Source organism: Hymenobacter aranciens (genome assembly GCF_030580865.1).
GTDB classification, from domain to species: Bacteria; Bacteroidota; Bacteroidia; order Cytophagales; family Hymenobacteraceae; genus Hymenobacter; species Hymenobacter aranciens.
The window spans coordinates 282,320-338,442 of the sequence record NZ_JAUQSY010000007.1; the positions used below are offsets into that span (position 1 = coordinate 282,320).

Here is a 56,123-nt window from a genome sequence, read left to right on the forward strand (position 1 = left end):
TGGAGCAGTGGGCCCAGCGGGTATTGCCGGTAGCGCAAACGCGGCTGCAAACGCCCTAGCCGACGGAATTTCAGGCGGAAACTCAAAAAAATGTCCGGTGTTCGTCAGCCTGGCAATGGTGTTCTAAATCAATAGCTGAGATTGAGCAACAATGGAAACAAAGGCCGGAGTATCCGCCGATTTCAGCCATTAGCGTTAACAGAAAAGCCGGTGAAACAGTATTAAGGACCGATTCACGTCTTCCCGGGTAAGCCGGCAAGGCCCAGAAACTTCCCTTTATATGTTCCTCAAGAATACCCTCCGGGCCGGGCTACGGCTGGGGTGGTGCGCGGCGCTGCTGGCTACGGCAGGCTGCAACATCATCGAGTTCAGCCCCAACGACCACCGCGTCCCCGACGAATTTACCGACCTCAACCAGAAGAATCTGACCCGCCTGCTGGCCAAGCCCCTGCCCGCCGGCGACACGCTCCGCTTCGTCTTTACCGGCGACTCGCAACGCTTCTACGACCAAGCCGAAGACATGGTGAAAACCATCAATGAGCGGGAAAAAAACATCCAGTTCGTGCTTGTAGCCGGTGACATATCCGATTTCAGCCTGGCCCGCGAAATGAAGTGGGTGGATGAGCAGTTGCGCAAGCTCAACGTGCCCTACCTCACCGTGGTGGGCAACCACGACCTCAACGGCAACGGCCGTCCCACCTTCGAGCACATCTACGGCGCACTCGATTATTCCTTCGTGTACGGCGATACGAAGTTTATCCTCATCGACACCAACAGCCGCGAGTACAACTTCGACGGCAAGATTCCCGACATGGGCTGGCTCAATGCCCAACTCGCTAACCCCGAGGGTGCCCGCCGCCAGATGGTGATGATGCATGTGCCGCCGGATAACAGCGATTTCGACCCGAACCTGCAGGCACCTTTTGCGCAGGCCCTGGCCCGTACCCCCAATCTGGTGGCGGCCATGAACGGCCACAACCACTCCTGGCGCATCGGCCAGCTCTACAATGATGGCGTGACCTACGTCAACTCCGACGCTTTCTCGGAGCGCAGCTACGCCGTGATGACGGTGTGGGGTGACAAACAATTCCGCATCAAACGGGTGGCCTTCTAATGAAAAAGCTGATTCTACTCCTGTTGCTGGCCGCATTTGCCAGCCTAGCGGCGCAAGCAGCCACGCCGCCCACCTCCGGCCTCGGCCTGCGCGCCGACAACCCGCACAAGTGGTACCGCCCCACTCACCTGCAGCTCCAAACTGGTGGTGGCCTGGGTATGGTAGCCGGGGGCGCCGGCTACGACCTCGATAAAAAGAAATCCCTGGAGCTGGACATTCTGGTCGGCTACGTGCCTAAGTATTACGGCGGCTCCACACTAAGCCTGGCCTCAGCCAAGGCTATGTACTCTCCCTGGCGCGTGCCAATTTCGGAGAAAATTGAGCTGCTGCCTCTCACGGCAGGCCTGTATTTCAGCTATACTCACGGTACCATCAACGACGAGCTGCCAGGCCAATACTCAGCTGATTATTATTGGTTTTCGACCGACACCCGCTACGGTCCGCTGCTGGGCAGCCGCCTCACCTTCTTGGGCCCACCCATCAAGGCTACCGGTCAGCCGCGCAAAATTTCGGCGTATTATGAGCTGGGAAGCAATGATTTGTATATCATCAGCTACGTGCAGAATACGAAGGCGCTGAGTATCGGCGACATTCTGACGCTGGCGCTGGGAGTGAAGGTTGATTTTTAAACCGGAACTCTCATGCTGAACGCAGTGACGCCGCTGCTCACGCTGGAACGAACGGTTCTGGCGTGAGCAGCGGCGTCACTGCGTTTAGCATGACAGATAGCTACTTGCCAGCTCCTGCCGGCACCGTCGAAGAATTGCTGTCCAGAATCTGAAATAGCTCGTCCAGCTTCGGCGTCAGAATAATTTCCGTGCGGCGGTTCATGGCCTTGTTGGCCGGGGTGTCGTTGGTGGCAATGGGTACGTATTGCGAACGTCCCGAAGCGGTTACGCGCTCCGGTGTCACACCGTTGGTGGTGAGCAGGCGGGCAATTTCGGTGGCCCGCAGGGCGCTGAGGTCCCAGTTGTCGGTGATGCCGACCGAACCGGTGCGGATGGGCACGTTGTCGGTGTGGCCTTCCACCACCACGTTCACGTCTTTCTGCTCCTGTAGCACGGTGGCCAGCTTTTTCAGGGCCTCCTGGCCTTTCGGGTCCACTTTGGTAGAGCCTGATTTAAAGAGCAATTGCTCTGACAACGACACGTACACTTTGCCATCTTTCAGCTTCACCTGCAGGTCGCTGCTGTTGAAGCTGAGTAGGGCCTTGCTCACGCGGGCCTTGAGGTCGTTCACGGCTTTGTCCTTGTCGGCCAGGGCTTGGGTGAGTTCCGTCAGGCGGGTTTCGCGCACGGCCAAGTCGGCGGCGAGGCGGTCGTTGTCGGTTTTGGCTTTCTTGAGGGTGGTCTCCAGCTCACCCAGCTCGGCCTCGCGGCGGGCCAGGTCTTTGGCTACCTTATTGTAGTCGGCCGATTTATTAGCCAGCTCCCGGTCGCTGTTTTTGAGAAGTTTATCGTAGCTATCGCTCAGCTCGTGGTAGAGCGTCTTGGTTTTGCGGTAAGCGTTGCCGGTTTCGGCCGAGTCGTTCACGAGGCGCTTACGGTCGAGCCGGAGCTGGGCCAACTCGTCGCTGGTCTTCTTAAGCTCGGCCGTAGCGGTGCGGTATTGTTTTTCGGCGTCGGCTTTGCCTTGTTCGTCAGCGGCCTGACGGGCGCGCAGGTCGTCGTATTTTTTGGCCGTCACGCAGCTGGTGAGGGCAGGGGAGGAAGCCAGCAGGGTCAGCGACAGACCCAGCAGGGCAAGAGAAGGATTTTTCACGAAAAGCACTAAAAATAAAACCGCTGCCACCGGCCGGTTTGAAAGTCGTCGGCCGGGGCGCTTTGGCTTGGCAAGGTACTGCCCAATGGCGCCCCTATGCAACTGCCCCACTGCCAGCCAAGCAATTTTCGGCCTATCTTTGTCGGCCCTCCGCCCCCGATTTTACTTCTTTTCTGCTTTCCCTGACCTTCCGGCGGAGATGTAATCAAAAGTTAACAATTGTCCCGATTGGTGCTTTTGGTTCCTAATTTTTAATTCAGAAAATTCCCCGCAATGGCTTGGTTTAAACGACAGGAGAAGGGTATCATCACCCCCACCGAGCAGAAAAAAGAAACGCCCGATGGGCTGTGGTACAAGTGCCCCGAGTGCAAAACCGTGGCCACTATGGCCGAGCACAAGCGCCTGCTCTACGTGTGTGGCAACTGCGGCCACCACGACCGCATCGAGGCCGTCGATTACTTTGAAATGCTGTTCGATGGCGGGCAGTTCGAGGAGATGGACGCCAACCTGACCTCCGGCGACCCGCTGAGCTTCGTGGATACCAAGGCCTACCCGCAGCGCGTGCAGGCCACCGAGCGCAACACTGGCCTGAAGGACGCCGTGCGCACCGCCCATGGCCTCAGCGCCGGGCAGCCGCTGGTGGTGGCAGCCATGGATTTCAAGTTTATCGGCGGCTCGATGGGCTCGGTGGTGGGCGAAAAAATTGCCCGCGCCATCGACCATGCCCGCAAGACCCGCACCCCCTTTCTCATGATTTCGCGCTCGGGCGGCGCCCGCATGATGGAAGCCGGTTACTCGCTGATGCAGATGGCCAAAACCTCAGCCAAGCTCGCGCTGCTGGCTGAAGCCGGGGTGCCCTACGTGAGCCTCCTGACCGACCCCACGACGGGCGGCGTCACGGCTTCCTTCGCCATGCTTGGCGACTTCAACATTGCCGAGCCCGGCGCCCTCATCGGCTTTGCCGGCCCGCGCGTTATTAAGGAAACCATCGGTAAAGACCTGCCCAAAGGCTTCCAAAGTGCTGAATTCGTGCTCGAACACGGCTTTCTCGACTTTATCGTGGACCGCCGCGAGCTGAAGCAGCGTCTGGCCGACCTTCTGGGGATGCTGCGCACAAATAATGCTGTGCCTGCCGAAGCGACAACTGCCGCTGTTAAAGCACATTAGTAAGCGTAGTTAGTCGGCGTTTAGAGTTCGGCACACTTCTTGAAAAAGCCCGTTGTGTTACCACAGCGGGCTTTTTCACGTAGAAGCACCGCAACTACTCTTCACCATTTTCTTTTTTTCATGACTACTTCGAAATCTCTCCTCGCCGTGCTGATGGCCTTTGTGCTGCTATTCAGTTCCTGCGCGACTTCTAACCCGTCGAACGGCACGCTGTCGGATGCCAACGGCACTGGCGTGCGCAAGGATGGCATGAGTAAAACAACCAAAGGCGGCCTCATTGGGGCTGGTACTGGTGCAGCTGCTGGTGCCATCATAGGCGGTTTAATTGGCGGTGGACGTGGCACAGCTATTGGGGCTATCGCTGGTGCTGCCGTGGGCGGTGGTACTGGGGCCGTCATTGGTCGCAAAATGGACAATCAGGCTGCTGACCTACAGCGCGATATGCAGAATGCTAAGGTTGAGCGTGTAGGCGAAGGCATTAAAATCACCTTCGACTCGGGTATTTTGTTTGATACCAATCAGTCTGCGTTGCGTCCGGCTTCGATAACCGAAATCGACAAGATGGCTGCCGTGCTTCAGAAATACCCCGACACTAACGTGTTAATTGAAGGGCATACCGATGCTAGTGGTAATGATGCCATCAACCAGCCGCTAAGCCTGCGTCGTGCTCAAGCCGTAGCTAACGAAACTATTGCCAAAGGGGTAGCGGCTAACCGGGTAACCACGCAAGGTTACGGTTCAAGCCAACCCGTTGGTGACAACAATACTGTCGAGGGCAAGCAAGCCAATCGTCGTGTGGAAGTGGCTATCTATGCCAACGAAAAAATGAAAAAAGCTGCTGAGAAAGGCGATTTGTAGGCCTCTTCTATAGTCTTAATTATCAAAAAGGCCACCTCACTAGGTGGCCTTTTTGATGGGCCATTGCTACCGGTCTACAACTCCATTGCCGGGCTTACGTTTAAGAGGCTTGTTTTTATTCCAACTTCTAATTTAACTTCACCATGAAAGTCCTTAAGTTTTTTCTGTTGACGATAATGGCCTTTTTTATGCTGGTAGGCTCGGCTCAGGCGCAGGAGAAGAAAGGCTGGAGCCGCAAGGCCAAAGGCGCGGCCATTGGCGCGGGGGCCGGGGCAGCTACTGGTGCCGTGGTAGGCGGCGGCAAAGGCGCACTGATTGGCGCTGCAGCAGGCACGGTAGCCGGCGGGGCAATCGGGCGCAAAAAAGACAAGAAAAAAGACCCCGTGCGCTACGAGCAATACCGCAAAAAATAGGTGCGGTTTGTCGAAAATGAACTGCTGAGGCAGCAAAAAGGCCGGGCGCTACGCGCGGCCTTTTTTAGTGCTTCGACGGGTGAAATGACAAACTGAGCGGGAGCAACGACCAGTTAGGGGAAAATGAGTTTGGCAAGGTGGTTGCAAATAGCGTACTTCGCGGGCCGTTGCCGAAAGCAGCGAATTTCTCCCGACCTTTACTTTAAACAACTCCCATTTTTTCCCAACACCATGAAAAATTTTCGTTTGCCGCTCACTTTCCTGTTCGCCCTGCTATTGCTAGTGAACAATTTCGTGCAGGCTCAAACCACGACCGTAAGCACTGAGAAGCCGAAAGGCATGAGCAAAGCCGTGAAAGGTGGCATCATTGGCGGCCTGGGTGGCGCCGTGGCGGGTGGCGTAGCCGGCCGTCTCATCGGCGGCAAGAAGGGCACTGCTACCGGTGCCATCATCGGGGCCGCCGTGGGTGGCACGGCTGGCGTGCTCATCGGCAAGAAAATGGACAAGCAGGCTGCCGAGCTGCGTCGCGACCTCGAAGGCGCTAAAGTAGAGCGCGTGGGCGAAGGCATTAAAATCACCTTCGCTTCGGGCATCCTGTTCGGCACCAACTCGTCGACCCTGACTCCGGAAGCCGCTGGCAACATCGACCAGCTGGCTGCTACGCTGAAAAAGTACGCCGACACCAATGTGACCATCGAAGGCCACACCGACTCGTCGGGTTCGGACAAAATCAACCAGCCGCTGAGCGAGCGCCGCGCCCAGGCCGTGGCTAATGAAATCACCGCTCAGGGCGTGGATGAAACCCGCATCACCACCACCGGCTATGGCTCGACCCAGCCGGTAGGCGACAACGCTACCGCCGCTGGCAAAGCTGCCAACCGTCGCGTAGAAGTGGCCATCTTTGCCAACGAGAAGATGCAGAAGGCTGCCAAGAAAGGCCAGCTGTAGGCCTTAGACTTGCAAATAACTGCTTAAAAAGCCGCCCGTCAGGGCGGCTTTTTTCGTTTAGGGCTGACTGCTAACTCCCCACTCACCGTGAATAAGGTCACCTACTCCGCTTCTGCCCAGGAAAAAATCCTCGCCGACCACGAAATCCTCGACCGATTCTACGGCCACCTGCCGCCGGAGCCGCGCCGCACGCCTATGCGTGAGCTGATTTCGACGGTACTCTCGCATCGTACCACCCATGCCGACGAAGAGCTGGCCTACGACCGCATGCTCGAAGCCTTCGGCGACTGGGCCGGGGTGCTGGCGGCGCCCACGGCCGAGCTGGCGCACGCCATTCGCACCACGCGCTGGCCCGATACGCAGGCGCCCCGCATTCAAGAGATTCTGCGCCGTATTCAGGCCGAGACGGGTGGGCAGTTCGACCTCGATTTTCTGGCCGACTGGCCGACGGAAAAGGGCATGGAATGGCTGACCGATATGCCGGGCATCGGGCTGAAAACGGCCTCACTGCTGCTGCTGTTCAATTACCACAAGCCAGTATTGCCCGTCGATACGCACGTGCACCGGGTGGCGCAGCGGGTAGGGTTTCTGGGGCCGAAGGTGTCGGTGGAGAAGGCGCACTCAGTGCTGCTGGCGCTGCTGCCGGCCGATGCGGAAGCCTTGTTCAACTTCCACAAACACAATTACTGGCATGGGCAGCAGATTTGCTTTTTTCTGAAGCCGAACTGTGGTCGTTGCCCGCTCAAAGGCTTTTGCAATTATTATCTGGAGCATTATGGAGCGGCTACGGCCGAGGCGCTGGCGGCTACGCCCACGGTTTGGGATGCGGCGGCCTGGGGCAAGCTGCCGCATTAGTATTTATCATGCTGAGCGCAGCGAAGCATCTTCTCATACCAAAACGAAGAGCGAGGTTTGCTGTTCTGACCTGACAAGCTGCTTCCCTAGCTGACGCCGACCTCCGGTTCGTCAGCATGACAGGGCGGCGCTACCTTTACATCATGCGTCTCGTCAAGCATCCCGTCCTCTGCAATTACTACGTCACCTACCGCTGCAATGCGAAGTGCGCGTTTTGCGACATCTGGGAGAAGCCCTCGCCCTACGTGACGCTGGAGCAGGTGGAAGCCAACCTGCGCGACCTGAAAAAGCTAGGCGTGTCAGTCATCGACTTCACCGGCGGCGAGCCGCTGCTGCACCGGCAATTGCCTGACTTCGTGCGCCTGGCCCGCAAAATGGGCTTCATCACCACCGTCACGACCAACGGCCTGCTCTACCCCAAAAACGCCGAAAAGCTGCGTGGCCAGGTCGACATGCTGCACTTTTCGCTCGACAGCATCGACCGCGAAACGCACGACCGGGGCCGGGGCGTGGCTTGCTACGATTTTGTGATGGAAAGCATCCGTGTGGCGCTGGAGCTGGGCGAGCGGCCGGACATTCTGTTCACCGTTTTTCGCCATAACCTGCGGGAGCTGGAGCAAGTGTACCAGGAAATCACGCAGCCTAATGGCCTGGTGCTGATTATCAACCCGGCTTTTGAGTACAACGGCGTTGAAACCGGTGAGCAGCTGAGCGAAGACGAACTGGATTTTCTCTCGGCCTTCGGCAAGCGCAAGGGCGTGTACCTCAACGAGGCCTTCATCCAGCTGCGTCGCGATGGTGGCAACCACGTAGCCAAGCCCGTGTGCCGGGCCGCCAGCACCACGCTGGTCATCTCACCCTACAACGAACTGGTGCTGCCCTGTTATCACCTCGGCGAGCAGAAATTTCCCATCGAAGGCCAGCTATTCGACTTATACCAATCAGCTGAAGTGCAGGGCCTGGCTGCGCTGGAGGGTCGTCTGCCGGCCTGCGAGGGCTGCACCATCAACTGCTACATGCAGCCCAGCTTCGCGGTCGAAACCAGCAAATATTTCTGGCAGGCCCTGCCCAGCACCCTGAAATATAACTGGGAGAAAGGAACGTGGAAACGGATGTTTGCAATGAGCAATTGACAATGAATAATCAGCAATTGCTTGCCGATAGAAACGATTCGCTACAATTGTTAATTGCTCATTATTAATTGTTAATTAAAAAAATGCCCGCACTTATTCTGCCCGTTCACGGTATTCATCCTCAGATTCCGGCCGATTGTTTCGTGGCCGACAACGCCACCATCATCGGCGACGTGGTGCTGGGGCGGGGCTGCACGGTGTGGTTCACGGCCGTTATTCGGGGCGACGTCCATAGCATCCGCATCGGCGACGAAACCAACGTGCAGGATGGGGCCGTGCTGCATTGCACCTATCAAAAGGCGCCGCTCACTATCGGCAGCCGCGTCAGCATCGGGCACCGGGCGCTGGTGCACGGCTGCACCGTGGAAGACGATGTGCTCATTGGCATGGGGGCCATCGTGATGGACCACGCCGTGGTAGGCACGGGCTGCATCGTCGCGGCCGGGGCCGTGGTGCTGGAGAATTTCGTGTGCGAGCCGGGCTATTTGTATGCCGGGGTGCCCGCCAAAAAAATCAAGCCCGTGACGGCGGAGCAACGGGAAGGGCTGCGTAGGACAGCGGCGAATTACCAGACCTATGCCAGCTGGCTTACTCCCTTAAAGTAGTTTCCGGCCACTGCCAGGCCTGCACGCACTGGGCTCGCTATTGCTTATTGCGGACCACAATAAGCAATGGCGAGCCTCCTACTATTGCTTAGCATGCCCCGTGCAAAGCAAGGATATGCCCCGTGCAAAGCAAGGATATGCCTCGTGCAAAGCAATAGGCTGGCAAAGGCAGGTGGTAGGTGGGCTACAATTCGTCGTCCAGCTCCCCGCGCGGCTCGGCGCGCTCCTCCATCGTCGTCACGCGGAGCTGCACCAGCTCCACGGCGCGGCGCGAGCGCTGCAGCACCCGGAACTCGTAAGGGTCGAGCACGGCCACATCGCCCACTTCGGGGATGCTGCCGTAGATGACGTTGAGCAGGCCACCCACGGTTTCGTAGTCTTCGCCCTCGGGCAGGGGGAAGGGGAGGTATTCGTTGGCGTCGGAGATGGGCGTGGCGGGGTTCACGCGGTACTCGTCCTCGGCAATTTTCTCCACCACCGGCACTTCGTTGTCGTATTCGTCCTGAATTTCGCCCACCAGCTCCTCCATAATGTCTTCGATAGTGACGATGCCCGACACGCCGCCAAACTCGTCGCTCACGATGGCCATCACGATGTGCTTGCGCTGAAACTGGCGCAGCAAACGGTTGATTTTCTTGGTTTCGGGCACGAAGAAGGGCGGGCGCATGATGCGGGCCAAATCGACGGGCTCCTGGTTGCGGATGATGGGCAGCAGGTCCTTCACGTTGAGCACGCCCACTATATTGTCGATGTTGCCTTCATACACCGGCATGCGCGAGTAGCCTTCGCTGAACACCAGCTCCAGGATTTTGTCCTGCGGGGCATTCACGTCCAGCGCCGAAAGCTTGGTACGGGGCACCATTATCTGCTTCACCATGCGGTCGTTGAACTGAAATACGTTTTCAATCAGCTCGTGCTCCGAGTCCTGGATTTCGCCACTCTGCTTGCCCTGATCGAGCAGCAGGCGCAGCTCCTCGGCCGTGTGGACTTCGGAGCCGTGCGTCGATTTCACCCCGAACAAGCCCAGCAGGCCGTTCGACATCCAGTTGAGCAGCCAGATAGCGGGATAGGTGATGACGTAGAACACCCGCAGCGGCGCGGCCACGGCCAGTGTCGTAGCCTCCGATTTTTGAATAGCCAGCACCTTAGGCGCCTGCTCGCCAATAACAATGTGCAGCACCGTGATAGTGGCGAAAGACGCAATTAGCGCGGTAGTATGCACCGTTTCGGGCGCGATGACCAGCCCGAACTGGTGAATAAGGGCCAGCAGAATTTCGGCCACCACGCTCTCACCAATCCAGCCCAGGCCCAGCGAGGCCAGCGTAATGCCCAACTGAGTAGCCGATAAGTAGGCATCCAGGTTCTGCAACATGCTCTGCGTGAGCTGCGCCAGCCGGTTGCCTTCCTGCGCCCGCAGGTCGATTTGTGAGGCTCGCACCTTGACGAGGGCAAACTCAGCGGCAACAAAAAACCCGTTCAATAGAACGAGCAACAGCGTGAAAAGTATTTTTAAACCCATGTTGGCGGCCCCGCGACACGGTCGGTCTGGTGGCCATTCTACCTCAAAAGTACGGAGTTTGCGGTGGGTAGTTGGGGTGTTGAACCTTTCGGGCGGCTATTTGTGGTAGGGACAGCGTTATTTTGTAGCTGAAAGCCGCCCAATTTCCCCTGATGAATTCCTCCGTTTATAAATTTCTGGCGTTTCTGCTGCTGCTCGGCGGCCCGGTTTCAGCCCAGATATTCGTGCCCACCCACCTAAGCACCACTCTAAGTCAGCCCAAAGCGAAAGTAGGGGAGGAGTTGGACCTCATTATCAACGCCCGCATCGAAGACAAGTGGCATCTCTACGCCACCGATTTCAGCGAAGACGTGGGGCCAATACCGTTTACCCTGAAATTCACGCCGAGTGCGACGTATGCGCTGGTCGGCAAGCCCAAATCCATCAACTCGCACCACGAGCACGACGACGTATTCAACGGTGACGTGGCCTTTTGGGAAAAAACCGGGCAGATTCGCCAGCGCATCAAGGTGCTGCAGCCGGGCAGCCTCAGCATTAAGGCCGAAGCCGACTACCAGACCTGCACCGACGTGGACGGTCGCTGCGTGCCCGGCAATGAAGTGGTGACTTTTGGGCCACTCACCGTGACTGGCAGCGCCGCGCCAGCTAAGGCTACTGGTGTGGTAACGCCACCTGCCATTATAAAGACGGATGCGCCTGCCGTAGCTGCCGCCCCAACAGATTCTCCGACAGCTACTACGGCTATGGACACCGCCGGCCAACCGGCTCCAGTCGCGACGGCCACGGTAGCCCTGCCTACTACTGAGCCCGTTGCAGCTGCTTCGGCTGATGCTCCGCGCATCGCCCCCTCGGCGCCCTTGGCGCCCACTTCCGACGCGGGCAGCCTCTGGAGCTTCGGGCTGCTGGCCTTTATTTCGGGGCTGGCGGCGCTCATCACGCCCTGCGTGTTTCCGATGATTCCGATGACGGTTTCCTTTTTCACCGGCAGCAAGGACAGCCGGGGGCGCGGCATTCTCAAAGCCGTAGTGTATGGCTTGAGCATCATTGTTATCTACACCATCATTGGCGTGGTGGTGGCCCGGTTGCTGGGCGAGGAAGGCCCCAATTTCATGGCGACGCACTGGCTGCCGAACCTGCTGTTTTTTACCGTATTTGTGGTGTTCGGGCTGTCGTTCCTGGGCTTGTTTGAAATCACCCTGCCGCACCAGTTGGTAAGCAAAACCGACGAGCAGGCCGACAAGGGCGGTTGGCTGGGCATCTTCTTTATGGCCTTCACGCTGGTGCTGGTATCGTTCAGCTGCACCGGGCCGATTGTGGCCACGGTGCTGGGGCTGGCGGCCCGGGGGCAGACGCTGGCCCCGGTGGTGGGCATGCTGGGCTTTTCGCTAGCTTTTGCGCTGCCATTCACGCTGTTTGCCATTTTTCCCTCATGGCTGAAAAGCCTGCCCCGCTCGGGCGGCTGGCTCAACACGGTGAAGGTGGTGCTGGGCTTCGTGGAGCTGATGCTGGCCCTGAAATTTTTGAGCATGGTCGATTTGGCCTACCACTGGGGCGTGCTCACCCGCGATGTGTACCTGGTGCTGTGGGTGGTGCTGTCGGCGCTGCTGGGCATGTACCTGCTGGGCAAGTTCCGCCTCTCGCACGACTCGCCGCTCGACCACCTCAGCGTGGGCCGGCTGATGCTGGCGGTGCTGGCCTTCGCCTTCACCGTATACCTGATTCCGGGCCTGTTCGGGGCGCCGCTGCCGCTGCTGGCCGGCTACCTGCCCCCCCAGAGCAAGCACGATTTTTCGCTGGCGGCGCAGCCGGGTGGGGCGGCGCCGGCAGCCTCGGCCAGCCGCGAGGCGCCGCGCTTTGGCGAATTCCTGGAGTTGCCCCACAACCTGGAGGGCTACTTCGACCTGGAGCAGGCCAAGCGCGTGGCGCGGCTGGAAAACAAGCCGGTATTCGTGGATTTCACCGGCCACGCCTGCGTGAACTGCCGCAAGATGGAAGCGACGGTGTGGAGCGACCCGCAGGTGCTGGAGCGCCTGCGCCGCGACTACGTGGTGGTGGCCCTCTACGTGGACGACAAAACCGAACTGCCCGAAAAGGAATGGTATGTGTCGCCCCGCGACAAGCAGCAGAAAACTACCCTCGGCAAGCAAAACGCCGACCTGCAGGTGACGCGCTACGGCTTTAACGCCCAGCCTTATTACGTGTTGCTTGACCCGAATGACACGACCGGCCAGCCGTTAACGCAGCCCGTGGCGTACGAGCCGAATGTGGCGCAGTTCAGCCAGTTTTTGCAGAGTGGGCTGACGCAGTTCAAGCAGAAGAAGGGCGTGGCAGCGCGGTAGGCTAGGGCAAAAAAAGAACTGTCATGTTTCACTGCGTTCAGCATGACAGTTCTTTTTTTGCCCTAGCCTACAAAATCTAAAACAAGAAGAGGCAGCACCCACCCAGATGCTGCCTCTCGCTTACAATGAGGAACGCACCCACCCAGATGCGCAACTCGGTTTCCCCTCTTCTCCTCGAATCCAACTTCAGCTGTAGCGGAAGGACTTGAACCTCCACGAAGTAGTTAGCCAGCCCGAAGGCCGATTTCTCCCAAACCTTCACCCCCGAGATAGGAGGGTGTGTCTGCCAGTTTCACCACGCTACAATGTCTTTTTTAATCGCAGCCGGTTGCTTTCGATTATGACAAAAGTACGGCACAGAGACGGAAAGTAAAAATAATCATGCGTCGCAGTTGAAAATTTACAATTAATTTATTTCCTCTGGTGTAGCTTTGCGGGAACTTTAAATTTTCCCCTCGAAATATGGCCCGGAATTACGAACTTGATGAAACCGACCGGAGAATTTTAAACCTGCTCATCCAGGACGCCAAAATGCCCTACACCGAGATTGCGCGCAAGGTGCATGTGTCGGGCGGCACGGTGCACGTGCGCATGGCGCGGCTGGAGGAACTGGGTATTGTGGTGGGTGCCACGCTGCGCATTGACTTTTCGAAGCTCGGCTACGGCGTGAGTGCCTTCCTGGGCATTTACCTGCTCAAGAGCTCGGTGTATGCCAGTGTGGTAGAGCAGCTGAAGCTGATTCCGGAAGTGGTGAGCATTCACTTCACTACCGGGGCCTACGGCGTATTTGCCCGTCTGATGTGCCGCGACACGCAGCACCTGCGCGACGTGCTGCACGACCGCGTGCAACTCATCGAAGGCATCGAGCGCACCGAGACGCTGATTTCGCTGGAGGAGGTGATTAACCGCCCGATTGAGCTGAGTCAGGTTTTCTAGCGCGCGGCGGTAGAGCTTTATTCGACCCAGGCGCTGGCTGTGATGGCCAGCGCCTTAGGGTGCTTATTTTCTAAATTGTGAGCGGCGGCACGCGGGGGCAAAGCTGCCACTTTGTTATTGTATATGGCCGCTACGCTGCTCATCCAAACCGCTTTCATCGGCGACGTTATCCTGATGACGGCGCTGCTGGAATACTTGCACCAGACGGCGCCCGAAACGCCCGTGGACGTGCTGGTGCGGCGCGGCAACGAAGGGCTGCTGAAAGGCCATCCGCACGTGCGGCAGGTGCTGGTGTGGGATAAGAAAAATGGCAAGTACCGCCAGCTCTGGCAGCTGTTGGGCCAGATTCGGGCCGCGAAATACGGGCGGGTAGTGACTCTGCAGCGCTTCGCCAGCACCGGCTTTCTTACGGCTTTTTCGGGCGCACCGGAGCGGGTAGGGTTTGCGAAGAATCCTTTGAGCCGGTTTTTTACGAAGCGCGTGGCGCACCAGATTGGGGATGGCACGCATGAGGTAGAACGGAATCTACGGCTGCTTGAAGATAACAGCGCGAATAGCAAGATGGTAGGTGCTGGGCATTCGGTGCTGGGTGTTGGAGGAGGGAACGAATTGCTGTCTCCAAGCCAAAAGTCCGATACCGAGCACCGAACGTCGAATACCCAAATACCTTTTCCGCCGCGCCTCTACCCATCAGCCGCCGACGAAGCCACCGCGGCTATGTACGCCGCTGCTGGCCCCTACATCTGCCTGGCTCCGAATTCGGTGTGGTTTACCAAGCAATACCCCGAGGGAAAATGGCTGGAGCTGCTGGCCGCTTTGCCTGCCGGGCTGCGGGTGTACTTGCTGGGTGGCCCGCCCGACGTGGCTGCCTGCGAGCAGCTAGCGGCTGCCACCAGCCGGCCCGGCATGGAAAGCCTAGCGGGCAAGCTGGGTTTGCTAGCCTCGGCGGCGCTGATGCGCGGGGCGGTGATGAACTACGTGAACGACTCGGCCCCCATGCACCTGTGCTCGGCGGTGGGGGCGCCGGTGACGGCGATTTTTTGCTCCACGGTGCCGGAGTTTGGGTTTGGACCGCTGGCACCAGTGTCTTTTGTAGTGGAAACCAAGGAGGCGCTGGCCTGCCGGCCCTGCGGGCTGCACGGGCACGGGGCTTGCCCGCAGGGGCATTTTCGGTGTGCGTATAGTATTGAGGTGGCGCAGCTTACGGATGCGTTGAATCGCCCAACACGGGCTTAGTCGTAGCGGACACTTTTAGGGCTGAGCAACTGAAATCACTTGTTCGTTCCTTACACCGTGAGGCGCTGCGTCTGCGCGTTGCTGCGCACCACGTACACCGGCCGCCAGCCCGGCGAGCCAGGGAAAATAGGCGGTGCCGGCGGCATCAGCGGTGACGCTGGCCACGGGCCTAGGGCGTCGCACTCTACGCTGGCGTTGGATTCAGGCCGGCTACGGTCACGCTGGTGCGGGTAGGGTTTGAGATGAGGGTTGCGGAAGTTGTAGGGCGTGGGGCTGGCCTTCATTTCGCCAATCCGCTCAAACGCTTTGCCATCCCCACTGCACCTCGGAACGGGCGCTGTGCTGCTCGCTGGCGATGGTCCACTGCAAACGGGCCGCGTTGCCTTCGGCCGCTGCGGTGAAGCTCAGCAGCCCGACCGGTAGCGGTGCGCTGGTGCCGGTGAGGTAGAACTCCGAGAAGTAGTTGGCCACGGTAGCCTCCGCCGCAGCCCCAGCCAGCACCACGAAGGTGAAGCCGGTGTCGGTATTGCTGCTGTTACTGGCCAGGGGCCCATTGGCGCCGTTCACGCTGAAGGCCACTAGGCCCGCCAGGGCGGTGTCATTTGGCATTGTTCGGCCTTTTTGCCGACGGTGAAAAGCGAGACCTAACCATCAATTTTGCTTAGCTTGCCCATCAGTTCAACTAAGTTGAAAGTAAAAGTTTGAGTGTATCTGTTTGTTTTGCAAATTAATTTGTATAACCGCATGCAGGTTTTGATTTCGCAGTCAGCTACTTTACTTTTGCGCTGTTCTAACCACAGAAACCCACCCTCATGGACGCCTACACCTACGTGGCCAACGCCGACGCCGCCGCTATCGAAACCCTGTATCAGGCCTACCAGCAAGACCCGGAATCGGTTGATTTTGGCTGGCGCAAGTTCTTTGAAGGATTCGACTTCTCGCAGCAGTTTCCCGAAGGTGCCCCGGTAGTGGGCGGCAATGGCAACGGCAGCCAAACGGCCGCGCCCGCCAAAGCGGCCCAACCCGCCCCCGGGCCCCAGCCCGACGACTACGGCGTTCTGAACACCTCAGCCTCAACCAATAATGCAGGCAGCTTCGCCACTGGCGAAACGGCTGGCGACAAGGAAACGGCCGTGCGCAACCTCATCCACGCCTTCCGCAGCCGCGGCCACCTGCGCGCCAAAACCAACCCGGTGCGCGAGCGCAAAGACCGCCAGGCCCGCCTCGACCTAGCCGATTTCGGCCTCGGCGAAGCTGACCTCGACACCGCTTTCCGCAACGGCGAGGCGCTGGGCCTGGGCCCCAATGCCAAGCTGCGCGACATCGTAGCGGCGCTGGAAAAAATCTACACCGGCAGCATCGGCTTCGAGTACATGTACATCCGTGACCCGCAGGTGCTCGACTGGTTTCGCGCCAAGGTGGAGAAGGATTCGCTGGCCTTTAACCCCGGCGTGGAATACAAGAAGCGCATCCTCAAGAAGCTGAACGAGGCCGTGGTTTTCGAAAACTTCCTGCATACCAAGTTTTTGGGTCAGAAGCGCTTCTCGCTCGAAGGCGGCGAAACAGCCATCCCGGCGCTGGATGCCATCATCGGCAAAGGCGCCGAGCTGGGCGTGCAGGAGGTGATGATTGGCATGGCCCACCGCGGCCGCCTGAACGTGCTGGCCAACATCATGGGTAAAACCTATGAGCAGATTTTCAGTGAGTTCGAAGGCACCGCCGTGCCCGACCTCACCATGGGCGACGGTGACGTGAAGTACCACATGGGCTACAGCTCGGAAGTGGAAGCTGCTGGCGGCCAGAAAGTCAACCTGAAGCTGGCCCCCAACCCCTCGCACCTTGAGGCGGTGAACCCGGTGGTAGAAGGCTTCGTGCGCGCCAAAATTGAGCACCAGTACGCCGACGACTACCACAAAATCCTGCCCATTCTCATCCACGGCGACGCTGCCTTGGCGGGTCAGGGCATCGGCTACGAGGTGACGCAGATGTCGCAGCTGGAAGGCTACAAGACGGGCGGCACGGTTCACTTCGTGATTAATAATCAGGTGGGCTTCACCACTGATTTTGAGGATGCCCGCTCGTCCATTTACAGCACCGACGTAGCCAAAATCATTGACGCGCCGGTACTGCACGTGAACGGCGACGACCCCGAAGCGGTGGTATTTGCCGTGCAGCTGGCTACTGAATACCGCCAGCAGTTCCACGGTGACATCTTTATTGACATGGTGTGCTACCGTCGCCACGGCCACAACGAGTCGGACGAGCCAAAATTCACCCAGCCCACGCTCTACAACGTCATCTCGAAGCACCCCAACCCGCGCGAGGTGTACAACGCCATGCTCGTGAAGCGCGGCGACGTGGATGCCGAGCTGGCTAACCAGATGGACCGCGAATTCCGCGACACCCTACAGGCCCGCCTCGACATGGTGAAACAGAAGCCCTTGCCTTACAATTACCAGGTGCTCGAAAACGAGTGGCGCAGCCTGCGCCGCTCCAAGAACGAGGACTTCGAGCAGTCGCCCGAAACCGGCATCAGCGAAGAAACCGTGGAGCGCGTGGCCAAAGCCCTGACTACGATTCCCGACGGCTTTAAGCCCATCAAGCAGATTGATAACCTGCTGAAGGAGCGCCGCAAGATGTTCTACGAAACCCGCGTGCTGAACTGGGCCGCCGGCGAGCTGCTGGCCTACGGCTCGCTGCTGACCGAAAAGCACATTGTGCGCGTGAGCGGGCAGGACGTGCAGCGCGGCACCTTCTCGCACCGCCACGCGGTGCTGCACGATGTCGAAACCTCGGCGCCCTATAACTCACTCAACCACATGGAGGGCGAGCACGAAAAGCTGAGCATTTTCAACTCCCTGCTGAGTGAGTATGCGGTGCTGGGCTTCGAGTTCGGCTACGGCATGGCTAACCCCACGGCGCTTGTGGTATGGGAGGCGCAATTCGGCGACTTCGCCAACGGCGCCCAGACCATGATTGACCAGTTCATCGTGAGCAGCGAGAGCAAGTGGCAGCGCATGAATGGCCTGGTGATGCTACTGCCCCACGGCTACGAAGGCCAGGGCCCCGAGCACTCCAACGCCCGCCCCGAGCGTTTTCTGCAGCTGGCGGCCGAGAATAACATCGTGGTAGCCAACATCACCACGCCCGCCAACTTCTTCCATGCCCTGCGTCGGCAACTGACCTGGAATTTCCGCAAGCCGCTGGTAGTGATGTCGCCCAAGTCGATGCTGCGCCACCCGCTGTGCGTATCGCCGGTGGAGGATTTCACCAACGGCAACTTCCGTGAGGTGCTGGGCGACAGCTTCGCCGAAGACAAAAAAGTGAAGCGCGTGCTGCTGTGCTCGGGCAAAGTGTACTACGATTTGCTGGACGAGCAGCAGCAGTCGGGCCGCAAGGATGTGGCCATCATCCGCCTGGAGCAGCTGCACCCCTTCCCCAAGAAACAGCTCGACGCGGAGCTGGCCAAGTATCCCAAGGCCAAGGTGTACTGGGTGCAGGAAGAGCCCGAAAACATGGGCTACTGGAACTACCTGCTGCGCTTCATGCGCCGCGAGCTCGAAGACGTGATTGCGCGCAAGCCCTCGGCCTCGCCGGCCACCGGCTACAACAAAATCCACGTAAAAGAGCAGAAGGAGTTGGTAGCCCGCGCCTTCGACAAGCCCAAAGAAGCCGTAGCCGACGACAACATCAAGGAAACGGCCGAAATAGCCAAAAAGCAAGATTAAAGGCATGTAGCGCATGCTTTAGCTTGCGCCTCGCCTGCTGCCGAACAAGCTAAAGCATGTTCTACAAATGATAACCGAAGAGCAAATCCAGGCCGTAGTGCGGCGCATCGTCGAAGGCTACCAGCCCGACCAGATTATTCTGTTCGGCTCGTACGCCTACGGCACGCCCAACGAACATAGTGACCTGGATTTGCTGATTATCAAGCGAAATGCGGAAACTAAACGGTCGGAGCGCTCCATTGCCGTGCGAAATCTATTGTGGTATACCGATGCACCATCAATGGATATTATCATTCGGACGCCGGAAGAAATGGCGAAGCGCACAGAGCTCTACTATACTGTAGAGGCGCAGGCATTACAGAAAGGAAGACTGCTGTATGCCAACGCCTGACCAAACCCGAGTTGCGACATTGCTTGCTACTGCCGATAACGATATGGGCATGGCACAGGTACTGCTGCAAAACGCTGCGCACTACTACGAAGGTATTGGATTTCATTGTCAGCAGGCGGTTGAAAAATACCTGAAGGCAATGCTGGTGACGTATGGCCTGACGGTGCCTTATACCCACGATTTACCTCGCTTGTTAAATGACCTAACGCCATTTATTGTCTTCACAGCTGATGAGAGACTGGCAGCAGTAGCCTTATTCGACTTTGCCGTCGACTTCCGCTATGAGTTGGATGACGCTCCTAGCTATACCTCGGCCGACCTGCTGGATATGGCCGGGTTGTTTCAAGCCAGGCTGCGCCCGCTGGCCCAGGCTTTCCTGATTTAATATTACGAACTTCATTCCCTCGCTTTCACCACTCATGCCCACCGAAATCAAAATTCCCGCCGTCGGCGAATCCATCACCGAAGTCACCATCGCGAAGTGGCTCAAGAAAGACGGCGAGGCCGTAAAGCGCGACGAAGTCATTGCCGAGCTGGAGTCGGACAAAGCCACCTTTGAGCTGCCCGCCGAGGCCGACGGTGTCCTGAAAATCCGGGTGCCCGAGGGCGAAACCATTGGCATCGGTACCGTGATTGCCGAGCTGGATGGCGCTGGTGCTCCCGCTGCTGCCCCGGCCGCCGAGGCTCCGAAAGCTGAAGCTCCAAAGGCCGAAGCCCCTAAGGCCGACCCCATTGCCCAGGGTGAAGAAAACCCTGCCGCCAGCAATCAGGCCGGCTATGGCGGCACCCCGCCCAAAGCCGAAGGCGCCGCCCCGGCCAGCGGCGGTGGCTCCATCGAAATGAAAATCCCCACGGTAGGCGAGTCCATCACCGAAGTGACGGTGGCCAAGTGGCTGAAAGAAGACGGCGCCCAGGTGAGCCGCGACGAGGTGATTGCCGAGCTGGAATCGGACAAAGCCACGTTTGAGCTGCCTGCCGAAGGCAGCGGCATCCTGCGCCACGCCGTGAAAGAAGGCGAAACCATTACCATCGGGACCGTCATTGCCCGCATCGAAGGTGGGGGAGGAGCCGCTCCGGCCGCGCCCGCTGCCGCCCCTGCTGCTGAAGCCAAGCCAACTACGGCAACCCCGGCGCTGGCTCAGAACACGGGAGCCAGCACCTACGCCACCGGCGTACCCTCACCCGCCGCTGGCAAAATCCTCGATGAGAAAGGCATCAAGCCCGGCGACGTAAGTGGCACCGGCCGCGATGGCCGCATTACCAAGGAAGACGCGCAGAACGCCCAGGCCAAACCGGCCACTGCCCCGGCGCCGCAAGTAACTGCACCGGCAGCTACCGCCGCTGCTCCGGCTGCCGCCCCCGCCGCTACCGGCGACCGTACCCAGCGCCGCGAGCGCATGAGCAACCTGCGCAAAACGGTGGCCCGCCGCCTGGTATCAGTGAAAAACGAGACGGCCATGCTCACCACCTTCAACGAGGTGAACATGCAGCCGGTGATGGACCTGCGCGCCAAGTTCAAAGACAAGTTCAAGGAGAAGAACGGCGTGAACCTGGGCTTTATGTCCTTCTTCACCAAGGCGGTGTGCGTGGCCCTGCAGGAGTGGCCAGCCGTGAATGCCCAGCTTGACAACGGCGAAATCGTGTACTCCGACTTCTGCGACATCAGCATCGCCGTGTCAGCTCCGAAGGGCCTGGTGGTGCCCGTAATTCGCAACGCCGAGAAACTCAGCTTCGACGGTATCGAAAAAGAGGTAGTGCGCCTGGCCACGCTGGCCCGCGACAACAAGCTTACCATCGAGCAGATGACGGGCGGCACGTTCACCATCACCAACGGCGGCATCTTCGGCTCGATGATGAGCACTCCTATTATTAATGCGCCGCAGTCGGCCATCCTGGGCATGCACAACATCGTGCAGCGCCCCGTGGCCGAGAATGGTCAGGTGGTGATTCGCCCCATGATGTACCTGGCCCTGAGCTACGACCACCGCATTATCGACGGCCGCGAGTCGGTGAGCTTCCTAGTGCGGGTGAAGGAGCTGCTGGAAGACCCCACGCGTCTGTTGCTGGGCGTTTAAATAATTAGCTGTTAAGCATTAGCTGTTAGCCCTTAGCTGCTGGCTGTTAGCCTTCTTTAGAACAGAAGCTAATAGCTAGCAGCTAAGGGCTAACAGCTTTTTTAATATGGCTTGCCGTGCGTTAGTCCCAGAATGATGTCCGTCATAAACGGCAGCTTGCGCAGCACCCGGATACCCGCCGTGGTAAGCCAAGGCTGCCCGAATACCTGATGAATGAGCCGCCCCGCCGTGATGCGCAGGCTGAGCAAGCCGCGCCAGGCGCGGGTGTACTGCTGCTCCAACTCGGCGCGGGAGATGCGGCCGTCCAGAAAATCAAGCAGCAGCGGGTGCAGTAGCGCGCTGGCATTCATGCCCATGCTCATGCCATTGCCGGCCAGCGGCGCGATAGTGCCGGCCGCATCGCCGAGCATCAGGACGTGCGAATCGATGGTGGAACGCTCGCGGAAAGTGATTTGGGAAATGACAATCGGCGGGTTGGCTACGCGTTGGGCTTCTTCGAGATAGGGGCGCAGCAAAGGGTTCTGCATCAATACCTGCCGCTCCATTTCGGCCACGCTGTTGCCGTGGGCGCGCAGGTTGCGCACGTCGCTGATGTAGCTGCAGTTGGTGAGGCCCCCCGGCACCGGCGAGAGGCCGCAGTAGCCATCTTTGAAATTATGCATCTCTACTGTGGCGGCGGGGAAGTCGATGCCCGTCAGGTGATATTTGACGGCCACGAACTGCCGGCCTTTGCGGCTGTCTTCCAGGAAAGGGCGGTGGAGCTTGCTGTCGAGGTTAGCGTGCTTGCCCCAGGCGCCGCAGGCGAGGCGGGCGCGGTAGGTGGCGCCGTGGGCGGTGCTGAGGGTGAATTGCTCGTTGGCAAAAACCACGTCCGTCACCTTGGTGCCTTCGCAGATGGTGGCGCCGTGTTCGGTGGCCAGGCGCGCCAGCAGCTGGTCGAGCACGTAGCGGGTGATACCGATGCCACCAATGTCCAGCTTGTGATGCAGGGCCTCGCCGCTGGGCGACGACACCGTGAACTGCGTCATCACCGGCAAATTCATCCCGGCTAGCGGCACGCCAATGCGGCACAAGAAATCGTGGTTTTCCATCGAGATGTACTCGCCGCACACTCGGTGAAAGGGGTAGATTTCCTTCTCAAACAGCACCACGCGCCGCCCCGCCCGCGCCAGCTGCAAGGCCAGCGTGAGGCCCGCCACACCCCCGCCGATGATGGCGCAGTCGTAAATTACATCGTCGTGCATGAGGTAGGTAATGAGTAAGATGGAGTGTATAGACGCACTATTTTGCGTCTCGTCGTTCGCGTCGGATAAACAATTTCGTTCAACGACGAGATGCAAAATATTGCATCTCTATCTTGTTCTGTTGCGCAGCACGCGGGCGGCGAACAACACCCCGGCCGCCAGCAGGCAGGTATAGGCCGTGGCATTGAGCCACTCCGGCACTTTCATACCATTCTCCTTGATGATGTTAACAGCGGCGGATTCGTCTTTGTCGGCAATCTGCTGATTGATGGCGGCGTATTCGCGGCCGACGTGGACCAGCGCCCCGGCCAGCGGCAGCAGCCCGAGATAGGCCAAGGCGGGCAGTTTCGCGGAACGGTAGAGGTAGAACAGGCTGCCCAGCGTGACCACGCCCGCGCCGGCTACCATCGTCTGGGCCACGCGCAGGCTGCGGTGCAAACCCATGGCTACCACCATCGTGCGCAGGCCGGCGGCCTGGTCTTCGGTGTAGTCTTCGGCGTTGTTGAGCATCAGCACGGCCATTTGGAGCAGGCCGTAGGCGGCGGCCAGCGTGAGCATAGGCCGGCGCGGGAAGTGCGTAACGAGGCTGCTGGTGTAGGCCATTGGCCCGAAGAACAGGACCGCCCACAGCGCCGGCAATTGCCACAGCCCGCGCGACTTAAAATGCAGCGGCCGCCACGAATACTGGAAGCCCAGCGCCCAGCCAATGAGCGTGAGCGGCACGAACTGCCAGCGCCCGGTGTGCCGCGTCAGCCACACGCTGATGAGCACCGTGCCCGCCACTGAGGCGCGCATCTGCCAGCGCACGCCCATGTCGCCTAACTCGAAAATGGCGTTCGATAAATGGCTCTTGTACACGGCATCCACGCGGCGGTCGGCGTAGGCATTCACCATATCACCGAAGTTGAACAGCAGGTAGATACCCGTCAGGCCCACGTACAACTCCGGCGTTTTGAGGAAACTTAGGTTCTCGGCACTAAGCAGAATCGGAATAATGAAAATCGGCACCTCGGCCAGCAGAAACTCGGTGCGCCGCAGCGTCTTGCTGTTTTTCAGGAACTCACGCAGGCCGCGCTGGGCCGGCCGCGCCAGCAGGTTGATGCGTTGGATGTGCCGCTCGTTGGGGTTGAGAAAGGCGTCGCGGCCGTGCAGCAGGGCGTGGTTGTCGGCCAGCACAATGTCGCCATCGGCCCAGGTGTGGATGTAGAAAACCTCCGGCGCGTAGAGCGCGGTTTGCAGCTCGGCAATCAAGTCGGCTTCTGCCTCAGGGCTAGTATTCAACACTTCCACGCTCACCGGGTTGAGGTCGTACACGGGTTCGGCGAAGCGCAGGGTGGGCTCGGCCGTGACGGGGTGGGGCTGCACCAGCCGCTGGGTGAGCGTGCCGCCGTAGTGCACGATTTTCTCGGTGCGGTAGCGCAGCGTGGCGCGCTCCCAGCGCTGGCGCTGCCCGGGCGTGGCGCGGGCCAGCACCCGGATGGTATCGGCGAAGGTGGTGCCGCCGCGGTCTTCGGGGCGGGGGGCCTTCAGGCACTGGAAGAAAATGAGGTAGGGGATTTTGCCTACGAAAGCACCATCCCAGTGCAGCGGCACAGCGCTGGGCGTGTAGAGGTAGTTCTTGGCGTCGGCCTTCACTTTCAATTCGTTGATGGCCCCGAACGGCCATTGCAGCGGCTCACCCAATTGCTGGGCATAGAGCGCAAAAGCCGTTTTGTCGAACAGCTCGAAGCCCCGGAAAATCAGAATCCGGTGCTCGCGCACCCACTCCTCAATCTGCGCCGCCGGGATGGGCGCAATGGTCTGGCCGGGCGCGGTGGCTTGCACGAGCAGGCCGAAGGGAAACTGAGGTTCGAGGGTGTAGGCGGACATGGGAGAGGGGACGCAGGCGCTTGAGAGTACGCACAAAGGTGGCGCGCTGCGGCGGACTTTGGGGTGAAGAATTCAGCCCGATTGGTTAAGAATTCGGGCGCGCCACAAAATGGCTCGGCTGGCCATCCTGCTCGACAAGCTCGGCCCCCAACTCCTCCGCCTGCTGCCGCTTCATTAATAGGTAGTCGTCGGCGCGTAGCACCACCACGCCGTGCCAGGGCGTCAGCCAGTCGTCGACGGCGCGGGTGATGCGCAGGCCGATTTTGTCGGCGTGGGGGTGCTGCGGGTGGATGCTCAGGCGCAGGGCGTGCGGGAATTCCTCGGCCAGCAGGCGCGTCCAGGCGTTGCTGCGGCGGATGACTTCGTAAGCTACGGCCTTGCTTTCCTCTTTCACGCGGCTCTTGCTTTTGGCGGGCTCCAGCACCTGCCCGTCCTCGCTCACGAAGCGGTGAATACCGTTGAACATGGCCCGGTGGTGGGGCGTGTCGCGCACTTTGGCCTGCAAGTCGGCCAGCGGCTCGGCGTAGCGCTCCGTTATCCAGGCCCGGGCCGCGTCGAAGGACGGGGTTTCGATGAAATCCTCCAGGTTGAGGACCTCAATATCGCGGCAATCCAGCCTGGCAATGAGCTGCTGCAACACCTTATTATAAGCCGATACATCCGCGTCGCTCACCTGCACCAAATCGGCAAACACGCGGCCATCGGCGCAGATTTTCAGCCGCGCCCCCGGCGCGTACACCTGCCGGATGTCATCGCAGAGCTGCTGCAGAAAAGTCAGCGCGATTTCCTCCCCCAAATCGGGCAGCGTGCCCAGCACCTTCTGCTGGTTCGGCGACTTGGCCGGAAAGGCCGGCAGCAGCATTTCGATGGGTCGCTGCTGGCTGATAAAGTATTGCAGCTTGGGCAAGTGCAGCGCCAGACACTGCTCGCAAGGCTCGTTAGCCGCACAGTGCGTTTCCGAGTCCAGCACCTTGCGGTGCAGCATAATCAGCTTCAACACCCGCCGCGCCACCGTGAAATCTACCTCCGCATCGAGCTGCAGAAACTGCTCTACCACCGTGCCCACCTGCCCCAGCAGCAGCGGCGCCAGCGGATTTTGCAGCTGCGGCGCAGCCACGGCCAGCCCGGCGCTCAGCAATTCTAGCGCCTGGTTGGTGGCCTGCCCGCCGGGCGAGCGGTCGAGGCAGCGCAGCAGCAGGATGCTCCAGTGCGCGGCGTACAGCGTCTGGGCCAGCGCCGGGGCATTGGCGGGAGTATCGGTAGCGCCCTGCGCCACTATTGCCAGCAGCGCCAGGCCGCGCAGGCGAATATTCTCGGTTTCGGGACTGAAGACGTTGGTGGGCGCGTCGCTCACCAGCAAATCGGCCAGCAGCGCCCGCAAAGTGGCCTGATGCGGCGCCAGTAGCGCCAGTTTCTGCTGCATAAAGGCCTGGAAACGTAGGGCCAAAGGCCCGGCGGGGAGGTCTGCGGCCTGCAGTTCCAGCGCGTCGTGAATGCGCTGGTACAGTCCCAGTACGAAATCGTTTTTCGAGCCAAAATGTCGGTAAACCTCCGCCAACGGCGCGCCCGCCGCTTCGGCAACCTGTGCCACGCTCACCCGATGAAAACCCTGCTCAGCAAACAGGCGCAAGCCAGTATCTAGCAGGGTGCGGCGGTTAAGGGCTGGCAGATTGGAAGAAGCAACAGACATAAGAAATTCAGAAAAAGCCCTTAGCGCAACGAAGTTGAAACTACAGTATCGAAAGTGGCGACGACGGCCGCAGCCCCAGCCGCTGCTGAAACATGGCCCCGATGTGCTGCGCCCGCTTCTTGGCATCGTCCGCCCCTGGCCCGCTGAATAAGGAATCAACGCTGGCGTGAAACAAAGCCAGCCAGCGCTGAAAATGCTCGGCCCCAATGGGCAGCGGGAAATGCTGCGCCAACGGGCGGCCCTTGTAGCGGCTGGTGCCCAGCAGCACGCTGCTCCAGAAGTCGTACATCGTGGGCAGGTGATGGCTCCAGTCGACCTGCGCCACCTCCATAAATATGGGGGCCAGCAGCGCATCGGCGCTCACCCGCTCATAAAAGGTGTCGACCAGCTGAACGATGTCGGCCTCGGTGCGCAGGTCGGGAAGGGGCGGAGTAGACATGACGCAAAAATACGCGGTCGGCTTTCCGTTGCCGGTGCAGCGCCAGACGTCCGCTAGCCAACCCGACACTTCTGCCAGCGGTCCGGCCAAGCTTCCCCCCCCCGATAGTTTAAGACCCAATTTGCCCGACAGCAGCCGCCATTTATGGGTAAAACGGCAGCTTACGAGAAAAAAATACGGTTGGCTTGAAAAAAAATACGGCAGTTTGAGAAAAAAATCTTTCCAAAAAATGGAAAGCCTGTTTTGACCCACAATAACCTTGTTTTAGCACGGCCTTAAACCGTAAAAATTAGCTGATAGTTAGCCATGCAGCTTGCATGCTAAAGCAGGAAAATCACCCGGATTTTTTGCCTTTGGAATACTTAGATGGCAGGGCAAGGCCGCAGCCCTTTTGCTAAGTCCAGAAATGGGAAGCCGAATTGGCTGCTGAACGTGTTTTTTTGCCCGATGAAGTCGCGTTTTTGCCAGTTTAAAAAATTATTCAGGGTAGCAAAAAAGGAGTTGCAATCGTAGATTTGTGATGTCTTGTCCTAGCACCCTAAAACGGCCGCTTGTTTCTGCCCGCGAAAGCCGCGCAAGTCTTGAGGTCTTTCTATGGTCTGCTGCCGGACTGATGAACAAAAGCTTATCCTGTATAGGTAAGCAGCCGCCCTTCTATTAAGCTATAAAATAAACTGCCGCCCGGGTTGCTACCGTCTATACCGACGATAGTGCCAGCTTCAAAGAGCCCGGCGGTGCGATTGAAATGAACGCCCGGCTGCCTGTATTAGCGCCGGATTCCCGAGTTTTTATCCCTTAATCTTTTTACCACCCAACAATGGCATACTCTGCTACTTCCGCTGCCGGCAAAGCCGTGCAAGACATCATTTCTGACCTGCCCAGCCTGCTGGCCGTGGCGGTAGTCGACGCTACGTCGGGCATGGCCCTGGCGTCGCACTCCAACTCGCCCACGCTCAACCCCGAGACGGCGGCTGCTTACAACGCCGAAGTGGTAAAGCAGAAGCAGAAAGCCATGAGCGCCCTGAAGCTGCAAGGCGAGAAAATCGAGGACATCCTCATTTCCCTCAGCAACCAGCTGCACCTCATTAAGCTCAGCGACAACGGTACCAAGTTCATCTACCTGGCCGTGAACCCGCGCGATACCAACCTGGCTATTGCCCGCGAAGTGTTGCGCACCCACGTTGAGCAGCTCAATTAATTAATTCTAAGGCCGGCGACCGTTGGCGTGATTTTCTACCCACGTCACCCCAACTGTCGCCGGCCAAAAACCTCTTTTACACCTTTTAGCACGCAAATTTCGTCATGAAACTCACCGCTACCCCCTTCGACCCCCAGACCGGCGAACTGCTGCCGGTGTACCGCGACGCCTACCTGCGCGGCGACCTGAGCCGCGCTTCGGCCCGCCAGGTAGAAGAATACCTGCGCAAGGACGCCGATAAAGCCCACGCCACCGTAACGCGTTGGTACGAAATGAAATCGGAAGAAGAAACGGCCGCTACGCCCAACTGGGTGCAGAAGCAACTGACCTTCATCCGCGAGCAGCCGCAGCGCTTCCGGCAGCGGGCCCTGGGTATGGTGGCCGTGGCCGCCCTGCTGGCCGGCGCCTCGATGGCCGCCACCAACCTGCCCACCGACAACCTGCCGACGGACGCCGTTACCCCCGCCATCTTCGCGGCCATGCCCGAAAGCGCCACCCGCATGGTAACCGTGCAGGGCCGCATTCTGGACGAAAACGGCAAGCCCCTGGTGGGTGCCACCGTGCTGCGCAAAGGCACCGCTTACGGCACCAGCACCGATGCCAACGGCAGCTACGCCCTGCGCGTGCCCGCCGCCGAAGCCCACAGCGCCACCCTGCAATACGGCTACGCCGGCTACAACGACCAGGAAGTGAGCGCCGCCAGCACCACCGAAGCCGTTACGCTGCAACCCCGCGCCACGGCCAAAAAGCACCGTTGGCTGTTCTTCTAAGGTGTAACCCGAACCGCCGTTTCGGCGACGAGCGCCGGGAGTTCCGTGCGGCTATTGACGCCAGAATTCACCGGGCTCGTCGTCGAAACGGCGGTTCGCGCTACCCGCAGGTGGCGAAAAATTAAAACGATGTGAAAGCAAGAACCTACCGGAAGCACGTCGCTAGCAAACTCAAAGAATCACAGGAACAATCTCAATCCGCCACTATGGCTTATTCCACTAACAGCGCGGCCGGTAAGGCTGTCGAAGCTATTATCAACGACCTGCCCGGCCTGCTGGCCGTGGCCGTAGTCGACGTGACCTCGGGCATGGCCCTGGCCTCGCACTCCAACTCGCCCACGCTCAATCCCGAGACGGCAGCCGCTTACAACACCGAAGTAGTGAAGCAGAAGCAGAAGGCCATGAGCGCCCTGAAGCTGACTAATGAGTCGATTGAGGATATCCTCATCACCCTCACCAACCAGCTGCACCTGCTGAAGCTGAACCCCGCCGGTAACAAATTTATCTATCTGGCCGTGAACTCGCGCGAAACCAACCTGGCCATTGCCCGGGAGGTATTGCGCTCCCACGTTGACCAGATTAGCTAAGGGTCCATTGTTGCATACAGCTGAAAAACCCATCCGCCCTGCGGGTGGGTTTTTTGCGTGTGGGCCGGCCGAAACCGGCGGCCCTTATTACCGGTTTTAAGCAGGGTTTCCCTTGTACCTTTGGGGACTTATCACGAACGCGCTTTTTCATGAATTCATACGACGTTACCGTCATCGGCAGCGGCCCGGGGGGCTACGTAGCCGCCATTCGCTGCGCCCAGCTGGGCTTCAAAACGGCCCTCATTGAAAAATACCCGACGCTGGGCGGCACCTGCCTTAACGTGGGCTGCATTCCGAGCAAGGCGCTGCTCGACTCGACCGAGCATTTTCACAACGCCGCCCACACCTTCAAGGAGCACGGCATCGAGCTGGACAACTTGGCCATCAACATGAACCAGCTCATCGACCGCAAGAACGGCGTGGTGAAGGCGAATACCGACGGCATTCAGTTTCTGATGAAAAAGAACAAAATCGACGTGCTGCGGGGCGTCGGTTCGTTCGTTGATAAAAACCACATCAAAATCACGCCCACCGAGGGCGGCGAAGAGCAGCAGATTGAGACGAAGAACGTCATTATCGCCACCGGCTCGAAGCCCACGGTGCTGCCCTTCATCGCGCAGGACAAGGAGCGCATCATCACCAGCACCGAGGCGCTGAACATCCGCGAGGTACCCAAGCACATGGTCGTGATTGGCGGCGGCGTTATCGGGCTCGAAATGGCTTCGGTGTATGCCCGCCTAGGGGCCAAGGTGAGCGTGGTGGAGTTCATGGATTCGCTCATCCCCACGATGGACCGGGCGCTGGGCAAGGAGCTCAAACGCATCCTGGGTAAAATCGGTATCGAGTTCTACCTCAGCCATAAAGTAACCGGTGCCAGCCGCGAAGGCGACGTGGTGACCGTGACCGCCACCTCACCCAAAGGCGAAGAAGTGAAGCTGGAGGGCGACTACTGCCTCGTGGCCGTGGGCCGCGTGCCCTACACCGCCGGCCTCAACCTGGAAGCGGCGGGCGTGGAAATGGAGGAGCGCGGCCGCATCAAGGTCGATGCCCACCTGCAAACCAACGTGCCCGGCATCTACGCCATCGGCGACGTGATTAAGGGCGCCATGCTGGCCCATAAGGCCGAGGAAGAAGGCGTGTTCGTGGCCGAAACGCTGGCCGGGCAGAAGCCGCACATCAACTACCTGCTCATCCCCGGCGTGGTGTACACCTGGCCCGAAGTGGCCGGCGTGGGCTTCACCGAGGAGCAGCTGAAGGAACAGGGCAAGGCTTATAAAACGGGCTCGTTCCCCTTCCGGGCCAGCGGCCGCGCCCGCGCCAGCATGGACCTCGACGGCTTCGTGAAAGTGCTGGCCGACAAGGAAACCGACGAAATCCTGGGCGTGCATATGATTGGCCCGCGCATCGCCGACCTCATCGCCGAAGCGGTGACGGCCATGGAGTTCCGCGCCTCGGCCGAGGATGTGGCCCGCATGAGCCACGCCCACCCGACCTACGCCGAGGCCATGAAAGAGGCCTGCCTGGCGGCTACTGACAACCGCGCCATTCACATGTAATAGTCGGGCGAGCATGTGGCTTTCTGACCCTGCCAACTACGGCCGCTTCCTCACCGGGGCGGCCGTATTGCTGTCGCTGCTGGCCTGCGAACAGCGCCGCCCTCGTACCACCGAGCAGGTGGTGGCGGCAGCTAAAACGGCGCGGCTGGTCGTTGAGCCAGCGCCGCCAGCGACTCCGGTTGCGCCCGCGCGGGCGGCGATTCTTGATGCACCACTCGAAGACACCGGCCCAGAGGTGTCGGAGGTAACCGACCGCACCGCGCCGGTGCTGCTGGCTATCCAGCAGTTTAATCCGGGTGAATGGGACAGTCTCAACGCCGAGTGGGCAAACTGGAATACTGTTACCCGATTCGGCCGGTTTTGCCTGGTGGAGCGACATGAACTGCCGCGCTTGTTCTATCAGGCTGCTAGTCATGATTCTACCTGGACGGAAGTAGAGCTGGCTTTATCTGATGAGTACTGGGGGGCAGAATCAGGCGAAACCGAGTTGGAGACGGTCAATTTGGACGGGCGCGGGGCAGCGGAGTTGGTGCTGCGGTTTCATCCGGCTAGGTATGGGTCGGGTGGCGGTACTGCCTGGGACTACGTGAGCGTAATAGAGGTATCGGCCAGACCGAAGCTGATTTTTCGTGCCTTACTGGCAGAAGAGAACGAAGCGTTTGGAGGCTATGCCCAGCTGCACGGCTACACCATCGCGCCGGGCGAGCAATACACGGGCTGCAAGCGTAGTTTTAAGGTTCGGGGCCGCGAGCTGGTGCTTGGTCCGATTAAGACCATTGGCAATACTGAACGCAAAGAATGCAGATTAACCGAGCTACCGGCGGGCCGCTACCATTACCGGAATGGCAGGCTGTTGCGTGCTGGAAAGTAGTTTGCACGGCAGCCGAAACAGAAGGCGGCGGAAAATGTAGTAGCTGAGCAATGTAGAGACGCAATATTTTGCGTCTCGTCGGTGAACGACATTCATACGGCGCAAACGACGAGACGCAAAATATTGCGTCTCTACAGCTATTGCTGAGGCATGAAAATTGCGCCGGTAGCGGTAGCAACTGTTGGTGAAAATTCTATTTAATGACTTTCTGCGCATGCTCCTTCTTTACACCGCTTATTTAAAACTGCGTCGCACTTCGCTGGCCTTCCTGAGCCTGCTGGCCGCCACGCCCGCGCTGGCCCAAACCATCTACACCCCCGCTGCCCTGACGCCCACCAGCTTCACCGCCGACGTGGTGGCCGATGGCGCGGGCACGGCCCTCAGCTCGACCACCCACGGCTTCGATACCGGCGGCACCGACGTGCAATACTGCCTGGTAGCGCCCAATTTCGTGAGTCCCACTACGGGGGGCACTACCCGCTCGCTGCCCGCCAATCGCATTCTGCAGAACCCGGCTTCGCCCACGCCCGGCCTGACGTTTCAGCTGCAGCCCTATAATGGGCTGAATTCGCTGCGCATCCCGGGCTCGGGCAATGGCACGATGACGCTGGCCACGCCCCAGGCGGCCCACAGCGTGTGGCTGGCCGCCGCCACCGGCAACGGCGCGCCTACCGGCAACAACCCGGTGACGCTGACGGTGCAGTTTACCGATGGTACCATCCAACTGTTCAACGTGGACATCTCGGACTGGTTTGGCGGCACCAATTTCATTGCCAGCAACCTGGGCCGGGTGGGGCGCACCAACGACCGGTTCGATACGGCCCCGAATGAGCCGCGCCTCTACCAGTTTGAACTGGTGCTGAGTGCGGCCAACTATGGCAAGCTGGTGCAGGGCATCCAGGTGTTCAAAACCCAGCCCAGCGGGGTGACCACCGCCACGGTGTTCAATGGCATGGCCATTACGCTGGCCTCGCCCTGCAACCTGCCGACGGCGGTGGTGGCCAGCAGCGTCGGCAGCGTGTGCCCCGGGCAGTCGGCGCAGCTCACGGCCACGCTCACGGGCGGTGCGGGCACCTACACCGGCCAGTGGCAGTCCTCGCCCGATGGGGTGACCTGGACCAACATCCCCGGCGCGACCGGCCGCACCTATACCGCCACGCCCACGGCTACCACGCAATACCGCTACCGTCAGGTGTGCGCCGCCGGCCCCAGCAGCAACAGCAACGCCGTAACCATTACCCTGACGGTGCCCAGCGCCACGCTCAGCTACGCCAACGCCACCTTCTGCCGCAGCGGCCGGAGCGGCGTGCCCACCGTCACGCCCGCCGGCGGCACGTTCAGCGCGCCCGCCGGGCTGGCCATCAACGCCAGCACCGGCGATATCGACCTAGCCGCTTCCACGGCGGGCAACTACGTAGTGAGCTACGTGAGCAGCGGGCCGTGCTCGGCTACTGCTGCTTACTCGCTCACGGTGCTGGCGCCCAGTGCGGCGCTGGCTTACGCGGCCACTACTTTTTGCCGGGTGGGCAGCAGCGGCCTGCCCGCCGTTACGCCCGCTGGGGGCAGCTTCAGCAGCAGCTCGCAGGGGCTGGCGCTGAATGCCGGCACCGGGCAGATTGACCTGGCCGCCTCCACGGCCGGCAGCTACGTGGTGAGCTACACCAGCACCGGCCAGTGCCCGGCCACCGCCACGGCCCGCATCGAGGTGAAAAGCGACGCCCTGCCCACCTTCCCTAACGTGCTAACCCCCAACGGCGACGGCGTGAATGACGCGCTGAAATTGAAATTCGACTACCCGCTGGCGGATGTGAGCGGCTTCCATTTGATGGTATTCAACCGCTGGGGGCGCAAGCTATTCGAAGGCAGCGACCCGGCGACGGGCTGGGCGCCCGACCAGGCTTCGGGCGGCACGTACTACTACACGATTGACTATAGCGACTGTGCGGGGCGGCCGCAGCACTACACGGGGTGGGTAGATGTGGTGAAGTAACTCCCGGTAACTGAAATGCAAAAGCGGCTGAAGCTACAGGAGCTTCAGCCGCTTTTCTATTATCTTGCAACGTGACCAAGCAGGACCATATTGCCTACTGGATGAATGCTGCCGAGCAGAATTGGCAGGAGGTCGGGAGTATGTTCACGGCAGGCACTTACGTGCCGTGCTTGTTCTGGGCGCACCTCACTATCGAAAAGCTGGCGAAAGCGCTGTGGGTGCAGGACAACCCCAGCGACACACCGCCCTTTACGCACAATATTGCCCGGCTGTTAGCTGATACCTCGCTCGTATTGACGCCGGGTCAGGCTACGTTTGTCCAGCAGTTGAATACTTTTCAGCTGGAGGGACGTTATGAAAGCTACACGGCCAATTTGCGCCAGCAGGCTACCAGAGTTTTCACGCAAACTGTGCTACAAGACGTAACCGACCTTCGCCAATGCTTACTCAATCAACTGCCTTAGAACGGGTGAGAAGTTTTGCGGAAAGCATCCGCAGCCAGCACATCTCGCTGCGCAAAGTCATTCTATTCGGTTCCTACGCCCGCAACGAGCAGCGTTCCTTTTCTGATATTGACGTGGCGCTGGTGGCGGATGAGTTTACGGGATTCGGCTTTCGGGATGTGGGGCTGATAGGGGAAGCGCTGGCTCAAAAGCTGTTCGTGGACATTGAGCCGCATACCTTTTCGCCGGAGCAGTTCGCCGACTGGAATCCGTTTGTGCAGGAAATCAAACGAACGGGCATCGTGGTCGGCGAATGGGAGCCTATGGCTGCTGGGAACTGAGCTTTTGGTATTCAATATGGGGCAGCAAAACGCAAAAGCGGCTGAAGCTATAGAGGCTTCAGCCGCTTTTTAGTAATTTGTGACGTCATGTCATACTGGTGGCGGTGCGGCTGATGCTTGCAAGCGTGCGAACGGCGCTGAGCTGACGTCATGTCATGCTGGCGGGCGTGCGATGGGTACTGACGAGGCGTCAATAGGTACTGTCGGGGCGTCAAAGAGGGCAGTCAGCCATGCGAGCGGTGCGGCCGGGGTGACAATGGGTATGGGCGAGGGTGCGAACGGTGCGGCCGGGGCGTCAAGCGCTACGGGCGGGGGCGCGAGAGCGACTGGGGCCGACGGGTTAGGCTGGTTCGGGGACGGTATTGGGCCGGTCGGGGTCTACCACGTCGGTGATGCCGTAGGCTTCGAGGCGGTCGAGGAGGGCGTCGGTGCCGGCTGCGAGCTTGAGCTCCATCTCGGAGCGGTAGAGGGGCCAGAGGTTGAGGAAGTGGATGGTTTTTGCGGGGCTGATGACGAGCTCCTGGAACTCCTCGGGCAGGCTGAGAGCGGGCAGCAGGAGCATGCAGCCCAGGCCGGTATGGTCGGCAAAGGGCTCGGCGTCTTCGCCGTTGGGGATAGTGTGGCCGTAGCCCAGCCAGGTGTGGTACTCGTGCGGGAAGCGGGCCATGATTTTGAGCCAGCGGATGGGCCAGTAGGTGTTTTCATCCTCGAAGGCCTCGCCCAGGGGCTCGCCGGACGCGGGCATGGGCCAGGTGCTGGGCAGCAGGATGGCCAGTTCGAGGTAGGAGGGCAGGCCGTCGTCGGGCGTGGCTTCGGCGGGCAGGTGCATGGGCCGGTCGCTCATGCCGGAGGTCACGAGGGTTTAGAAGGGGAAGTCGGCACTGGGAGCCACGATGTGCACGTCGATGTGCACCTGGTCGGACAGCAGCTCGTGAAACACGCCGCTGATGGGCCCGACGTGGCGCTCGATGTGGTCGGAGATGGCAGCAATGTTCTCGTCGTCGCCGCCAGCCAGCTCGAAGGGCGCCGCGTCTTCGTAGTGATAGATGGGGTCGCCGGCGGGCGTGCGTTCGGCGGGCTCGGGCGCCGAATCGAAGGGCAGGATGGGGTCGGACATGAAATTCCCTACGGCAGATGGAAGCCAAAGGATAGGGAACTGTCGGTTACCATTCGCGCCATTCGGAGGCGGGGCCTTCGCCGTCGCCGTAGTCGGCGGGGTTGAGGCCGGCGGCGGCGGCAATGCGCCAGGTGAGGTCGCAGAGGTCTTCGCGCTCGCCGGTTTCGATGACGTCGGCGTGCTCGTTGGTGGCCTCGATGGCGGTCTGGAACTGGGCCAGCTTGTCGGCCTCGGAGGCGCTGGGGCCGAGGGTGATGAGCCCGGCAATGAGCTGGTCGAAGATGCCTTCGAGGGCCGTGCATTCTTCGGCGCCGCCGGGTTCCTGCTGCCAGTACTGGCGCATTTTGTCGAACGGGTAGGTTTGTTTGGTGGCGTTGAGTTGGTCGGCGAAGCTGCTCATAGCGGTTGTTAGAAGGGTGGGTGGTGTTGCGGCAAGGCAGGACTACTACGTGCAAATGACGCCAGCAGTAGCAGCTCGGAAAAGCTGCGGCCGCTGGCGTCATTGGGCTTATTGCGCACTACCTGCAACACGCGGCAGGGGGCGGGAATTCTGGGCTACTTCACGAAGCGCCGCGTAATGGTCTGATTGTCCTTCGTCACGACTTGCAGCGAGTAGATGCCGGTGGGCAGGGCGGCCGTGTTGAGCGCCTCGCCGGTGAGGGGGCCGCTGGCCAGCACTTTGCCGTAGCTGTTGAGGATGCGGTACTGGCTGCCGCGCAGGTCGCCGTCGGCGTTGAGACTGAGGCGGTCGGCCACGGGGTTGGGGTAGATTTCGACCGTGCGGGCGGGGCGGCTGGCGGGCGCTTCGCTGAGCCCGGCGGATGAGGCCGCTAGCTCCGGGCTGGTGGTATTGGCGGCGCGGGCGCTGGCGTTGCGGGTGATGCGGACGTAGTTGAGGTTATAGCCGCCGGTCTGGGCGTAGATGCCGAAGTTGTAGGTGCCGGCGTTGATGTTCACGGTTTTGGTGACGGTAGTCCAATTCTGCCAGCCGCCGGTGGCGGGGATGCCGGAGTTGCCGAACTGGATGGAGCCGGCGTTCAAATCCGACGAGATGGTGCCGCCGTTGGCGCCGCTGGCCACGCGGTACTCAATGTTGTAGCTGCCGCTGGTGGGGAAGTTGATGTTGTTCCACACGAGGTAGTCGCCCGGGTCGATGTAGCCCATGTCCTGGCCGCCCTCCGAGCAGTTTTCCACCACCATACCATTGTTGACGTTGGCGCTTTCGGCCTGCAGCGTGACGGAGAAGGGTGGGGGCGTGGAGGTTTTCTGGTACACGCGCACGTAATCGACGAACATCGTGGCGGGGAGCTTGCTTTCGTCCACAACCTGGCCGGGCCAGTTGCCGGCCACGGCCAGGTTCAGGAGCAGGAAGAAGGGGCGGTGGAATTCCTCGGTGCCGCCGGCGTTGTTGGCGATGCTGATGATGTGGTACTGCACGCCGTCCACGAACCAGCGGATGGTGCTGGCGTCCCACTCCACGGTGTAGACGTGGTAGGCATTGGCCGACATGGTGGTATTGCCGCCATACTCGGCGTGGCCGTTGCTGTCCCAGTGCACGGTGCCGTAGGTGCGGCTGTCGGTGTTCACCTGCTCCATGATGTCGATTTCGCCGCAGGCGGGCCAGCCCACCTGGCCGATGTTGGCCCCCAGCATCCAGAAGGCCGGCCAGAGGCCCTGGCCCAGCGGGTTCTTGATGCGGGCCTCGATTTTGCCGTAGGTGAACTGGCGCAGGCCCTGCGTTTTCATGCGGGCCGAGGTGTAAGGCAGGCCGCCCACGCTCTGCTTGCGGGCCGTTATCATCAGGTCGGTGCTGTTGACGGAGGCGTTGGCCTGCTGGTAGTACTGCTTTTCGTTGTTGCCCCAGCCGCCGCCGCCGGTTTCAAATTGCCAGCCGTTGCCGATGGAGCCGTTGAACTCGTCGGCCCACACGAGCTGGTAGGTTTGGGCCTGGGTGTGCTGGGTGTAGCCGAGCATCAGCGCTGCGGCGCTCAAGAGGGAGGTAAGAATTTTCTTCATGATTGAAGGGGTTTGGTGGGAATTATGGTGAGAGCGAGAGCAGGAGGCCCGGCAGTGGCTCGCAGGAGCGGGTGCGCGGGGCGAAAGCGCCGGCTGGCGCGGGAAAATGGCGGCCTGACGGGGCTTTCAGCGGTGCAAGTACGTGGCTTTCGAGAATAAAAAAAGCGCCGGCTACCTCGGTTTTTCGAGGCGGCGGGCGCGTTTTGACGCTTATTACACACGTGCTAAGGGCTAGCAACTGCGTTGGGGCAGGCTGGCAATGAAGCGGGCCTAGGGCTGGGGATATTTTAGCAGGATGGGCTTTCGTTTAAAAAACAACAGGCCACTGCCTGATTTTTTTGTGATTTTGGTAGCGGGCTCGGTAATGCAGCTTTGCTCAGTGATGCGGAGGGGCGGGGTGGGAGTACGAATCCCGCGCAGCGGTTCGTACTCCCACTCTGACGGTGTCAGGCCGGGGCCAAGCTGCACTAACGACAAAGTGGTAGTACGAAGCCCTGCGGGCAATTCGTACTACCACTTCGTGCTGGAGTTGTCGCTGACGGACAATGGGAATAGCTACTCGGCAGCCGGGGCGGGGGCAGCGGGCGGAGCGCTGCCGAGGCGCACGCGCACGGCTACGGGGCCTTTTTGGCCGGGCTCGGTTTCGAAGGTCACTTTGTCGCCTTCGCTGAGCTTGAGGCCGCCGAGGGCATTGACGTGCACGAAAATGCTTTCCTGCGACGCCAGGTCCTTGATGAAGCCGAAGCCTTTGCTGTCGTTGAAGAAGCTCACCGTGCCGTAGCGGGTGGGGTCTTCGGGGGCGCGGTCTTCCTGGCGGGTCACGCTGATTTGGATGTCCTCGTCCTTGATGACGCGCTTCTTGGTAGGGTCCGGGGGCGTGCTCACGATGTTGCCATCCTCGTCCACGTAAGCCAGCATCTCATCGAGGCTCTGGCCCGAGGCGGCGTTGGCCTGACGGGCGGCGCGGCGCTCCTCCTTCTCTTTCTGCTTTTGCTGCTTCTTCTTCTCGGTTTCCTTCTTACTGAAGTTTTGTTGTGCTTTGGCCATGGGGTGAAATAGGGTATTAGGCTGGCGGCGAGGCATCCGGCCAAGCCGGGATAGCCACAACGCGAAGCCGAGAAGCCCGAAGGTACGGAGCGCCCGGCATTTTTCAGCCTGCCTATGATAACGGCGCCCGGGAGCGGACGGTTCAGTTCGCCCGAAAGATATACTGCGCGGGTGGTTTTACAGTAGTTTCACCGGTTTCAGGCCGGTGGCCGTCACCAGGTATTGCACCCTGAGAATGTTGATGGTAGTGCCTTCCGGCAGGTCGTGCAAGTCAGGCAAATCGCCGGCCAGGGTGTGCAGCGTGATGCCCGGCCGGCGGCCCAGGATGAGGTAGCGCGGGTTGACATAATTGCTGGCCCCGCAGAGGATGATGCGCAGCGGCACCGGCAGGTTGAGCAGCAGGCGGAAGTCGCGGGGGAAGGTGTGGTTGTCGGCCAGCAGGATGATTTCGCGGGCGTCGGGCGCGCGGCGCAGGGCTTCGCGCACGGCCTCGCCGTCGTTTTCGGGGGCGTCGCCGCCGCCGCCGTGCCGCATGGCGTCCAGGAGCCGGAGCTGCAGGCTGTCGAAGCGCGCGGTGCGGATGGCGTAGAGGCCGCCGGTGCTGCCGATGCGCTTCTTGTCGTCGGGGGCGTCGTCGCCATCGTTGAAGAAGACGAAGGTGCGGCGCTGTTGCTGGAGGCTGAGCTGCAGCCAGGTCAGCAGGTCGAGGGTGTAGGGCGACATACTGCCGGTGACGTCGGCCACAATTACCTTCTTGTCCCAGTCAGGGTGGCGGGCCAGCACTTTGGTCACGATGTCGGCGTCGGGGTTGGGCAGGTCGGCCGAGTCGGCGGGCTCGCCGGGGCGCAGGCGGCGGGCCGTGCAGTTCTTCACATTCAGCTGGATGCGGTACTTGCGGATGATGGAGTCGGGGAGGAGGTAGCCGGTGAGCGTGAGGCCGTGGCGGCGCAGCGGGAGCTGCACGCGGCCCGTGACTTCAAACCCAAACTGCTCCTTGCCCACCCGAAAGCCGGTGGCAAACGACAAGCTCTCCCGCAGGCTCTGAGCCAGCGCCTCCGGGCAGGCCGCCAGCGTGTCGGTGATGCGCACGCTCTCCAACTGCCCGCGCCGGCTGACCGTGGCGCGAAAGGTGATGGTTTGCGGCTGCTTGCTGGGGCAGGCGTAGCTGCGCTTCACGCGTCGGGTGAGGTCTTTGAGCTTGTACTGGCTGAGGGGGTAGCCGCAGGGCACGGGCACGCCGCGCCGGGTGCGGGCCTTGCGGGCGGTGGCCAGCTTAGCCGTGCGCAGGCTGAGGGCGGCGCTGAGCCGCACGGCCTCCACGCTGTTGTCGATGGCGGTGTAGTAGGGCTCGAAGTAGAGCACGAAGCCGTGGAAGTAGTCCTGGCAGGTTTCGGGGGTGCGGCAGCCGGCCTGCTCCACGAGGTTCCAGGTGAGGGCGTCGTTGGTGAGCAGGTTGGGGAGACGGTCGGCGAGGTTGCGCAGGCGGTCGAGGTTGAGCTGGCGCTGGTTGAACTTCGGGTCGCGGTGGAAGGCGGTGTAAACCAAATCAACGCGCACGAGCTGGCGGCCTTTCAGCTGCAGGCCGGCGAGGTCGGCGGTGGAGAAATCGGAGCGGATAAGCTGGCGCTGCAGGCCGCGCTCGAGCTGGTAGCGCGGGGTTTGGACGACGGGTAGCCGGTCGTAGAAGGCGGCGATGGTGGCGTCGGAGATGGGGGCCTGGGCCTGGAGGGTGGGGGCCAGCAGCGTCAGGAACAGGAGCAGTAAGAAGTGCTTCACGGGCCGATAAGTAGCGGGGCGCGGGAAAGATTCCCGCGCGGGGGCTGGCTTAACGCGGGGAGGGACGGCGCTAGTATGCGGGGGCGGCTCCGGGCGTTCAACCCCACCCCCTGACCCCCTCTCCTGCGGAGAGGGGGCACCGGTCTTGCCCTTGTTGGGAATCGGCAGGCTCCCCGGGCGTTCAACCCCACCCCCTGACCCCCTCCCCTTCGGGAGAGGGGGCACCGGTCCTGCCCTTTAGAAAATCGGCAGGCTCCCCCTCTCCCGAAGGGGAGGGGGCCGGGGGGTGGGGTGCGCGGAAGTGCGCCACCTTCCCTCTCCCTCTCCCTCACACTTGCAAGGGCAACTCCGGCAGCTCCCGGGCCGCCCCGCTCGCCAGCAACCCCAGCTCCACGCTCCCGATGCGCACCCTGACCAGCCGCAGGGTGGGGAATCCGACCGCCGCCGTCATCTTGCGCACTTGCCGGAACTTGCCCTCGGTCAGGGTTATCGATACCCAGCTCGTCGGGCCGTGCCTATCGGACCGGATGTGGCGGCCGCGCGGCGGCAAGGTGGGGGTTTGGTCCAAAAGATGGGCCTTGCAACTTGTCGTGTGGTAGGGCGTGCCCTGCAGGCTGATGTCGACGCCGCGCTGCAGTAGCTCCACGGCCGCGGTGGTTATCAGGCCATCTACCTGCACGTAGTATTCCTTCTCGATGTGGCGGCTGCGGATGTGCTCGCTCAGCTTGCCGTCGGTGGTGAGCAGCAGCAGGCCTTCGCTATCTTCATCCAGCCGGCCGATAGCCATGGTGCCGGGCGGGAAATCGTGCAGCTCGCCCAGGAAGCGCTTCTTGCGCTGCTCCCGAGCGTCTTCGCTGCGAAACTGGCTGAGGTAGCCCCAGGGCTTGTGCAGGATGAAGTGCCGGTGGGGCACGGTGTCGGCGAGCGGTTCGGCTGCCATCTACGCCTTGTGCCAGCGCTTGGCCGCCCAGGCGGCGCGCTCCTCGGCGGGAAGAAAGGTCCAGGCCACGAAGCGGCTTACCTTCTGGCCCTGGGCCATTTCAATGGTGCGCACCTCAGTGGCCGGACCCCAGCTCAGCTCCTTGAGAATGCCCGGCACGGTGCTTTGCTTCGAGATGAGCGAGGTGAACCAGAGCGTGGTCGTAGCGCGGGCCGCGCTTTCCTTTACCAGCTGGCGCACGAAGCGTTCCTCGCCGCCGGGGTACCACAGCTCGCCGGGCTGGCCGCCGAAATTGAGGGCGGGCTTACTCTTGTCGTTGCGCCCCAGGCCGTGGCGCTTGCGCTGGTTCTGGCCGGCGGCCTCGGCAGCGGAGGTGTGAAACGGGGGATTGCACATGACAAAGTCAAACAGCTCGCCCGGCTTCAAAACGCCCTCCAGCATCTGCTCGGGCTCGCTTTGCAGGCGCAGGGCCACGTGGTTGCGCAGCGTGGTATTGGCCTCGATGAGCTGGCGGGCCACCTGCACGGCGCGGGCATCGGTGTCGGTGCCCACGAAGCTCCAGCCGTACTCCTGGTGGCCGAGGATGGGGTAGATGCAGTTGGCCCCCACGCCGATGTCGAGCCCGGTGAGGCCCGGGCCGGTGGGCACCACGCCCTGGTTGTCGGTGGCCAGCAGGTCGGCGAGGTAGTGAATGTAGTCGGCCCGGCCGGGGATGGGCGGCACGAGGTAGCCGGCGGGCACGTCCCAGGTGTCCACGCCGTAGGAGTGCTTCAGGAGGGCCTGGTTGAGGGCCTTCACGGCCGCGGGGTTGGCAAAGTCGACGGTATCGGTGCCGTACTGGTTCCGAAACACGAAGGCGGCCAGCGCCGGGTGGGCCTGCGCCAGCGCCGCCACATCATAGCTGCCCTGGTGGCGGTTGCGGGGGTGCAGGCTGGCTTTGGGCGCGGCGGCGGGCGTGGGTTTCGGAGACTTCATGCCGCAAAGGTCGGCCAGCGGGCGGGGACTTTACTCCACCACCAGCTTCTGCACCGCCTGGGCCGCGCCCTGCTGCACCCGAACGGCGTACACGCCCGGCGCCAGCCCGGCCAACTCCAGCATGATAGTCTGCCCACCCGCCGTGGCGGCCACCTCCCGGCGCCGCACCACGCGCCCCAGCGCATCCAGCATGCTAATGCTGAATGGCGCGGCCCCGCTGCCCGCCGGCAAGCGCAATTCGGCGCGGCCGGATGCCGGGTTGGGCGCCAGCGCCAGGCCCGGCAGGGCTGCGCCGGCCCGCCCGCCCAGCGGCCGAAAGGCCACGCTGGCCACGTAGCCCGCGTTGCTGGCGGAGGTGAGCAGCTGGCTGCCAAAGGTGGCGTTACCGCCGAAGCTGCCCCCCAGGTACAGCTGGCTGCCGATGGCCAGCACCGCGTGCGCCAGGGCATTGCCGTCGCCGGCAATGGCCTGCGTTTCGACAAAGGTGCCGCTGGTGGTCAGACGGGTAACAAAGGCATCGAGCCCCACGCCGGGGGCGGGCAGCGGGTTGGGCAGCACGGTGCTGCCCAGCGTGAGCGTGGGGCTGTTGAAGCGCCCGGCAGCGTAGATGCTCTTGCCGTCGGTGGCCAGGGCCTGCAGGCCCTCGTAGCCCCAGCCGCTGGCGTGGCGGCCCCAGGCCCAGCTGGCGGTAGCCCCCGCGTCGTCGAGGCGGGCGAGGTAGCCGTCGGTGTTGCCGGCGTTGGTCAGGATGTCGGGGCCGATGGGCAGCGTGTCGGTCACGCCCTCGAAGGTGCCGCTCACGTACACGCTGCCGGGCAGCAGGGCCAGCGCGCTCAGGAAAACGGGGCCGCTGCCGCGCAATTCCTCCACCCACACCGGGTTGGCTGTCTGCAGGCCGTCCTGCACGCGCCCCACGAAGGCCGCCGGGCGCCCGGCCGGCGCCAGACTGATAGACCCGAGCTGCGAGAGCGAGCCGCCCACGCTGGTGTGCGTGCCCCCCACGTATACCGTCGGGCCGCTCACGGCCAGGGCCGTTACCTCCTCGCGCCCCACGCCCGCCGCGGGTAGCACCCAACTCACTGCGGCCGTGGCGCCCAGGTCGAGCAGCGCCGCCACGAAGCCATCGGTGGTGGCCAGGGTGGCGGGGCGGGGCTGGCTGTTGTCCAGGGGCGTGCCGGCCAGGCTGATGGAGGGACTATCGAAGGTGCCGCCCACGTACACGCGGTCGCCGTTGCCGGCCAAGGCCGTCACGTAGTCTTCGGTAGCGCCGCCCAGGTCGTAGGCCCACACCACGCGGCCCCGGGTGCCCTGGTCAGTAATCTTAGCTACGAAGCCATCGCGGGAGCCGATGTTGGCCGGGTCGGCATTGGCGATGGTCTGGCCGTCGAGCGTCAGGCGGGCGCTGCGGAAGCGGCCCCCGACGTAGAGAGCGTTGTTGTGCCAGCTCAGGCAGGTAATCTGCTCCTCGACCGGGCCTGTGAGGGGCAGCACCCACTGCACGGCGCCCGTGCCGGCCTGGCACCGGGCCACGAAGGCATCGGTGCCGCCCGTGCTGCTGAGGGGTACGGTGCCCACCGTGATGCTGCCGGTGAAGTTGCCGGCCACGTAGTAGTCGCCGCCGCTGGTAGCGGCCAGGGCCGCGATGTCGGCGCTGCCGGTGCCGGCAGCGCGGGCCAGCAGCACCGGTTGCAGGGCGGCGGGCTGGGCATGGGCCACGAGGCCCAGCAAGCCGCTTAATAACAAGGCGCCCAGGACGCGCCGCCAGAAAAAAGAGTACACCGGAGTCATAGGCCAAACAGCGAAAAAAGCCCGCTCACCCGGGCGCCACAGGGCCCGCCGGGACAGCATCATTCCTATGTCGCTCAAAAATGCCAAACGGTTGCCTGGCGGCCGCCGGCAGCGGCCCGGCGCCCGCCCCGGCTACTCCACCACCAGCTGCTGCACGGCCTGGGCCGGGCCCTGCTGCACCCGCACGGCATACACGCCCGGCGCCAGCCCGGCCAGTTCCAGCGGGGTCGTTTGCCCGCTCGCCGTGGCAGCCACCTCGCGGCGTAGCACCACGCGGCCCAGCCCATCCAGGATGCTGATGCTAAACGGCGCGGCCCCGGTGCCGGCGGGCAGATGCAGCGCGGCGCGGCCGTGGGCGGGGTTGGGGAAGAGCGCCAGGCCAGCCAGCGGCAGGGGGGTGAGCGCCGCTAGTGTCGTCGTCGAGAGCACTCCCACGAACCCCGCGAAGCCGAAAGGACTGGCTAGACTGATGGTCCCGAAGGCCGTGGTGTCGTTGTACACCACTCCTCCAACATACAAAGCCGGGCCAATAGCCGTGAGCGTATGCGCGTAGCAGAAGCTCCCGCCGCTCACCTGCTGTGTCCAGCGAAACACCCCGGCCGGTGTCAGGCAGCTAACAAAGGCATCGGCGGCGTATAAGGACTGGGACGCGGTATTGGTGAGCGTGGTAGGGCCAAACGTAACCGCCGGGCTCTCAAAGCTCCCGGCCAGGTACACGCTCGGGCCATCAACCAGCACTTTTGCCGCGCGCTCTTCGCCGGTACCGCTCATCTGCCGCGCCCAGGCCCAACTGGCGGTAGTGCCGGCATCGTCGAGGCGGGCGAGGTAGGCATCGTGGTGGCCTTGCGTTTGCAGGGCAATGCTGCCCAGGGTCAGCGGCTGGCTGCCAAAGGAGCCGCATACGTACACCGCCGAGCCGCTGGCAGCAATACTATGGACGTAGTCCCCGCTGTTGCCATCTATCTGCTGCACCCAGACCCAGGCGGCCTGGGTGCCAATGTGCATAATCTTGGCTACGAACCCTGCGGGCCCCATGGGGCGCGGCAAAGCCAGCGTGCCAAACTGGGCCGGCCCAGGGGCAAACTGCGCTTGCGTGCCGCCCACGTACACATTGAGCCCGCTCAGGGCCAGCGAGGAAACCTGCTCGTCTTCGGGCCCCGTAATCTGCTGCACCCAGGCTACCGAGGCGGTGTTGCCGCCATCGACCAGCCGCGCCACGAAGCCGTCGTTGGCCAAGGGCGTTGTGGTGGTATTACTCGTGTTGCGCAGCTCCTGGGTAGCCAGCCGGCAGGTGTCGCTGCTGAAGCTGCCGCCAATGAACACCGATGTGCCGGCCACCGCCAGCGCACTCACATAGTCGTAGCCAGCCCCGCGCAGCTGCTGGGTCCATACCACGCCGCTGCTGCTGCCATTGTCCTGTAGCTTCAGCACAAACCCATCGGTAAACAGCTGATTGGCCGGACTGGAGTTGAGGAGTGTCTGGCTGCCCAGCGCCAAGCGGGAGCTGTTAAAGTAGCCCGTCAGGTAAAGCGCATTGTTGCTCCACGCCAGGCCGGTCACCCGGTCATAATCATCCCCCTCGAAGTGCTGCACCCAGGCGGCCTGGTTGGTGATGGGGTTCCACTTGGCCAGGTAAATGTCGTGGCCGCCCCGGCTGGTAAAGGTGCGGCCGCCTAGGCGCAGCTGGCCCTCAAAGGTGCCGGTCACGTAGAAGTCGCCGGTGGCGGAGGCAGCCGTGGCACTGACGTTGGCATTGCTCGGCATGCTGCTCTGCACCAGGGCCGCCGCCTGCCAGGTGGGCGTTTGGGCCTGCGCAAGCGAGCAAAGCAATACGGCCAGCAGCAGCAGCCCCCACCGGCAGCGGCCGGAGAACATAGGAAATGTCGTCATAGAGAAAGGAGGGAAAGTGGCCCGCGCGGCAAGGCAGACAGTCCGGCCGGACCACCGCCGCCCCACGCCGCGGGCCGGGGTTCGGCGCTGGTAACGCAGCCTCCCCGGCTGGTAGTATGGCAACTCCCTATTTTACTCCACCACCAGCCGCTGCACGGCCTGGGCCGGGCCCTGCTGCACCCGCACGGCGTACACGCCTGGGGCCAGCCCGGCCAGCTCCAGCGGGGTCGTTTGCCCGCTCGCCGTGGCAGCCACCTCGCGGCGCTGCATCACACGGCCCAGTCCATCCAAGATGCTGATAATAAAAGGCGTAGCCCCGGTGCCGGCGGGCAGGTGCAGTGCGGCGCGGCCGTGGGCGGGGTTGGGCGCCAGCGTGAGGCCCGGCAGGGCCGTGGCCGAAGCCGTGCCCAGCACCCGGGCCGCCACCGTGCCCGCGAAGCTGGTGTAGCCGCCGTTGGGGGCCGTGTACGACTGCGTACCGAAGGTAGCCACCTCATTGAAGCTGCCGCCCACGTGCAGCAAGCCGTTGGCCAGCGTGAGCGCCCCGAGGGCGGCATTGCCGGGGCCGCCTACCTGCTGCGTGGCCCCGAAGGTGCCGCCCGCCGAGAGGTAGCTGATAAACAGGTCATCGGTGCTGCCGGGGACGGTGGACGAGTTGCTGAGCGTGACAGGGCCAAACGCGAGCGTCGGGCTGTTGAACTGCCCGGCCAGGTACACCCCCTGGGCATCGGCGGCCAGGGCGTACACGTGGTCGTAGCCGGCGCCGGCCGCTGCCCGCGCCCAGGCCCAGTACGGCTGCGCCCCGGCGTCGTTCAGCTGGGCCACGTAGATTTCGGAGCGGCTTAGGTAGGGCAATACATCGGGGCCCAGCGCGAAGGCTGTGCCATAGTAGGTGCCGCCCACGTACACCGTCGAGCCGCTGGCGGCCAGCGCATACAGGTTGGTGAACTGGCCGTTGCTCAGGGGCTCCACCCACTGCGCCACACCCTGGGTGCCGCCGTCGGTTATCTTGCCCACGTAGCCATGCAGGCTGCCGCTGACGGGCAGGGGCAGGGTCCCGAAGGTCGCCACCGAGTTGCCCAGCGGCGAGTACTCGCCGCCCACGTACACCGTCGGGCCGCTCACGGCCAGGACTTTCACGTCCTCCAGGCCGTCGCCCCCCACCGGCAGCGCCCAGCGCAGGGTGGCCGCAGTGCCGGCATCCTCCAGGGCCAGCACAAAGCCGTTGGTGGTGGGGTTGGTGCTGAGCGAAGTGGGATTGGAGAGCACGGCCGCCGCGCCCAGATTGAGGGCGGGGCTGCTGAAGTGGCCGCCCAGGTACACCGTAATGCCCGCCACGGCCAGGGCCGAAACAGACTCGTTTTCGGGCCCGCCCAATTGGTAGAGCCACTCGGTGCGCGCCTGCAGGCCCTCGTCGGTGAGCTTGAGCGCGAAGCCGTCGAAGGTAGAGCTGCCGGGGACGTAGGTGTTGGCGAGCGTGCGGCTGCCCACCGTCAGGCTGCTGCTGGAGAACTGTCCGGTAAGGTACAAGGACGACCCGCTCACCACCAGCTGCGCCACTTGCTCATCGGTGGTGCCGGTGAGGGGCAGCAGCCAGACCACCGTATTGGTGCCGGGCTGATAGCGGGCCACAAAGCCATCGGACCCGCCCGTGGAGCTGTAGTTGCGGTTGCCCAGGCGCGCACTGCCACTGACGTTGCCGGCCACGTAGAGGTCGCCATTGGGCGCCGGGGCCACGGCCGTGATGTGCGAATTGCCATTGCCCACCGACTCAATCAGCACGCTGGGCTGCCAGGTGGCCAGCTGCGCCCGGCCGGGCAGGGCCGGCAATACCAACAAAACAACCAGGCCCACCAGGCCGGCCAGGCGCAAAAAGCAACGGTAGAAAGTCATCATCGGGGAGCGTAAGGCCCATCGGTAGCAATGGGTAGCCCCGAAGATACTGCCCAACGCGCTAACCGCTCCAAGCGCTTATTCGTCTTACTCCACCACCAGCCGCTGCACCGCCTGGGCGGCGCCCTGCTGCACGCGCACGGCATACACGCCCGGCACCAGGGCAGCCAAATCCAGTACGATGGACTGCCCAGCTCCGGCCACTGTCACTTCGCGGCGCTGCACCACGCGGCCCAGCGCATCCGTAAAGGTGATGGCGAACGGTGTGGCTGTGGGGTTGGCGGGCAGGTGAAGCGTGGTGTGCCCGGTGGCCGGGTTGGGAAACAGCGCCAGCCCCGGCCGACTAGTCGCCGCCCGAGTGGCCAGCGGCAGCAGCGGCACCGTAGCCACAAAGCCAATGTTGTTTTCCTGCGCTGCCACAAACGACTGCGTCCCAAACCGAACCTCGCGGCTGAACGTGCCCGCCACGTACAGCTGGCCGTCGGCGACGGCTGTGGCTACGGGCGTGGCGTTGCCTTCGCCCGTGATGTGGTGGGTAGTCAGAAAGTCGCCGGTAGCACTTAGCTGACTTACGTAAGCATCGGTGCCCGATGGGTAGCCATTGGGGCTACGGACATTATAGAGGACGGTGGTGCCGGCGTGCAGCAAAACCCCATAAAACTCGCCGGCACAATACACGCCCTGATTATCGCAGGTCAGCGCATGGTTGACATCGTAATAGTCACCTCCGAGCTGCCGCCCCCAAGCCCAGGTGGCCGTTGGGCCGGCATCGTCGAGACGGCCCACATACACATCGTGGTCACCCGCCGTAGCGAGGATATCAGAGCCAATTACCAAGTTCTCTTCGAACCCGCCCGCCACGTATACCGTCGATTGATGGGCGGCTACCTTGGTGCGATACGCAGGCCCGCCGTCGTGCAGCTGCTCCACCCACACCCCGGTAGCTGTGCTGCCATTGTCGGTCAGTTTTCCCACAAAGCCGTTGTACCAGTTGCTGGGCGCCAAGGGCAGGTTCACAAACTGCGAGTTACCGTTGCTCATGTTGTCGCGGTTGCCCCCCACGTACAGCCCGGCATTGCTCACGGCCAGGGAGCTCACCTGCTCGGTGCCGTTCCCCGTCACGGCATGCAGCCAGGCGGGCTGCACCGTGGGGCCAGCATCGGCGAGGGCGGCTACAAAGCCGTCGGCTGTGGCACTGAAAAATGGCAACTGCACCGAGTTAGCCAAACGTAGCGAGCCCGCGCCGAGACTGGCACTAGTGAAGCAGCCGCCCACGTACACGCGGTTGCCGGCCACCGCCACGGCATCGACCCGGTCGTCGTTGGGGCCGCCAATCTGCTGGGCCCACACCACCTGCCCGCGGCTGCCCGTGTCGCTGAGCTTCAACACAAACCCATCGGTGGTAGTATACATGTTATAGGGCGGGTTGAGCAGCAGTTGGCTGCCCAGCCGCAGGGTGTCGCTGACAAAGTAACCCGTCACAAACAAGTTGTTGTTGCGGCTCACCAGGCCGGTTACTATCTCCTCGGCCCGCCCGCCAAATTGTTCAACCCAGGCAAATGTGCCCGTTTGGGCACTGTATTTTGCCACAAACATATCGGCCTCGCCCAGCGAGTGCAAGGGCGTGGTGCCCAAGGTGAGGGAATTGCGAAACTCGCCGGCTATGTAAAAGTCGCCCCCGCCGGCCGGCACCACCACCCGCAAACGGCAGCTCGTGAAAGGCACGAACGGATTGAGCAATACTGGCTGCAAGCCGGGCGGTTGGGCCAGGGTGCCCAGGCTGGCTCCCAGGTGCCACAGCAGCAGCGCCACTGCCCATCGAAAGCGCCGTAATTGGAACGTAGACATGATGAATAAGCCGCTAAAAGAGTGTACGCGCCGGTGAATGTCCGATAGAAAGAGTATAAAAAAAAATCCCCGGCCGTGCGGGCCGGGGATTTCAGGCTTTCGGCCCAGGCTGCTAGCTCAATTGCCCATCCAGGTGCGCCACCCTTCCCGTGTCGTTGTAGGCCAGCAGGTGGGTGCCCGTGCCGGGAACGTTGGCCAGCGGCACCACGAAGGGCGTGGGCTCGGTGAGCGCAACGGCCGGCAGGGCGGCGGTGGCTTTGTCGGCCCGGTACAGATACAGCGGCCCCCCGTTGCGCAGCCTGAGCGTGAGGGTGCTCATCGTAGCATAGTCCGCCAGGTCGTAGAGCTGGCGGTGCTGGTGCGCCTGAATGGCTAGGTTGAGCAGCTGGCCGGGGCGGCGCGCGGGGTGCTGCGGGCGTAGAAGCTGGCTTTCCAGAACAAGGCCACCCGGGGCAGCTTGAGGCGGAAGTGGGCACTGAGCAGGTTCTTGTTGAAGTCGCACTGCTCGTTGAGGGCCTCCACCAGCTTGCGCACGTCGCCCTGGGCATCGATGGTCTTGCTGAGCGCGGCCAGCTGCTGCTCGCGTATCTCGCGGAAAGGGCCAAGGTCACGCTGCACCAGCAGCACGACCTTGGGGCCCAGGGCGTCGGCTTCAGCCTCGGTGATGGCCAGGAATACCCCCCCAGCTCGGTGCTCAGCTTGGCCGTGGTATAAAACTGCACGCCGCCCTTGGGGAAACAACAGCTTGCAAAGCCGCTTGCGCTCGGTTTCGTCCTCGATAAACAGGTCGCTGTTGAGGGCCGCCTCGGCGTGCCTAGTGCGCTCGAAGGCCAGCTGCACGGCGGCCTCGGTTTGCTGGGTGGCTTCTTTTTGGGTGCTCAGGCTGCGGCCGGACGGCATGAGCAGCTCGCGGGCCGTGTTGGCGAGGGTTTTGGTGTCAACCAGGGCTTCGGCTAGCTGGGGGCATACTTGCCAATGGCCGGCAGGTTGGCCTCGAAGCGCACCACGTGGTCGAGAAAGCCGCCAAAGGTATTGGCGAGCGTGCGGTTGGCGTCGGTGAAGGTCGAGCCGAAGATTTTTTCAAAGGAATCCATGAAACAAGCAGAAAAGGTGAGATAAAAGGGCAACCTTAGCCGCGGGAAAATACTTGCCATCAGCTGGACGTCCCTAAATGCATAAACGCCTCGCCGCTATGCAAACTTCCGAAAGGAATTTTTTAAAGCGAAAAGTGCAAACCGCGTTTTTTGCCGCAAAAACGCGGTTTTCAGGTGTGATTCAGGTGTGAAATGCCAAAATTTTACACCATAGTCCCAGGCCGCAATCGTGCGTAAATCCCCCGCCTTTCCTCCCTGATTAGGTTGAACCCCAACGGGGCTAGGCTCCGGAACCCGGTTGGGGTTCTTCGGTAGGCGGGAGGGCTGCTAGCTAGTGGGGTGCGCCCACCGCCCGCCTACCGGCGCGGCTTGGGGCCGGCGGGGCGGCCTTTGCCCGCGCCGGGGCCGGCGGGGCGGCGGCCCGGGCCACCGGCGCTGCCGCCCGTGGGCTTGTGGCTGGGTCCGGAACCGCCGGCGCTGCCGCCCGTGGGCTTGCGCGTAGAGCCGGGGCGGGCGGGGCGCTCGCCGGGCTTGGGCTTATCGGGGCGGGGGCCCCACCAGCCGGTGCCCGAAGGGCTTTGGGGCGAGGGGCGGGCGCCCTTGCGGGGGGCGGGGGTGGAGGGGCGGTGGCCTTTGGCCCGGCCGCCGCTGGCCTCCTCGGTGCCGCTGCTGGTGCTGATGAGGGCCATGATGCCGGCCAGCTCGTCGGAGGTCAGCTCGCGCCAGTCGCCCACGGGCAGGCCCTTCAGGCGCACGTTCATAATGCGGGTGCGTTCGAGCTTCACCACGTCGTAGCCAAAGTATTCGCACATGCGCCGTATCTGGCGGTTGAGGCCCTGCACCAGGGTGATGCGGAAGATGAACGGGCTTTCCTGCTCGACCCGGCAGGGCTTGGTGACGGTGCCCAGCATGGGCACGCCGCCCGCCAGCCCGGCAATGACGGCCGGCGTGAGCTGGTGGCTGACCGTGACGAGGTACTCCTTTTCGTGCTGGTTGCCGGCGCGCAGGATTTTATTGACGATGTCGCCGTTGCTGGTCAGAAAGATGAGACCCTGCGAGTCCTTGTCCAAGCGCCCGATGGGGAACACGCGCTGGCTGTGGTTGACGTAGTCCACGATGTTGCCGCGCACGCCCGGCTCGGGGGTGCTGGTGATGCCCACGGGCTTGTTGAAGGCCAGGTACACGGCCTCGTCGGCGGCCAGGGGCTCCAGGCGGCGGCCGTTCACGGTCACGCGGTCGCGCGGGCTCACCTGGTCGCCGATGCGGGCGGGCTTGCCGTTGAGCAACACCTGGCCCTCGGCAATGTAGCGGTCGGCCTCGCGGCGCGAGCACAGGCCGCTTTCGCTGATAAACTTATTGAGACGCATAGGAGAGGCGAAAGCGGGGGAGAAGGGCAACAGGAACGACGTGGTCCTACGAATTCCGCGCAGCGGTTCGTAGGACCACTTAGTCGGTAGCGCCGCAAGAACCGCAAAGGTCGGTCATCCTATCGACAAAGTGGTCCTACGAACCGCTGCGCGGAATTCGTAGGACCACCCCGCCCTTCCCACCACAACCCCATCCGTACGCCCGCCGTATCAGGCCCCACCGGCTAGCATCTGGCCGGGCTTCCCCTTTACAATTCGCTTACCATGAATACCAAATTGCTTGCCCTGGCCGCCGCCGCCACTCTGGCCACCGCCGCCTGTTCCCAGGAAAAAACCGTTGACACGACCGTGACCACCGACCCCGCCACGGCCACCGTGACGGAAACCACCACGACCACCGTGGACACCACGGCCTACCGCAGCGAGGCCGACATGATGGCCAACCGCGTGGCGCAGGACCTCAAGATTACCGACCCGACCGTGGTGGAGCGCGTGAAAACCGTGTACTACACCCGCGGCCGCCGCCTCAACACCTATACTACCGACACCACCGGCCGCTACGCCGCCCTGAAGGCTGCCAACGACGAGGCCACGGCCAACCTGGCCGCCGCCCTGCCCGCCGAGCAGTACAACACCTACACCAGCCACCTCAACGACTACTACGCCGGCCAGCCCTACACCGTGGTAGTGGTGGGCAGCGCCCCGCGCCCCAGCCTGGAGAAGCGCGTGGGCGGCGGCTCGACGGTGACCAAAATGGAGCGTGAGGAAGACGGCGACAAGAAAACCAAGTTCGCCAACGGGGCCAAGGTGAAGCGCGACGACGACGGCTCGCTGAAAGTGAAACGCGCCGACGGCACCAAAATCAAGATTGACGAAGACGGCAACCGCACGGTGAAGAAGCCGCTGTTTAAGTAAGCCGCTGGCACTTGAAAAAGCCCGTCCCTGCAAGGGGGCGGGCTTTTGTGCGTTTGGGCCTTACGGTGCGGCTCCGGGCACCCCACCCCCCGGCCCCCTCCCCTTCGGGAGAGGGGGAGCCGAACGATTCCGGAAGGAGCATGACCGGTGCCCCCTCTCCCGAAGGGGAGGGGGTCAGGGGGTGGGGTTGAACGTCCGGGGAGCCTGACGATTCTCTAAAGCGGCATGACCGGTGCCCCCTCTCCCAAAGGGGAGGGGGGCAGGGGGTGAGGTTGCCCGCCCGGGAAGCTCTCACAACTTCCACCCCACGCTCACCCCCGTAAACGGCCCCAGCATGTACGGCGACCACTCGGCCTGCTTGTACCACGGCCGGGGCTGGCGCGGCGCGGCGCCCAGCCCATTGCCCGACTCCACGCGGGTGCGGCCGTGCTTCACGGCAATCTTGGCGAAGCCGTAGCCGATGGCAATGCCCAGCGGGTAGTCGGAGGCCCAGTGCACGCCGTTGTTCAGCATCGAGTAGCCCAGCAGGCCGATGAGGGTGTAGCCCACGGGGCGGATAAACTTGTACTCGGGGTAGTTGTCGGCAATGACGGTGAGCGTGGCCATGGCCGTGGCTACGTGGCCGCTGGGGTAGGCGTCGTAGTTGGGCACGTGGCTCTGGTAGCGGCTGATGGACGGGAACAAATGCCACTCGCCGCGCTCCTTGGTGGCCACGAAGGGGCTCTGCCGCCCCGTGCTGCGCTTGAGGGCCTGAATGACCACGCCCGTGCTCAGGATGGCCTCGCCGAGCTGCGAGGCGGTTTGGGCCGCCCGGTTGTCGCGGGCCACGAGGCCGTAGCCGAGAAAGCCCGTGGCGATGGTGAGGTGCGTCCAGCCGTCGCCGATGAAGTAGAAGGCGCTGTTGAGGTTGTCGGGGGCGTTGAACTCGAAGGGCAGGTTGAGCGAGCCGATGCTGAAGGGGATGCGCACCAGCGTCTTCTGGGTGCTGCGGGCGTCGAGGCCCATGTCGCGCCCGATGTCCTGCGAGATGGCGAGGATGGGCTCATCGAGCCCGTAGAGCAGGGCCGAGCCGGCGAAGATTTTGACGATGGGGATGATTTTATCCCGCTGGAACGCGTAGCCCGGAAACTGCACGATGTCGCGCGGAATGTGCAGCAGCCAGCGGAAGGGTTTGGGCCGCTCGTAGTGCCACGTCACGCCGGGCGCCACGGTGTAGTCGCTGGTGCGCGGGCAGCGTTCCTTGCTCGCGGGGGCCGGGTTGCTGGTTGACCAGGTGGCCGTGTCGGGCGGGGTGGTGGAAGCGCTGATTTGCAGGGTGCTATCGGCGCCCATTGGGGCCAGGCTGTCGGCCGGCAAGGGGCTGCCGCTGGACCGGATGGGTACCTTGCAAAGTTGCAGGGTGTCCGTTTGGTGCCCGAGGGAGTCCCCGCTAAGTTGCAAACCGGCCCTCAGCGGCGTGGCCGAGGCCGTGCTAATCAGCAAGCCGCTGAGGGCGAAAAAAAGCCGCGAGGCGCGGCCGGTATTAATAGCTTTATGAAACACGAACACGTAACTAAAATCTAACAGGCACGGCTGCCAGGGCTTACGGAAGCTTTCGGCCGCGGCGGGCAGCGCCCCAACGTTGCCGGGAAGTAAAAGGTCCTCCGGCTTTCATCATACAAAGATAATCTACCCTTGTTGGTAGGAATGATGAAGGCCGGGTGGTGGTAGTACGAATTCCCCGCAGGGGTTCGTACTACCACTTTGTCGGTAGGTTTATCGGAAGCTACTTATTAACCGGAGCCAACGACAAAATGGTAGTACGAACCCCTGCGGGGAATTCGTACTACCACGCCAGACGCGCAGCGCGGGGAAATGCTTTTACCCCCGTCGCCGTACCTTGTCGCTCCCCGCCTTTCCGCCCGCTCATGTCCACGCCCGCCAACCCCTACCAGCCCCAGTTCGATGCCCTGCGCCAGCGCGCCCCCGCCCTGCGCCAGGAAGACGCCGCCGCCCGCCGCCAGCGCCTGCGCCGCCTGCACGACTGGCTGCTGCGCAACCGCGAGGCTATCCGGCAGGCGCTGTTTGCCGACTTTCGCAAGCCGCCCGCCGAGACGGACGTGACCGAAATCTGGGCCTCCCAAACGGAAATCAAACACGCCTCGGCCCAACTCGGCCAGTGGATGAAGCCCCGGCGGGTAGCCGCGCCGCTGGCCCTGCTGGGTACCCGCAGCTGGGTGCAGGTCGAGCCCAAGGGCGTGGTACTCATCATCGCCCCCTGGAACTACCCGTTCTACCTCGCCGTGGACCCGCTGGTGTCGGCCATCGCGGCGGGCAACGCCGTGGTCATCAAGCCGGCCGAGCAGACGCCCGCCACCTCAGCCTTGTTGAAAAGAATGGCCGACGAGCTGTTTCCGCCCAATGAGGTGCTGGTCATTGAGGGCGGCAAGGACGAGGCAACCGAACTCCTGCGCCTGCCCTGGAACCACATCTTCTTCACGGGCGCGCCCGCTATCGGCAAAGTGGTCATGCGGGCCGCGGCGGAGCACCTCAGCAGCGTCACGCTGGAGCTGGGGGGCAAGAGCCCGGCCATCGTCGACGCCACCGCCGACCTGCGCGACGCCGCCGAGAAAATCGTGTGGGGCAAGTTTCTCAACGCCGGCCAGACCTGCGTGGCGCCCGACTACGTGCTGGTGCAAAAGGCTGTGGCCGACGAGTTGGTAACCGAGCTGCAGGCCGCCATCCAGCGCTTCTACAACCCCGAGGGCGCGGGCGTGGAGCAGTCCGAGTCCTTTGCCCGCATCGTCAACGACCACCACTTCCGCCGCCTGCAGGCGCTGCTCGACGATGCCCGCCACCGGGGCGCCACCTTCGCCACCGGCGGCGCCACCGATGCCCGCCAGCGCTACCTGGCCCCCACGCTGCTCACCAACGTACCCCCCGAGGCCCTGGTGTGGCAGGAGGAAATCTTCGGCCCGCTCTTGCCGCTGCGCCCCTTCGACACGCTGCCCGAGGCGGCGGCCTTCGTGAATGCCGGGCTGCCCCCGCTGGCGCAGTACGTCTTCACCCAGAGCCGCGACAACCGCCGGTACCTGCTCGACAGCATCCCGGCGGGCGGGGCGGCCGTCAACGAAACCATCATCCACCTGGCCCACCCCGATTTGCCCTTCGGGGGCGTCGGCAACAGCGGCCTCGGCAAGGCGCACGGCTACGCGGGCTTCCTCGCCTTCAGCAACGAGAAGGGCGTGCTGCGCCAGCGCATCGGCCTGACGGGCATAAAGACCATGTACCCACCCTATACCAGTCAGGTCAAGCGCTTTATTGGCTGGCTGCTGAAGTATCTGTAGGGCAAGGCGTGTATCTTTGGGCAAAGACCAGCATCATGGGAGAGCAGCAGCCACA

Annotated in this window: 54 protein-coding genes (2 of these 54 running past the window's edge); 29 read left to right on the top strand and 25 right to left on the bottom strand. The window is 62.2% G+C overall.

The features are described from left to right. The 3 genes from Q5H93_RS12495 to Q5H93_RS12505 all read left to right on the top strand — a co-directional run. Positions 1–59, top strand: the end of a protein-coding gene (locus tag Q5H93_RS12495; protein ID WP_369811013.1) for an SGNH/GDSL hydrolase family protein. It extends 643 nt beyond the left edge of the window; only the last 59 of its 702 coding nucleotides appear in the window; its start codon lies beyond the left edge, outside the window; the stop codon is at positions 57–59. 221 nt (positions 60–280) lie between these two features. Then, positions 281–1,114, top strand: a complete 834-nt coding sequence (locus Q5H93_RS12500) for a metallophosphoesterase family protein (RefSeq protein WP_305006868.1) — start codon at positions 281–283, stop codon at positions 1,112–1,114. Continuing rightward, positions 1,114–1,743, top strand: a complete 630-nt coding sequence (locus Q5H93_RS12505; protein WP_305006869.1) for a hypothetical protein — start codon at positions 1,114–1,116, stop codon at positions 1,741–1,743. Before Q5H93_RS12500 ends, Q5H93_RS12505 begins: the two co-directional genes overlap by 1 nt. Before the next feature lie 100 nt (positions 1,744–1,843). Here Q5H93_RS12505 and Q5H93_RS12510 read toward each other — a convergent pair whose 3' ends face one another. Next, the gene (locus Q5H93_RS12510; protein ID WP_305006870.1) at positions 1,844–2,875 is read right to left on the bottom strand and encodes an OmpA family protein; all 1,032 of its coding nucleotides are present in this window, start codon (positions 2,873–2,875) and stop codon (positions 1,844–1,846) included. A gap of 273 nt (positions 2,876–3,148) precedes the next feature. Here Q5H93_RS12510 and accD point away from each other — a divergent pair, with 273 nt between their 5' ends. The 7 genes from accD (at position 3,149) to Q5H93_RS12545 (ending at position 8,854) form a co-directional block, all read left to right on the top strand. Continuing rightward, on the top strand, positions 3,149–4,042 hold the full coding sequence (accD, locus tag Q5H93_RS12515) for an acetyl-CoA carboxylase, carboxyltransferase subunit beta (RefSeq protein WP_305006871.1): 894 nt from the start codon (positions 3,149–3,151) through the stop codon (positions 4,040–4,042). A gap of 120 nt (positions 4,043–4,162) precedes the next feature. Further along, the gene (locus tag Q5H93_RS12520) at positions 4,163–4,900 is read left to right on the top strand and encodes a YiaD family glycine zipper/OmpA-like lipoprotein (protein ID WP_305006872.1); all 738 of its coding nucleotides are present in this window, start codon (positions 4,163–4,165) and stop codon (positions 4,898–4,900) included. Between the two features lie 143 nt (positions 4,901–5,043). Beyond that, on the top strand, positions 5,044–5,313 hold the full coding sequence (locus tag Q5H93_RS12525; protein WP_305006873.1) for a YMGG-like glycine zipper-containing protein: 270 nt from the start codon (positions 5,044–5,046) through the stop codon (positions 5,311–5,313). A 231-nt stretch (positions 5,314–5,544) separates the two neighbouring features. After that, positions 5,545–6,261 (top strand): YiaD family glycine zipper/OmpA-like lipoprotein, encoded by a 717-nt coding sequence (locus tag Q5H93_RS12530; protein WP_305006874.1) that lies wholly within the window; start codon positions 5,545–5,547, stop codon positions 6,259–6,261. 87 nt (positions 6,262–6,348) lie between these two features. Beyond that, positions 6,349–7,116: an endonuclease III domain-containing protein gene (locus Q5H93_RS12535; protein ID WP_305006875.1), complete on the top strand. Its 768-nt coding sequence runs from the start codon at positions 6,349–6,351 to the stop codon at positions 7,114–7,116. Positions 7,117–7,259: 143 nt separating this feature from the next. After that, positions 7,260–8,249: a radical SAM protein gene (locus Q5H93_RS12540; protein WP_305006876.1), complete on the top strand. Its 990-nt coding sequence runs from the start codon at positions 7,260–7,262 to the stop codon at positions 8,247–8,249. An 83-nt stretch (positions 8,250–8,332) separates the two neighbouring features. Beyond that, the gene (locus Q5H93_RS12545) at positions 8,333–8,854 is read left to right on the top strand and encodes a gamma carbonic anhydrase family protein (RefSeq protein ID WP_305006877.1); all 522 of its coding nucleotides are present in this window, start codon (positions 8,333–8,335) and stop codon (positions 8,852–8,854) included. Between the two features lie 184 nt (positions 8,855–9,038). On the opposite strand, the gene Q5H93_RS12550 is transcribed toward Q5H93_RS12545, so the two are convergent. Further along, positions 9,039–10,346, bottom strand: coding sequence for a hemolysin family protein (locus tag Q5H93_RS12550; protein ID WP_369811014.1), 1,308 nt, complete (start codon positions 10,344–10,346; stop codon positions 9,039–9,041). 179 nt (positions 10,347–10,525) lie between these two features. Between Q5H93_RS12550 and Q5H93_RS12555 the strand changes: the two genes are divergently transcribed. The 3 genes from Q5H93_RS12555 to Q5H93_RS12565 all read left to right on the top strand — a co-directional run bounded on the left by Q5H93_RS12555 (position 10,526) and on the right by Q5H93_RS12565 (position 14,884). Then, positions 10,526–12,712, top strand: coding sequence for a protein-disulfide reductase DsbD family protein (locus tag Q5H93_RS12555; protein ID WP_305006879.1), 2,187 nt, complete (start codon positions 10,526–10,528; stop codon positions 12,710–12,712). 462 nt (positions 12,713–13,174) lie between these two features. Continuing rightward, a complete protein-coding gene (locus Q5H93_RS12560) occupies positions 13,175–13,648 on the top strand; it encodes an AsnC family transcriptional regulator (protein WP_305006880.1) in 474 nt (157 codons plus the stop codon). A gap of 123 nt (positions 13,649–13,771) precedes the next feature. Continuing rightward, the gene (locus Q5H93_RS12565; RefSeq protein WP_305006881.1) at positions 13,772–14,884 is read left to right on the top strand and encodes a glycosyltransferase family 9 protein; all 1,113 of its coding nucleotides are present in this window, start codon (positions 13,772–13,774) and stop codon (positions 14,882–14,884) included. 50 nt (positions 14,885–14,934) lie between these two features. On the opposite strand, the gene Q5H93_RS12570 is transcribed toward Q5H93_RS12565, so the two are convergent. Both Q5H93_RS12570 and Q5H93_RS12575 read right to left on the bottom strand, forming a co-directional pair. Continuing rightward, entirely contained in the window at positions 14,935–15,168 is a 234-nt protein-coding gene (locus Q5H93_RS12570; RefSeq protein ID WP_305006882.1) for a hypothetical protein, read from the bottom strand. A 13-nt stretch (positions 15,169–15,181) separates the two neighbouring features. Then, positions 15,182–15,493 (bottom strand): hypothetical protein, encoded by a 312-nt coding sequence (locus tag Q5H93_RS12575; RefSeq protein WP_305006883.1) that lies wholly within the window; start codon positions 15,491–15,493, stop codon positions 15,182–15,184. A 203-nt stretch (positions 15,494–15,696) separates the two neighbouring features. On the opposite strand from Q5H93_RS12575, the gene Q5H93_RS12580 reads away from it, so the two are divergent. The 4 genes from Q5H93_RS12580 to odhB all read left to right on the top strand — a co-directional run bounded on the left by Q5H93_RS12580 (position 15,697) and on the right by odhB (position 21,078). Next, positions 15,697–18,612, top strand: coding sequence for a 2-oxoglutarate dehydrogenase E1 component (locus Q5H93_RS12580; protein ID WP_305006884.1), 2,916 nt, complete (start codon positions 15,697–15,699; stop codon positions 18,610–18,612). A gap of 67 nt (positions 18,613–18,679) precedes the next feature. Next, positions 18,680–19,003, top strand: a complete 324-nt coding sequence (locus Q5H93_RS12585; RefSeq protein ID WP_305006885.1) for a nucleotidyltransferase domain-containing protein — start codon at positions 18,680–18,682, stop codon at positions 19,001–19,003. 19 nt (positions 19,004–19,022) lie between these two features. Beyond that, positions 19,023–19,388 carry a HEPN domain-containing protein gene (locus Q5H93_RS12590; RefSeq protein ID WP_305006886.1) on the top strand — a complete coding sequence of 122 codons (366 nt, stop codon included), beginning with the start codon at positions 19,023–19,025 and terminating at the stop codon, positions 19,386–19,388. Positions 19,389–19,422: 34 nt separating this feature from the next. After that, a complete protein-coding gene (gene odhB / locus Q5H93_RS12595; protein WP_305006887.1) occupies positions 19,423–21,078 on the top strand; it encodes a 2-oxoglutarate dehydrogenase complex dihydrolipoyllysine-residue succinyltransferase in 1,656 nt (551 codons plus the stop codon). Between the two features lie 101 nt (positions 21,079–21,179). On the opposite strand, the gene Q5H93_RS12600 is transcribed toward odhB, so the two are convergent. The 4 genes from Q5H93_RS12600 to Q5H93_RS12615 form a co-directional block, all read right to left on the bottom strand. After that, entirely contained in the window at positions 21,180–22,322 is a 1,143-nt protein-coding gene (locus tag Q5H93_RS12600) for an NAD(P)/FAD-dependent oxidoreductase (protein WP_305006888.1), read from the bottom strand. A 108-nt stretch (positions 22,323–22,430) separates the two neighbouring features. Continuing rightward, on the bottom strand, positions 22,431–24,191 hold the full coding sequence (locus Q5H93_RS12605; RefSeq protein WP_305006889.1) for a TauD/TfdA family dioxygenase: 1,761 nt from the start codon (positions 24,189–24,191) through the stop codon (positions 22,431–22,433). Between the two features lie 85 nt (positions 24,192–24,276). Then, positions 24,277–25,881: an L-tyrosine/L-tryptophan isonitrile synthase family protein gene (locus Q5H93_RS12610; protein WP_305006890.1), complete on the bottom strand. Its 1,605-nt coding sequence runs from the start codon at positions 25,879–25,881 to the stop codon at positions 24,277–24,279. A gap of 40 nt (positions 25,882–25,921) precedes the next feature. Next, a complete protein-coding gene (locus tag Q5H93_RS12615; RefSeq protein WP_305006891.1) occupies positions 25,922–26,320 on the bottom strand; it encodes a group III truncated hemoglobin in 399 nt (132 codons plus the stop codon). Between Q5H93_RS12615 and Q5H93_RS12620 the strand changes: the two genes are divergently transcribed. The 9 genes from Q5H93_RS12620 (at position 26,319) to Q5H93_RS12660 (ending at position 34,076) form a co-directional block, all read left to right on the top strand. Continuing rightward, positions 26,319–26,567 carry a hypothetical protein gene (locus Q5H93_RS12620; protein ID WP_305006892.1) on the top strand — a complete coding sequence of 83 codons (249 nt, stop codon included), beginning with the start codon at positions 26,319–26,321 and terminating at the stop codon, positions 26,565–26,567. The genes Q5H93_RS12615 and Q5H93_RS12620 overlap by 2 nt on opposite strands. A gap of 570 nt (positions 26,568–27,137) precedes the next feature. Then, positions 27,138–27,518 carry a hypothetical protein gene (locus Q5H93_RS12625; protein ID WP_305006893.1) on the top strand — a complete coding sequence of 127 codons (381 nt, stop codon included), beginning with the start codon at positions 27,138–27,140 and terminating at the stop codon, positions 27,516–27,518. A 104-nt stretch (positions 27,519–27,622) separates the two neighbouring features. Next, entirely contained in the window at positions 27,623–28,288 is a 666-nt protein-coding gene (locus tag Q5H93_RS12630; RefSeq protein WP_305006894.1) for a carboxypeptidase-like regulatory domain-containing protein, read from the top strand. A 206-nt stretch (positions 28,289–28,494) separates the two neighbouring features. Further along, on the top strand, positions 28,495–28,875 hold the full coding sequence (locus Q5H93_RS12635; RefSeq protein ID WP_305006895.1) for a hypothetical protein: 381 nt from the start codon (positions 28,495–28,497) through the stop codon (positions 28,873–28,875). A 149-nt stretch (positions 28,876–29,024) separates the two neighbouring features. Next, entirely contained in the window at positions 29,025–30,431 is a 1,407-nt protein-coding gene (gene lpdA, locus Q5H93_RS12640) for a dihydrolipoyl dehydrogenase (protein ID WP_305006896.1), read from the top strand. Between the two features lie 13 nt (positions 30,432–30,444). Beyond that, complete coding sequence (locus Q5H93_RS12645) at positions 30,445–31,302, top strand: hypothetical protein (protein WP_305006897.1); 858 nt, start codon at positions 30,445–30,447, stop codon at positions 31,300–31,302. A 214-nt stretch (positions 31,303–31,516) separates the two neighbouring features. After that, complete coding sequence (locus tag Q5H93_RS12650) at positions 31,517–33,292, top strand: T9SS type B sorting domain-containing protein (protein WP_305006898.1); 1,776 nt, start codon at positions 31,517–31,519, stop codon at positions 33,290–33,292. A gap of 71 nt (positions 33,293–33,363) precedes the next feature. Then, positions 33,364–33,756: a HEPN domain-containing protein gene (locus Q5H93_RS12655; protein ID WP_305006899.1), complete on the top strand. Its 393-nt coding sequence runs from the start codon at positions 33,364–33,366 to the stop codon at positions 33,754–33,756. Next, positions 33,732–34,076: a nucleotidyltransferase domain-containing protein gene (locus Q5H93_RS12660; protein ID WP_305006900.1), complete on the top strand. Its 345-nt coding sequence runs from the start codon at positions 33,732–33,734 to the stop codon at positions 34,074–34,076. The genes Q5H93_RS12655 and Q5H93_RS12660 overlap by 25 nt, the downstream gene beginning before the upstream one ends. Positions 34,077–34,416: 340 nt before the next feature. On the opposite strand, the gene Q5H93_RS12665 is transcribed toward Q5H93_RS12660, so the two are convergent. The 16 genes from Q5H93_RS12665 to rluF form a co-directional block, all read right to left on the bottom strand. Continuing rightward, positions 34,417–34,932, bottom strand: coding sequence for a suppressor of fused domain protein (locus Q5H93_RS12665; RefSeq protein ID WP_305006901.1), 516 nt, complete (start codon positions 34,930–34,932; stop codon positions 34,417–34,419). A 6-nt stretch (positions 34,933–34,938) separates the two neighbouring features. Next, positions 34,939–35,193, bottom strand: a complete 255-nt coding sequence (locus Q5H93_RS12670) for a hypothetical protein (protein WP_305006902.1) — start codon at positions 35,191–35,193, stop codon at positions 34,939–34,941. A 46-nt stretch (positions 35,194–35,239) separates the two neighbouring features. Then, entirely contained in the window at positions 35,240–35,593 is a 354-nt protein-coding gene (locus Q5H93_RS12675) for a hypothetical protein (protein WP_305006903.1), read from the bottom strand. A gap of 155 nt (positions 35,594–35,748) precedes the next feature. Continuing rightward, positions 35,749–37,209, bottom strand: a complete 1,461-nt coding sequence (locus tag Q5H93_RS12680; RefSeq protein ID WP_501991645.1) for a carbohydrate-binding protein — start codon at positions 37,207–37,209, stop codon at positions 35,749–35,751. 555 nt (positions 37,210–37,764) lie between these two features. Then, the gene (locus tag Q5H93_RS12685; protein WP_305006904.1) at positions 37,765–38,256 is read right to left on the bottom strand and encodes a cold-shock protein; all 492 of its coding nucleotides are present in this window, start codon (positions 38,254–38,256) and stop codon (positions 37,765–37,767) included. A 177-nt stretch (positions 38,257–38,433) separates the two neighbouring features. Beyond that, positions 38,434–40,032, bottom strand: a complete 1,599-nt coding sequence (locus tag Q5H93_RS12690; protein ID WP_305006905.1) for a hypothetical protein — start codon at positions 40,030–40,032, stop codon at positions 38,434–38,436. A 328-nt stretch (positions 40,033–40,360) separates the two neighbouring features. Further along, entirely contained in the window at positions 40,361–40,972 is a 612-nt protein-coding gene (locus tag Q5H93_RS12695) for a pseudouridine synthase (RefSeq protein WP_305006906.1), read from the bottom strand. After that, positions 40,973–41,947 carry a 23S rRNA (adenine(1618)-N(6))-methyltransferase RlmF gene (gene rlmF, locus Q5H93_RS12700; protein WP_305006907.1) on the bottom strand — a complete coding sequence of 325 codons (975 nt, stop codon included), beginning with the start codon at positions 41,945–41,947 and terminating at the stop codon, positions 40,973–40,975. 30 nt (positions 41,948–41,977) lie between these two features. Next, positions 41,978–43,735, bottom strand: a complete 1,758-nt coding sequence (locus tag Q5H93_RS12705; RefSeq protein WP_305006908.1) for a T9SS type A sorting domain-containing protein — start codon at positions 43,733–43,735, stop codon at positions 41,978–41,980. Positions 43,736–43,867: 132 nt separating this feature from the next. Next, the gene (locus Q5H93_RS12710) at positions 43,868–45,625 is read right to left on the bottom strand and encodes a T9SS type A sorting domain-containing protein (RefSeq protein WP_305006909.1); all 1,758 of its coding nucleotides are present in this window, start codon (positions 45,623–45,625) and stop codon (positions 43,868–43,870) included. A 132-nt stretch (positions 45,626–45,757) separates the two neighbouring features. Further along, positions 45,758–47,521: a T9SS type A sorting domain-containing protein gene (locus Q5H93_RS12715; RefSeq protein WP_305006910.1), complete on the bottom strand. Its 1,764-nt coding sequence runs from the start codon at positions 47,519–47,521 to the stop codon at positions 45,758–45,760. Between the two features lie 84 nt (positions 47,522–47,605). Continuing rightward, positions 47,606–49,366, bottom strand: coding sequence for a T9SS type A sorting domain-containing protein (locus Q5H93_RS12720; RefSeq protein ID WP_305006911.1), 1,761 nt, complete (start codon positions 49,364–49,366; stop codon positions 47,606–47,608). A gap of 112 nt (positions 49,367–49,478) precedes the next feature. Then, positions 49,479–49,685, bottom strand: a complete 207-nt coding sequence (locus Q5H93_RS12725) for a hypothetical protein (RefSeq protein ID WP_305006912.1) — start codon at positions 49,683–49,685, stop codon at positions 49,479–49,481. 53 nt (positions 49,686–49,738) lie between these two features. Continuing rightward, complete coding sequence (locus Q5H93_RS12730; RefSeq protein WP_305006913.1) at positions 49,739–50,266, bottom strand: hypothetical protein; 528 nt, start codon at positions 50,264–50,266, stop codon at positions 49,739–49,741. 53 nt (positions 50,267–50,319) lie between these two features. Continuing rightward, a complete protein-coding gene (locus tag Q5H93_RS12735) occupies positions 50,320–50,460 on the bottom strand; it encodes a hypothetical protein (protein ID WP_305006914.1) in 141 nt (46 codons plus the stop codon). 356 nt (positions 50,461–50,816) lie between these two features. Further along, the gene (gene rluF / locus Q5H93_RS12740; protein WP_305006915.1) at positions 50,817–51,827 is read right to left on the bottom strand and encodes a 23S rRNA pseudouridine(2604) synthase RluF; all 1,011 of its coding nucleotides are present in this window, start codon (positions 51,825–51,827) and stop codon (positions 50,817–50,819) included. Positions 51,828–52,091: 264 nt separating this feature from the next. On the opposite strand from rluF, the gene Q5H93_RS12745 reads away from it, so the two are divergent. After that, positions 52,092–52,742, top strand: a complete 651-nt coding sequence (locus Q5H93_RS12745) for a carbohydrate-binding protein (protein ID WP_305006916.1) — start codon at positions 52,092–52,094, stop codon at positions 52,740–52,742. Between the two features lie 291 nt (positions 52,743–53,033). Here the strand turns inward: Q5H93_RS12745 and Q5H93_RS12750 are convergent, their stop codons facing one another. Next, the gene (locus tag Q5H93_RS12750; RefSeq protein ID WP_305006917.1) at positions 53,034–54,284 is read right to left on the bottom strand and encodes a phosphatase PAP2 family protein; all 1,251 of its coding nucleotides are present in this window, start codon (positions 54,282–54,284) and stop codon (positions 53,034–53,036) included. 365 nt (positions 54,285–54,649) lie between these two features. Between Q5H93_RS12750 and Q5H93_RS12755 the strand changes: the two genes are divergently transcribed. Continuing rightward, a complete protein-coding gene (locus Q5H93_RS12755) occupies positions 54,650–56,068 on the top strand; it encodes an aldehyde dehydrogenase family protein (protein ID WP_305006918.1) in 1,419 nt (472 codons plus the stop codon). A gap of 35 nt (positions 56,069–56,103) precedes the next feature. Next, positions 56,104–56,123 carry the beginning of a Uma2 family endonuclease gene (locus tag Q5H93_RS12760; protein ID WP_305006919.1) on the top strand. Its footprint extends 592 nt past the window's final position, so 20 of the gene's 612 nt are visible here — the first part of the coding sequence; it begins with the start codon at positions 56,104–56,106; its stop codon lies beyond the right edge, outside the window.

Excerpts from the sequence above, each read along its gene's own strand:
- Q5H93_RS12660 (WP_305006900.1), top strand. The coding sequence starts at position 33,732 with ATGCTTACTCAATCAACTGCCTTAGAACGGGTGAGAAGTTTTGCGGAA.
- Q5H93_RS12565 (WP_305006881.1), top strand. The coding sequence starts at position 13,772 with ATGGCCGCTACGCTGCTCATCCAAACCGCTTTCATCGGCGACGTTATC.
- Q5H93_RS12680 (WP_501991645.1), bottom strand. The coding sequence starts at position 37,209 with ATGAAGAAAATTCTTACCTCCCTCTTGAGCGCCGCAGCGCTGATGCTC.
- Q5H93_RS12645 (WP_305006897.1), top strand. The coding sequence starts at position 30,445 with ATGTGGCTTTCTGACCCTGCCAACTACGGCCGCTTCCTCACCGGGGCG.
- Q5H93_RS12720 (WP_305006911.1), bottom strand. The coding sequence starts at position 49,366 with ATGTCTACGTTCCAATTACGGCGCTTTCGATGGGCAGTGGCGCTGCTG.
- Q5H93_RS12580 (WP_305006884.1), top strand. The coding sequence starts at position 15,697 with ATGGACGCCTACACCTACGTGGCCAACGCCGACGCCGCCGCTATCGAA.
- Q5H93_RS12545 (WP_305006877.1), top strand. The coding sequence starts at position 8,333 with ATGCCCGCACTTATTCTGCCCGTTCACGGTATTCATCCTCAGATTCCG.
- Q5H93_RS12540 (WP_305006876.1), top strand. The coding sequence starts at position 7,260 with ATGCGTCTCGTCAAGCATCCCGTCCTCTGCAATTACTACGTCACCTAC.
- Q5H93_RS12585 (WP_305006885.1), top strand. The coding sequence starts at position 18,680 with ATGATAACCGAAGAGCAAATCCAGGCCGTAGTGCGGCGCATCGTCGAA.
- Q5H93_RS12570 (WP_305006882.1), bottom strand. The coding sequence starts at position 15,168 with ATGAAGGCCAGCCCCACGCCCTACAACTTCCGCAACCCTCATCTCAAA.
- Q5H93_RS12610 (WP_305006890.1), bottom strand. The coding sequence starts at position 25,881 with ATGTCTGTTGCTTCTTCCAATCTGCCAGCCCTTAACCGCCGCACCCTG.
- Q5H93_RS12555 (WP_305006879.1), top strand. The coding sequence starts at position 10,526 with ATGAATTCCTCCGTTTATAAATTTCTGGCGTTTCTGCTGCTGCTCGGC.
- Q5H93_RS12600 (WP_305006888.1), bottom strand. The coding sequence starts at position 22,322 with ATGCACGACGATGTAATTTACGACTGCGCCATCATCGGCGGGGGTGTG.
- rluF (WP_305006915.1), bottom strand. The coding sequence starts at position 51,827 with ATGCGTCTCAATAAGTTTATCAGCGAAAGCGGCCTGTGCTCGCGCCGC.
- Q5H93_RS12525 (WP_305006873.1), top strand. The coding sequence starts at position 5,044 with ATGAAAGTCCTTAAGTTTTTTCTGTTGACGATAATGGCCTTTTTTATG.
- Q5H93_RS12620 (WP_305006892.1), top strand. The coding sequence starts at position 26,319 with ATGACGCAAAAATACGCGGTCGGCTTTCCGTTGCCGGTGCAGCGCCAG.
- Q5H93_RS12615 (WP_305006891.1), bottom strand. The coding sequence starts at position 26,320 with ATGTCTACTCCGCCCCTTCCCGACCTGCGCACCGAGGCCGACATCGTT.
- Q5H93_RS12710 (WP_305006909.1), bottom strand. The coding sequence starts at position 45,625 with ATGACGACATTTCCTATGTTCTCCGGCCGCTGCCGGTGGGGGCTGCTG.
- Q5H93_RS12575 (WP_305006883.1), bottom strand. The coding sequence starts at position 15,493 with ATGCCAAATGACACCGCCCTGGCGGGCCTAGTGGCCTTCAGCGTGAAC.
- Q5H93_RS12560 (WP_305006880.1), top strand. The coding sequence starts at position 13,175 with ATGGCCCGGAATTACGAACTTGATGAAACCGACCGGAGAATTTTAAAC.
- Q5H93_RS12675 (WP_305006903.1), bottom strand. The coding sequence starts at position 35,593 with ATGAGCAGCTTCGCCGACCAACTCAACGCCACCAAACAAACCTACCCG.
- Q5H93_RS12715 (WP_305006910.1), bottom strand. The coding sequence starts at position 47,521 with ATGATGACTTTCTACCGTTGCTTTTTGCGCCTGGCCGGCCTGGTGGGC.
- Q5H93_RS12745 (WP_305006916.1), top strand. The coding sequence starts at position 52,092 with ATGAATACCAAATTGCTTGCCCTGGCCGCCGCCGCCACTCTGGCCACC.
- Q5H93_RS12635 (WP_305006895.1), top strand. The coding sequence starts at position 28,495 with ATGGCTTATTCCACTAACAGCGCGGCCGGTAAGGCTGTCGAAGCTATT.
- Q5H93_RS12755 (WP_305006918.1), top strand. The coding sequence starts at position 54,650 with ATGTCCACGCCCGCCAACCCCTACCAGCCCCAGTTCGATGCCCTGCGC.
- accD (WP_305006871.1), top strand. The coding sequence starts at position 3,149 with ATGGCTTGGTTTAAACGACAGGAGAAGGGTATCATCACCCCCACCGAG.
- rlmF (WP_305006907.1), bottom strand. The coding sequence starts at position 41,947 with ATGAAGTCTCCGAAACCCACGCCCGCCGCCGCGCCCAAAGCCAGCCTG.
- Q5H93_RS12625 (WP_305006893.1), top strand. The coding sequence starts at position 27,138 with ATGGCATACTCTGCTACTTCCGCTGCCGGCAAAGCCGTGCAAGACATC.
- Q5H93_RS12505 (WP_305006869.1), top strand. The coding sequence starts at position 1,114 with ATGAAAAAGCTGATTCTACTCCTGTTGCTGGCCGCATTTGCCAGCCTA.
- Q5H93_RS12530 (WP_305006874.1), top strand. The coding sequence starts at position 5,545 with ATGAAAAATTTTCGTTTGCCGCTCACTTTCCTGTTCGCCCTGCTATTG.
- Q5H93_RS12705 (WP_305006908.1), bottom strand. The coding sequence starts at position 43,735 with ATGACTCCGGTGTACTCTTTTTTCTGGCGGCGCGTCCTGGGCGCCTTG.
- lpdA (WP_305006896.1), top strand. The coding sequence starts at position 29,025 with ATGAATTCATACGACGTTACCGTCATCGGCAGCGGCCCGGGGGGCTAC.
- Q5H93_RS12500 (WP_305006868.1), top strand. The coding sequence starts at position 281 with ATGTTCCTCAAGAATACCCTCCGGGCCGGGCTACGGCTGGGGTGGTGC.
- Q5H93_RS12685 (WP_305006904.1), bottom strand. The coding sequence starts at position 38,256 with ATGGCCAAAGCACAACAAAACTTCAGTAAGAAGGAAACCGAGAAGAAG.
- Q5H93_RS12730 (WP_305006913.1), bottom strand. The coding sequence starts at position 50,266 with ATGCCGTCCGGCCGCAGCCTGAGCACCCAAAAAGAAGCCACCCAGCAA.
- Q5H93_RS12695 (WP_305006906.1), bottom strand. The coding sequence starts at position 40,972 with ATGGCAGCCGAACCGCTCGCCGACACCGTGCCCCACCGGCACTTCATC.
- Q5H93_RS12520 (WP_305006872.1), top strand. The coding sequence starts at position 4,163 with ATGACTACTTCGAAATCTCTCCTCGCCGTGCTGATGGCCTTTGTGCTG.
- Q5H93_RS12630 (WP_305006894.1), top strand. The coding sequence starts at position 27,623 with ATGAAACTCACCGCTACCCCCTTCGACCCCCAGACCGGCGAACTGCTG.
- Q5H93_RS12725 (WP_305006912.1), bottom strand. The coding sequence starts at position 49,685 with ATGAGCACCCTCACGCTCAGGCTGCGCAACGGGGGGCCGCTGTATCTG.
- Q5H93_RS12670 (WP_305006902.1), bottom strand. The coding sequence starts at position 35,193 with ATGTCCGACCCCATCCTGCCCTTCGATTCGGCGCCCGAGCCCGCCGAA.
- odhB (WP_305006887.1), top strand. The coding sequence starts at position 19,423 with ATGCCCACCGAAATCAAAATTCCCGCCGTCGGCGAATCCATCACCGAA.
- Q5H93_RS12735 (WP_305006914.1), bottom strand. The coding sequence starts at position 50,460 with ATGGATTCCTTTGAAAAAATCTTCGGCTCGACCTTCACCGACGCCAAC.
- Q5H93_RS12650 (WP_305006898.1), top strand. The coding sequence starts at position 31,517 with ATGCTCCTTCTTTACACCGCTTATTTAAAACTGCGTCGCACTTCGCTG.
- Q5H93_RS12605 (WP_305006889.1), bottom strand. The coding sequence starts at position 24,191 with ATGTCCGCCTACACCCTCGAACCTCAGTTTCCCTTCGGCCTGCTCGTG.